This window comes from Variovorax sp. GW821-FHT09B05 (genome assembly GCF_059418265.1).
In genome coordinates this window covers 306276-362397 of the sequence record NZ_JBWKPN010000009.1, presented here as the reverse complement: position 1 = coordinate 362397, position 56122 = coordinate 306276, and the positions used below count along the sequence as shown (strand labels likewise).

49 protein-coding genes (2 of these 49 only partly in view) are annotated in these 56122 nt (G+C 70.3%); 17 read left to right on the top strand and 32 right to left on the bottom strand.

Features of this window, described 5'->3' with window-relative positions; genetic code table 11:
• On the top strand, nt 1-976 hold the 3' portion of the coding sequence (locus AC07RM_RS24380; RefSeq protein WP_495336212.1) for a tripartite tricarboxylate transporter substrate binding protein. 44 nt of this gene lie to the left of the window's left edge; the window shows 976 of its 1020 coding nt (coding positions 45-1020); the start codon falls outside the window, past its left edge; the stop codon is at nt 974-976.
• Between the two features lie 18 nt (nt 977-994).
• On the opposite strand, the gene AC07RM_RS24375 is transcribed toward AC07RM_RS24380, so the two are convergent.
• Nucleotides 995-2473: a SidA/IucD/PvdA family monooxygenase gene (locus AC07RM_RS24375; protein WP_495336211.1), complete on the bottom strand. Its 1479-nt coding sequence runs from the start codon at nt 2471-2473 to the stop codon at nt 995-997.
• 286 nt (nt 2474-2759) lie between these two features.
• Between AC07RM_RS24375 and AC07RM_RS24370 the strand changes: the two genes are divergently transcribed.
• The gene (locus tag AC07RM_RS24370; RefSeq protein WP_495336210.1) at nt 2760-3701 is read left to right on the top strand and encodes a CysB family HTH-type transcriptional regulator; all 942 of its coding nucleotides are present in this window, start codon (nt 2760-2762) and stop codon (nt 3699-3701) included.
• Between the two features lie 3 nt (nt 3702-3704).
• On the opposite strand, the gene AC07RM_RS24365 is transcribed toward AC07RM_RS24370, so the two are convergent.
• The 3 genes from AC07RM_RS24365 to AC07RM_RS24355 are packed head-to-tail and all read right to left on the bottom strand — an operon-like array spanning nt 3705 to nt 6039.
• On the bottom strand, nt 3705-4307 hold the full coding sequence (locus AC07RM_RS24365) for an alkylhydroperoxidase domain protein (RefSeq protein WP_495336209.1): 603 nt from the start codon (nt 4305-4307) through the stop codon (nt 3705-3707).
• Nucleotides 4308-4312: 5 nt separating this feature from the next.
• Complete coding sequence (locus AC07RM_RS24360; protein ID WP_495336208.1) at nt 4313-4945, bottom strand: CMD domain protein; 633 nt, start codon at nt 4943-4945, stop codon at nt 4313-4315.
• The gene (locus AC07RM_RS24355) at nt 4942-6039 is read right to left on the bottom strand and encodes a putative FMN-dependent luciferase-like monooxygenase (RefSeq protein WP_495336207.1); all 1098 of its coding nucleotides are present in this window, start codon (nt 6037-6039) and stop codon (nt 4942-4944) included. The genes AC07RM_RS24360 and AC07RM_RS24355 overlap by 4 nt, the downstream gene beginning before the upstream one ends.
• Nucleotides 6040-6244: 205 nt before the next feature.
• On the opposite strand from AC07RM_RS24355, the gene AC07RM_RS24350 reads away from it, so the two are divergent.
• Nucleotides 6245-7600 carry an LLM class flavin-dependent oxidoreductase gene (locus tag AC07RM_RS24350; RefSeq protein ID WP_395345965.1) on the top strand — a complete coding sequence of 452 codons (1356 nt, stop codon included), beginning with the start codon at nt 6245-6247 and terminating at the stop codon, nt 7598-7600.
• 18 nt (nt 7601-7618) lie between these two features.
• On the opposite strand, the gene AC07RM_RS24345 is transcribed toward AC07RM_RS24350, so the two are convergent.
• Nucleotides 7619-8242, bottom strand: coding sequence for an FMN-binding negative transcriptional regulator (locus AC07RM_RS24345; protein ID WP_296779650.1), 624 nt, complete (start codon nt 8240-8242; stop codon nt 7619-7621).
• Between the two features lie 84 nt (nt 8243-8326).
• On the opposite strand from AC07RM_RS24345, the gene pdxR reads away from it, so the two are divergent.
• Nucleotides 8327-9781, top strand: a complete 1455-nt coding sequence (gene pdxR / locus AC07RM_RS24340; protein ID WP_495336206.1) for a MocR-like pyridoxine biosynthesis transcription factor PdxR — start codon at nt 8327-8329, stop codon at nt 9779-9781.
• Here the strand turns inward: pdxR and AC07RM_RS24335 are convergent.
• From AC07RM_RS24335 to AC07RM_RS24310, 6 genes are all read right to left on the bottom strand, one after another.
• A complete protein-coding gene (locus AC07RM_RS24335; protein WP_209544257.1) occupies nt 9772-10632 on the bottom strand; it encodes an isocitrate lyase/PEP mutase family protein in 861 nt (286 codons plus the stop codon). The genes pdxR and AC07RM_RS24335 overlap by 10 nt on opposite strands.
• Before the next feature lie 16 nt (nt 10633-10648).
• Complete coding sequence (prpF, locus tag AC07RM_RS24330; protein ID WP_495336205.1) at nt 10649-11842, bottom strand: 2-methylaconitate cis-trans isomerase PrpF; 1194 nt, start codon at nt 11840-11842, stop codon at nt 10649-10651.
• A gap of 13 nt (nt 11843-11855) precedes the next feature.
• Nucleotides 11856-14480, bottom strand: a complete 2625-nt coding sequence (acnD, locus tag AC07RM_RS24325) for a Fe/S-dependent 2-methylisocitrate dehydratase AcnD (RefSeq protein ID WP_495336204.1) — start codon at nt 14478-14480, stop codon at nt 11856-11858.
• A 55-nt stretch (nt 14481-14535) separates the two neighbouring features.
• Nucleotides 14536-15516 carry a tripartite tricarboxylate transporter substrate binding protein gene (locus AC07RM_RS24320; protein WP_495336203.1) on the bottom strand — a complete coding sequence of 327 codons (981 nt, stop codon included), beginning with the start codon at nt 15514-15516 and terminating at the stop codon, nt 14536-14538.
• A 120-nt stretch (nt 15517-15636) separates the two neighbouring features.
• Complete coding sequence (gene prpC, locus AC07RM_RS24315) at nt 15637-16794, bottom strand: bifunctional 2-methylcitrate synthase/citrate synthase (protein WP_495336202.1); 1158 nt, start codon at nt 16792-16794, stop codon at nt 15637-15639.
• 5 nt (nt 16795-16799) lie between these two features.
• Nucleotides 16800-17195, bottom strand: a complete 396-nt coding sequence (locus AC07RM_RS24310) for an acyl-CoA thioesterase (RefSeq protein WP_495336201.1) — start codon at nt 17193-17195, stop codon at nt 16800-16802.
• A 123-nt stretch (nt 17196-17318) separates the two neighbouring features.
• Here AC07RM_RS24310 and AC07RM_RS24305 point away from each other — a divergent pair, with 123 nt between their 5' ends.
• A complete protein-coding gene (locus AC07RM_RS24305; RefSeq protein WP_495336200.1) occupies nt 17319-18758 on the top strand; it encodes a short-chain fatty acyl-CoA regulator family protein in 1440 nt (479 codons plus the stop codon).
• A gap of 496 nt (nt 18759-19254) precedes the next feature.
• Nucleotides 19255-23511 carry a hypothetical protein gene (locus AC07RM_RS24300; RefSeq protein ID WP_495336222.1) on the top strand — a complete coding sequence of 1419 codons (4257 nt, stop codon included), beginning with the start codon at nt 19255-19257 and terminating at the stop codon, nt 23509-23511.
• 98 nt (nt 23512-23609) lie between these two features.
• Here AC07RM_RS24300 and AC07RM_RS24295 read toward each other — a convergent pair whose 3' ends face one another.
• The 18 genes from AC07RM_RS24295 to AC07RM_RS24210 all read right to left on the bottom strand — a co-directional run bounded on the left by AC07RM_RS24295 (nt 23610) and on the right by AC07RM_RS24210 (nt 43109).
• A complete protein-coding gene (locus tag AC07RM_RS24295) occupies nt 23610-24656 on the bottom strand; it encodes a LacI family DNA-binding transcriptional regulator (RefSeq protein WP_093345707.1) in 1047 nt (348 codons plus the stop codon).
• A 46-nt stretch (nt 24657-24702) separates the two neighbouring features.
• The gene (locus tag AC07RM_RS24290) at nt 24703-25899 is read right to left on the bottom strand and encodes a fumarylacetoacetate hydrolase family protein (RefSeq protein ID WP_495336199.1); all 1197 of its coding nucleotides are present in this window, start codon (nt 25897-25899) and stop codon (nt 24703-24705) included.
• 1 nt (nt 25900) lies between these two features.
• Nucleotides 25901-26668 carry an enoyl-CoA hydratase/isomerase family protein gene (locus AC07RM_RS24285; protein ID WP_495336198.1) on the bottom strand — a complete coding sequence of 256 codons (768 nt, stop codon included), beginning with the start codon at nt 26666-26668 and terminating at the stop codon, nt 25901-25903.
• A gap of 32 nt (nt 26669-26700) precedes the next feature.
• Complete coding sequence (locus AC07RM_RS24280) at nt 26701-27843, bottom strand: carbohydrate ABC transporter substrate-binding protein (protein ID WP_495336197.1); 1143 nt, start codon at nt 27841-27843, stop codon at nt 26701-26703.
• Nucleotides 27840-29045 (bottom strand): CaiB/BaiF CoA transferase family protein, encoded by a 1206-nt coding sequence (locus AC07RM_RS24275; protein ID WP_495336196.1) that lies wholly within the window; start codon nt 29043-29045, stop codon nt 27840-27842. Before AC07RM_RS24275 ends, AC07RM_RS24280 begins: the two co-directional genes overlap by 4 nt.
• 32 nt (nt 29046-29077) lie before the next feature.
• Entirely contained in the window at nt 29078-30259 is a 1182-nt protein-coding gene (locus AC07RM_RS24270; RefSeq protein WP_495336195.1) for an ABC transporter ATP-binding protein, read from the bottom strand.
• A gap of 29 nt (nt 30260-30288) precedes the next feature.
• Entirely contained in the window at nt 30289-31119 is an 831-nt protein-coding gene (locus AC07RM_RS24265) for a carbohydrate ABC transporter permease (RefSeq protein WP_256222662.1), read from the bottom strand.
• Nucleotides 31119-32069, bottom strand: a complete 951-nt coding sequence (locus tag AC07RM_RS24260) for a carbohydrate ABC transporter permease (RefSeq protein WP_093345691.1) — start codon at nt 32067-32069, stop codon at nt 31119-31121. The genes AC07RM_RS24265 and AC07RM_RS24260 overlap by 1 nt, the downstream gene beginning before the upstream one ends.
• 22 nt (nt 32070-32091) lie before the next feature.
• A complete protein-coding gene (locus AC07RM_RS24255; protein ID WP_495336194.1) occupies nt 32092-33348 on the bottom strand; it encodes an ABC transporter substrate-binding protein in 1257 nt (418 codons plus the stop codon).
• Between the two features lie 204 nt (nt 33349-33552).
• Nucleotides 33553-34314, bottom strand: coding sequence for an SDR family NAD(P)-dependent oxidoreductase (locus AC07RM_RS24250; RefSeq protein ID WP_495336193.1), 762 nt, complete (start codon nt 34312-34314; stop codon nt 33553-33555).
• 42 nt (nt 34315-34356) lie between these two features.
• Nucleotides 34357-35418, bottom strand: a complete 1062-nt coding sequence (locus AC07RM_RS24245) for a LacI family DNA-binding transcriptional regulator (protein ID WP_495336192.1) — start codon at nt 35416-35418, stop codon at nt 34357-34359.
• Between the two features lie 69 nt (nt 35419-35487).
• Nucleotides 35488-36660, bottom strand: coding sequence for an aldose 1-epimerase family protein (locus tag AC07RM_RS24240; RefSeq protein WP_495336191.1), 1173 nt, complete (start codon nt 36658-36660; stop codon nt 35488-35490).
• Complete coding sequence (locus AC07RM_RS24235) at nt 36657-37568, bottom strand: sugar phosphate isomerase/epimerase family protein (RefSeq protein ID WP_398493603.1); 912 nt, start codon at nt 37566-37568, stop codon at nt 36657-36659. The genes AC07RM_RS24240 and AC07RM_RS24235 overlap by 4 nt, the downstream gene beginning before the upstream one ends.
• A gap of 49 nt (nt 37569-37617) precedes the next feature.
• A complete protein-coding gene (locus AC07RM_RS24230; RefSeq protein WP_495336190.1) occupies nt 37618-38745 on the bottom strand; it encodes a Gfo/Idh/MocA family protein in 1128 nt (375 codons plus the stop codon).
• 136 nt (nt 38746-38881) lie between these two features.
• Nucleotides 38882-39526, bottom strand: coding sequence for a glutathione S-transferase family protein (locus AC07RM_RS24225; RefSeq protein WP_495336189.1), 645 nt, complete (start codon nt 39524-39526; stop codon nt 38882-38884).
• Nucleotides 39527-39535: 9 nt separating this feature from the next.
• Nucleotides 39536-41350, bottom strand: coding sequence for a 2Fe-2S iron-sulfur cluster-binding protein (locus AC07RM_RS24220; RefSeq protein ID WP_495336188.1), 1815 nt, complete (start codon nt 41348-41350; stop codon nt 39536-39538).
• Nucleotides 41343-42026 (bottom strand): Rieske 2Fe-2S domain-containing protein, encoded by a 684-nt coding sequence (locus tag AC07RM_RS24215; RefSeq protein WP_495336187.1) that lies wholly within the window; start codon nt 42024-42026, stop codon nt 41343-41345. The genes AC07RM_RS24220 and AC07RM_RS24215 overlap by 8 nt, the downstream gene beginning before the upstream one ends.
• Nucleotides 42027-42035: 9 nt before the next feature.
• Nucleotides 42036-43109 carry a BMP family ABC transporter substrate-binding protein gene (locus AC07RM_RS24210; RefSeq protein ID WP_495336186.1) on the bottom strand — a complete coding sequence of 358 codons (1074 nt, stop codon included), beginning with the start codon at nt 43107-43109 and terminating at the stop codon, nt 42036-42038.
• A 93-nt stretch (nt 43110-43202) separates the two neighbouring features.
• Between AC07RM_RS24210 and AC07RM_RS24205 the strand changes: the two genes are divergently transcribed.
• A complete protein-coding gene (locus AC07RM_RS24205) occupies nt 43203-43886 on the top strand; it encodes a GntR family transcriptional regulator (RefSeq protein ID WP_093345670.1) in 684 nt (227 codons plus the stop codon).
• A gap of 24 nt (nt 43887-43910) precedes the next feature.
• Here the strand turns inward: AC07RM_RS24205 and AC07RM_RS24200 are convergent, their stop codons facing one another.
• Complete coding sequence (locus AC07RM_RS24200) at nt 43911-44120, bottom strand: hypothetical protein (protein WP_495336185.1); 210 nt, start codon at nt 44118-44120, stop codon at nt 43911-43913.
• A gap of 492 nt (nt 44121-44612) precedes the next feature.
• Nucleotides 44613-45308 carry a GntR family transcriptional regulator gene (locus AC07RM_RS24195; RefSeq protein WP_208513552.1) on the bottom strand — a complete coding sequence of 232 codons (696 nt, stop codon included), beginning with the start codon at nt 45306-45308 and terminating at the stop codon, nt 44613-44615.
• 142 nt (nt 45309-45450) lie between these two features.
• On the opposite strand from AC07RM_RS24195, the gene AC07RM_RS24190 reads away from it, so the two are divergent.
• The 10 genes from AC07RM_RS24190 to AC07RM_RS24145 all read left to right on the top strand — a co-directional run bounded on the left by AC07RM_RS24190 (nt 45451) and on the right by AC07RM_RS24145 (nt 55393).
• The gene (locus AC07RM_RS24190) at nt 45451-46752 is read left to right on the top strand and encodes an ABC transporter substrate-binding protein (RefSeq protein ID WP_495336184.1); all 1302 of its coding nucleotides are present in this window, start codon (nt 45451-45453) and stop codon (nt 46750-46752) included.
• A 30-nt stretch (nt 46753-46782) separates the two neighbouring features.
• Nucleotides 46783-47637, top strand: a complete 855-nt coding sequence (locus AC07RM_RS24185; protein ID WP_208513550.1) for a carbohydrate ABC transporter permease — start codon at nt 46783-46785, stop codon at nt 47635-47637.
• Entirely contained in the window at nt 47637-48485 is an 849-nt protein-coding gene (locus AC07RM_RS24180) for a carbohydrate ABC transporter permease (RefSeq protein ID WP_296783404.1), read from the top strand. Before AC07RM_RS24185 ends, AC07RM_RS24180 begins: the two co-directional genes overlap by 1 nt.
• Nucleotides 48486-48490: 5 nt before the next feature.
• The gene (locus AC07RM_RS24175) at nt 48491-49459 is read left to right on the top strand and encodes an aldo/keto reductase (protein ID WP_495336183.1); all 969 of its coding nucleotides are present in this window, start codon (nt 48491-48493) and stop codon (nt 49457-49459) included.
• Between the two features lie 36 nt (nt 49460-49495).
• Nucleotides 49496-50230 (top strand): ribonuclease activity regulator RraA, encoded by a 735-nt coding sequence (locus AC07RM_RS24170; RefSeq protein ID WP_495319504.1) that lies wholly within the window; start codon nt 49496-49498, stop codon nt 50228-50230.
• A gap of 7 nt (nt 50231-50237) precedes the next feature.
• Nucleotides 50238-51329 (top strand): ABC transporter ATP-binding protein, encoded by a 1092-nt coding sequence (locus AC07RM_RS24165; RefSeq protein WP_495336182.1) that lies wholly within the window; start codon nt 50238-50240, stop codon nt 51327-51329.
• Nucleotides 51330-51502: 173 nt separating this feature from the next.
• Complete coding sequence (locus AC07RM_RS24160; RefSeq protein ID WP_495336181.1) at nt 51503-51859, top strand: hypothetical protein; 357 nt, start codon at nt 51503-51505, stop codon at nt 51857-51859.
• Between the two features lie 313 nt (nt 51860-52172).
• Entirely contained in the window at nt 52173-53603 is a 1431-nt protein-coding gene (locus tag AC07RM_RS24155) for an aminotransferase (protein WP_495336180.1), read from the top strand.
• The gene (locus tag AC07RM_RS24150; RefSeq protein WP_495336179.1) at nt 53564-54688 is read left to right on the top strand and encodes an ABC transporter ATP-binding protein; all 1125 of its coding nucleotides are present in this window, start codon (nt 53564-53566) and stop codon (nt 54686-54688) included. Before AC07RM_RS24155 ends, AC07RM_RS24150 begins: the two co-directional genes overlap by 40 nt.
• Nucleotides 54689-54697: 9 nt before the next feature.
• Complete coding sequence (locus tag AC07RM_RS24145; protein WP_495336178.1) at nt 54698-55393, top strand: GntR family transcriptional regulator; 696 nt, start codon at nt 54698-54700, stop codon at nt 55391-55393.
• Nucleotides 55394-55406: 13 nt separating this feature from the next.
• Here the strand turns inward: AC07RM_RS24145 and AC07RM_RS24140 are convergent, their stop codons facing one another.
• A protein-coding gene (locus AC07RM_RS24140; protein WP_495336177.1) for a histone deacetylase family protein crosses the window boundary here: on the bottom strand, nt 55407-56122 show its 3' portion. 328 nt of this gene lie beyond the right edge of the window; the window shows 716 of its 1044 coding nt (coding positions 329-1044); its start codon lies beyond the right edge, outside the window; its stop codon occupies nt 55407-55409.

Here is a 56122-nt window from a genome sequence, read left to right as displayed (position 1 = left end):
GCTGCGCGCCACGCTGGCCGCGCCCGTCCTGCTCGCCGCCTTCACGGCTTCCGCCCGCGCCGCCACCGACGAGGCGGCAGGTTTCCCCTCGAAGCCGGTCCACATCGTGGTGCCGGTGGCCGCCGGCGGCAGCGCCGACAAGCTCACCCGCCTGATCGCCGAGCGCCTGACCGAGCGCTGGGGCCAGTCGGTGGTGGTCGAGAACCTCGGGGGCGCCAGCGGCACCATCGGCGCCGCGCGCGTGGCCAAGTCGCCGGCCGACGGCTACACGCTGCTGCAGCAGGGCGAGGGACTGACGCTCAACGGCATCCTGTTCGACCGCCTGCCCTACGACGGCCAGAAGGCCTTCACGCCGGTGATCAAGGCGGTGGTCAACCCGCAGATCCTGGTGGTCAACCCGAAGACCGGCATCGCCGACTTCCGCGCCTACCTCGCGCGCGCCAAGGCGCGGCCGCACTCGATCAGCCTGGGCCTGCCCGGCAATGGCGGCATCGCCCACGTGGCGCACGAGATGATCGGCCAGGAGACCGGCGCGCAGGTCAACTACATCCCCTACTCGGGCGGCGGGCCGGCCACGCTCGACGTGCTCGCGGGCCATGTCGACGCCACGCTGATCACGCTGGCCGCCGTGACCGACCACGTGCGCGCCGGCAAGCTGCGCGCGCTCGCGGTCACCACCGACTACCGCTCGGGCGCGCTGCCCGAGGTGCCGACCATGGCCGAGGCCGGACTGCCGGGCTTCGCGGTCGAGAGCTGGCAGGGCTATTTCGCGCCGGCCGGCACGCCGCCGGCCGTGGTCGCGAAGATCAACCGCGACATCCAGGCCGTGATCGCCGCGCCCGAGACGCGTGCCAAGCTCGAGGACATGGGCTTCAAGGTGACCGGCGGCTCGCCGGCCGACCTGGGGCGCACGCTGGCGGCGGAGCGCATCCGCTATGCGAAGACCATTCAGACGGCGGGGATCTCGCTGCGCTGAGTTCCCGCCGCCATCCGTTCAGGCCGCCTGCAACCGCGCCTCGCCCTGCCACAGCGCGCCCGCATAGAGCTCGGGCCCGAAGTCCGGCGCCACCTCGGCGCGCGTGCGTGCCTCGTGCAGCGGCAGGTCGGCCAGCACCAGGTCCTCGCTGATGCGGCGCACGATGGCCGGCACGTAGCCGCGCATGCCGGGCACGTCGCCCAGCGGCAGGCCGGTGCTCGCGAAGCCGCCCGGGTTGTAGACGTGGACGTCGCGCAGCCACGGCGCCGTGCCCGCCGTCTTCTCGACCAGCTCGAGGCCCGTGCCCAGGTAGGGCGCGGCGGCGAGCTCGTCGTCGCGCTCGTGCGCGGGCGCCTCGAAGCGGTCGCGCCAGCGCAGCACCAGGTCGGCGATGCCGGTCAGCTCGGGGCGTTCGCTCAACTCGTGGCTGTAGCCGGTGCCGGCGATCGCGAAGTCGAAGTGGAAATGCTCGTCGTGCACGTGGGCCACGAGCTGGTTGCCGTTCTGCGTGACGCCGCGCCACGGCGCGCCCAGGTGCAGATGGAAATTGGGAAAGGCCAGCACGCGCTGCACCGAGTCGGGCGGCGGCGTGGTGCCCAGGCGGCGGTAGCGCGCCGCATGGTGCCAGCGCGTGGCATCGGGCAGCGCGAAGTAGTTGTCGTACAGGCCCGGATAGCCACGCACGCGCGCCACCGGCGTGGCCGCGAGGTGGTCGCGGCGCGCGAACAGGTGCACGGCGGCCGCGCCATGCTCGAGCGCCACCGCGGCCGCGTCGAAGGCCGAGGCCGCCGCGCCGATCACGGCCACGCGCTTGCCTTCGAGCGCCGCGAAATCGATCGCATGGCCGGTGTGGGCCGCGAGCCCGCTGGCCACCGCGTTCGCGAGCAGCTCGGGCACGAAGGGCGCGCCGCTGCCGGCCACGCCGTTGGCGAAGATCAGCTTGCGCGCGGTCTCGATGCGCTCCTGGCCATCGACCTCGAGCCGCACGTGGAAGTGCGGCACCGCGCCCTGCCCGGCCGCCTCGAAGCCGACCAGCCGCGTGCCGTAACGCACCCCGGTGGCGGTGATGTGGCGGAACCAGTCGAGGTAGGCGGCCCAGTCGGTGCGCGGAATGCGGTCGAGCGCCGCATAGGCCTCGAGGCCGTGGCGCGATTCGTACCAGGCCTGGAAGCCCAGCGCGCTCACCGAGCCTTCGGGACCCACCAGGTTCTTGAGCGTGCGCAGCTTGTGCATGCGCGCGCGCGTGAGCCACACGCCCGCGCGCTGCGCATCGGGCTCGGCATCGATCACGCTGACTTCGGCGATGCCCGCGCGGCGCAGCGCGAACGAGAGCGCGGCACCGCTCTGGCCGCCGCCGACGACGAGCACGTCGTGGTCGATGCCATCGTGGCGCGGCACCCAGTTGGCGGGCGCGGGGCCGAGCAGGCGCAGGGCCTCGTGGGCGAAGCGGTCGCGCGGGTCGTTCGGTTCGAGGGACGTGGAGTAGTCGTTGCTCATGAAGTGATCGACAGGAGTGGCGCGGCGGATGCCGCGAAAAAAAACGGGCCCCGAGGGGCCCGTTGAAACTGCATCGCCGTAGCGACCAGGAGACACTCACCCTCGAAGGCAAGAGCCCTCATTCTTCAAGAGAGCGCGGCCTTCGCGAAGCACGTAATCCGCATACGCTGATCCGTTTTTGTTCTTTGCCGCACGGCATCTTCGCGCGATAGCCTGCGGGCACTCCCACCGAGTGCGCGCCCGGAAGGCGCATGCCCCCGCCAGAGACAAGCCTCTTCCCGTCGCCATGAACTTCCAGCAACTGCGATCCGTGCGCGAGACCGTGCGCTGCGGCTTCAACCTCAGCGAAGCCGCCGTGGTGCTCGAGGCCTCGCAGTCCGGCGTGAGCCGGCAGATCCGCGACCTCGAGAACGAGCTCGGCATCCTGCTGTTCAAGCGCTCGGGCAAGCGGCTCACCGGCCTCACCTCGCCCGGCGACCACCTGCTGCCGATCATCGAGCGCGTGCTCGACGACAGCCTGAACCTGCGCCAGGCCGGCCAGGATTTCCTGGCGCGCGAGGAGGGCCTGCTGTCGATCGCGGCCACGCATTCGCAGGCGCGCTATGCGCTGCCGGCCGCGGTGCAGGAGTTCCGGCTGCGCTTTCCCGGCGTGCGGCTGCACCTGCACCAGGGCACGCCGCGCCAGATCGCGCAGATGCTGCTCGACGGCGAGGTCGACGTGGGCATCGCCACCGAGTTGCCGCAGAACCATCCGCAGCTCGCGGCCATCTCCTGTCGCTGCTGGACGCACCTGGTGGTGGCGCCCGCGGGCCATCCGCTGCTGACCGAGGCGCCGCTCACCATCGAGAAGCTCGCGCGCCATCCGCTCATCACCTACGACAGCGGCCTCACGGGCCGCTCGCGCATCGACGAGGCCTTCGCGCGCCATGGCCTCTCGCCCGACATCGTGCTGGCCGCGATGGATGCCGACGTGATCAAGACCTACGTGGAACTGGGCGTGGGCGTGGGCATCGTCGCCGACCTGGCCTACGACGCGGTGCGCGACCGGCGCCTGCGCGCGCTGGAAGCCGGCCACCTGTTCGGCGAGAACCGCACCCAGCTCGCGGTGCGCCGCGGCGGGCATCTGCGCGGCTACATCCATGCCTTCATCGATGCCTTCGCGCCCGGCATGGCGCGCGAGGCGATCGCGCGCGCCAGCGCGGAGGCGCCGCCCGACGACGGCGACTAGGCGTCAGGGTTGTTGCGGCTCGCCCAGCGAGAGCATCAACCGGTTCGCCCAGTTGAAGAAGGCCGCGCCGTGGATCACGTCGGCGATCGCGAGATCGTCCAGGCCCTGCGCGCGCAGCGCCTCGATGTGCTCGGTGCCGAAGCTCGAGGGCGTGGACGACAGCGCCACCGAAGCCGCGACGATCGCGTCCCAGCGCTCGCCGAGCGCAGCCGTCGTGCCCTCGTCGAGCAGCCGCTGCACGTCGTCCGAACGCTGCGAGAAATGCGTGGCGAAGCGCGCATGCACCGAGGCGCAGTAGATGCAGCCGTTGTGGCGCGAGGCCGCGGCCGCGGCCAGTTCGCGCTCGGCGCGCGGCAGGCCGGCCTCGGGGTTGTAGAAGATGTCCTTGTCGGTGCGCGTGCGCGCGCCGAGGATGTCGGGATCGCGCGCGAGCAGCCGGAAGTACGGCGACTTGGCGCGCGAGGCATCCACCAGGCCCGCGAAGTGGCGTTCGGTGAGCTCGGCTTCGGGCAGCGGCTCGAGCCAGGGCAGCCATTCGAGCTGCGCCTGCGTGAAGCGCGTGGGATGCGCGTTGTCCGGGTAGCTCAGGGTCGATTCGGTGGCCATGGCGTTCAGTCGACGAAAGTGATGGGATGGCGCGCCAGCGTGCGCAGGCCCGCGACGACGCGGACCTGGAACGCGAGGAAGGCCACGAGCTGCGACAGGGTCACGATGCCGGTGGACGACCAGCCGGCATCGAGCAAGGCCTGCAGCGCGGAGGGGCTCGCATCGCGCGGATGGAACACCAGCAGCTGCGCATGCACGAGCGCGGCCGACAGGCGCGAGCCCAGCGCTTCGCGGTTCGCATCGGCGACCACGTACGAGGGGCCGGGCGTGCCCTCGGCGCTCAGCGGGCCGGCGGGATAGCGGCCATACGGTCCCTTGGCGGCGGCGCGTTTCGCTTCGTCGGCGATCGCCTCGGCCACGCCCGCGCGGGCGCGCTGCGCGGCGAGGTGCTGCGCATAGAAGCGCGCGACCTCGGGCTGTTGGTGCAGCGCGGTCACGAAGGCCGCGACGGCGAAGCGGTCCGCGATGTCGAAGTCTTCGGGCACGGGCGGCGTGGGCGCGAACAGCGCGAGATAGCTCTGTTGCGCGTTGAGGCGCGCCTGTTCGCGCTGCGCGCGCAGCCGGTCGAGCGGATCGCCGGGCGCGATGTCGACCAGCTGGTCGATCACGTCGGCGACGGGAGGGGTGGTGGCGGTCATGAGGTCTGGAGGGAAGGAATGTCGGTGGGTGCCGTCGCCGTGTTCCGCTGCCAGCCGAGCGCGGGCGCGACCTCGGTGGCGACGAGCTCGATCGAGCGCAGGATCGCCGCATGCGGCGGATCGACCGAGTGCACCTGGCACACGAGGTCGGTGACGCGCGCGAGCGTGCTGTCGGCGGCAAGCGAGGCGATCACGTCCTCGGGCGTTCCCACGTGCACGTCGTAGGCCGCGATCAGTTGTTCGAGCGTGGCCTCGGGGCCCGCGCGGTCCGCGAGGCCACCGCCGCCCGAGGCCGCGAAGCGCGCGGCCGAGTGGCGCAGGCCGATCTCGGCCAGGCGCAACGCCTCGGCACGCGTGTCGGCCACGAAGACGCTGCGCGATCCCACGATGCGCGGCGTGGCGCCGGCGGGCAGCGCGGCCAGGTAGGCATCGACGATCGGGTTTTGCAGCTCGGCCAGCGTCGCATCGGGTGCTTCGAGCGTGCGCGGCTGGGTGCGCGAGAGCATCAGGCCGTCGCCGGCCTGGCCCGCGCGCGTGCCGCCACTGACGGAGAAAGTCGCCTGCCAGATCCGGCCCAGCAGTTGCGCGCCCGCGGGGTACAGCGTGTCGCCGCCCGCGAGCGGCCGGCCGGCCCAGGCCGCGCGCACGGCGGCGAGCTGCCGCGCGAACAGCGCCGGACGCTCGGCCGCGTCGAGGCCGAAGGCGGCGAAGGCCTCGGGCGTGCCGCCCGTGCCCACGCCGATTTCGAGCCGGCCACCCGCGAGCAGGTCCAGCACGATGGCGTCCTCGGCCACGCGCAGCGCGTTCTCGAGCGGCAGGGTCACGATGCCGGTGCCCAGCCGGATGCGGCGCGTGCGCGCGGCCACGTGGGCGAGGAAGACGAAGGGCGACGGCAGCCCGCCCTCATGTTCGTGGAAATGGTGCTGCGCGACCCAGGCCGAGTCGAAGCCGAAGGCCTCGGCGTGCGCGATCTGCGCGGCCACCAGGCGATAGCGCTCGGCCGCGGGGGCGTCGTCGAGCAGCCGGCTGAAGAAGCCGAGGCGCTTGCGCACCGTCGGTCGTTGGGCGGAGGGTGCGTGCGAAAGCTCGGGCATGAAGCGGAAATTGTGGCGGCCGCGGCGCGCGCAGCCTGCGAAGAAAAAGTCGCATGCATATGCGCAAACCGAGGCTGCGCCTCCCGGCCGCCTTGCCAAATGCAGTGCGCGCCTAAGGAAGTGCGAATCCCTTCTTTCCGCGCGAGCGGGCACCGACTTAACCTGCCGCCGCACTTTCGCGCACACCCTCCGACCACGAGTTCCCATGGCCACTTCCTCCCGCCAGATCAAGCTGGGCGCCTTTCTCATGCAGACCGGCCACCACATCGCCGCCTGGCGCCATCCGCAGGCCCAGGCCGACGCGGGCAGCAACTTCCGCCACTACGTCGAGCTCGCGAAGCTGGCCGAGGCCGCGAAGTTCGATGCCGTCTTCCTGGCCGACTCGGTGGGCGTGCGCAGCAGCGAACTCGCCTCGCTCTCGCGCACCGCGCGCAGCGACCACTTCGAGCCGCTGACCCTGCTGTCGGCGCTGGCCGCGGTCACCGAGCGCATCGGCCTGATCGCCACCGTGTCGACCAGCTTCAACGAGCCCTTCAACGTGGCGCGCAAGTTCGCCTCGCTCGACCAGATCAGCGGCGGGCGCTCGGGCTGGAACCTCGTGACCTCGAGCGGCACCGGCGAGGCGCAGAACTTCAACCGCGACGAGCACTTCGAGCATGCGCTGCGCTACGAGCGGGCGGCCGAGTTCCACGACGTGGTGACCGGCCTGTGGGACAGCTGGGAGGACGACAGCTTCGTGCGCGACAAGGACAGCGGCCAGTACTTCCACGCGGACAAGCTGCACGTGCTGCACCACAAGGGCAAGCATTTCTCGGTACGCGGGCCGCTCAACGTCTCGCGTTCGCCGCAGGGCCGGCCGGTGGTGGTGCAGGCCGGCGCCTCGGAGGCCGGCCGCGACCTCGCGGCGCGCACGGCCGAGGTGATCTTCGTCGCGCACCAGACCTTCGACGAGGCGAAGAGCTTCTACCGCGACATCAAGGACCGCGCCCAGGCCTACGACCGCGAGCCCGAGTCGATCAAGATCATGCCGGGCATCTTCCCGGTGGTCGGCCGCACGCAGGAGGAGGCCGAAGAGAAGTTCGCGCTGCTGCAGGACCTGGTGCACCCGGTGGTCGGCGTCTCGCTGCTGTCGAACGTGATCGGCGGCTTCGACTTCTCGGGCCTGCCGGTCGACGGCCCGGTGCCCGAGCTGCCCGAGACCAACGGTCCCAAGAGCCGGCAGCGCCTGCTGCTCGACCTCGCGCGGCGCGAGAACCTCAGCATCCGCGATCTCTACCTGCGCATCGCGGGCGCACGCGGCCACCAGCAGGTGGTGGGCACGCCGCAGAGCATCGCCGACCAGCTGCAGCAGTGGTTCGAGGAAGGCGGAGCCGACGGCTTCAACATCATGTCGCCCTGGTTCCCGGGCGGCCTGCAGGACTTCATCGAGCTGGTGCTGCCCGAGCTGCGCCGGCGCGGCCTGGTGCGCACCGAGTACGAGGGAAGCACCTTGCGCGAGCACCTGGGGCTGCAACGGCCCCGGCATGGGCAGCGCCGGGCCGCGGTGGGCGCCGCCGCATAGCTGCGCGCGACAGTCCGATCAGTCGATCGGGCGCATGCGCTCGGCGATCTCGGCATGGCCGCGCGCGGCCAGCGCCTCGGACGCGCCCGCGCGGTCGCGCGTTTCCTTGTTCTGGCTGAGCTTCGACTTGCCGACCAGCGAGGTGAGCGCGATCTCGATGCCGACGATGTGGCCCAGCAGCCCGTCGATGAATTCGGGCGCCGAGTCGCCCATCTTCCAGGGCCTGGGCTCGGCCGCCTCGTGGCGGCGCGTGAGGCGCGCGACGATGCCGCGCACGAAGCGCTCGTCGTCGCGCACGGTGATCGTGCCGTGCGCATGCACCACCTCGTAGTTCCAGGTCGGCACCTGCCGGTGCAGCTCGTGCTTGCTCGGATACCAGCTCGGCGAGATGTAGGCCTGCGCGGCGCGAAAGACCACCATGACCTCGGTGCCGGTCGGGCAGCGCTGCCAGACGTCGTTGGCGCGCGCGACGTGGGCCGAGAGCAGGCCGTGCGTGCCGACCTCGGGATCGAATTCGAAGGGCAGGTGATCGGCGTCCAGCCCCGCGGGGCCGTGCGTGACCAGCATGCCGAGCGGATGCTCGCGGATGACGCGCTGCAGCGCGGCGGGATCGGTGACGGCGAAATGCGCGGGGATGTACATCGGGCGTGGCTCTGAAAGCGTGTGGGGTGCCTCACTGTCGCTTCGGACCGGCACAATGCGAAGAACCAGTTTGGACCTTTTTGCATGGACCAGTTGTCGCTTCCTCCGGGCCAGGGCGCGGGCCGCCGCATCTACGCGCTGCTGCGCGACCAGATCGCCGACGGCACCCTGCCCGCCGGCGCGCCCGCCCCGTCGACCCGGGCCCTGGCGGCCGAGCTCGGTGTCTCGCGCACCACGGTGACCGCGGTCTACGAGCAGCTCGCCGCCGAGGGCTACCTGCTCACGTCGGCCGGACGCACGGCGCGCGTGGCGAGCCCGCCGTCCGCCGCCGTGGCACGGCCGGCGGCCGCCTCCCGCCGCGCCCGGCCCGCGCCCACGCTGTCGGCCTACGGCCGCCGCATCGCCGCGATGGCGCCACCAGCGACCGCACCGAGCGAGCCGGCGCGCATCGACTTCCTCTATGGCGCGGTCGCCTCGCGCGACTTCCCCGCGCTGGCCTGGCGGCGCGCCTACCAGGCCGAGCTGCTGCGCCAGCAGCGCAGCCTGAGCTACGCCGCGCCCGAAGGCGACGAAGGGTTGAGGCGCGCGCTGCAGGGCTATCTGCGGCGCGCGCGCGGGCTGGTCTGCGACGCGGAACAGATCGTCGTGGTGCAGGGCTCGCAGCAGGGCATCGACCTGTGCGCGCGGCTACTGCTCGATCCCGCCGACGCCTTCGTGTTCGAGAACCCCGGCTACCTGATGGCACGACGCTGCTTCGAGGCCACGGGGGCGGCGCTGCTGCCGGTGCCCGTCGATGCGCAGGGCCTGGACACGGCCGCGCTGCCGCGCGACGGCCGCGCGCGCCTGGCCTATGTCACGCCCTCGCATCAGTTCCCGCTCGGCGGCGTGCTCGCCATCGGCCGGCGCCTCGCGCTGCTGCAATGGGCGCGGCAGCAGCGCGCCTGGATCGTGGAAGACGACTACGACGGCGAGTTCCGCTACGGCCAGCGCCCGATCGACGCGCTGCGCGCGGTCGATGCCGACGGGCGCGTGCTCTATGTGGGCACCTTCTCGAAGGCGCTGTCGCCGCAGATGCGGCTCGGCTACCTGGTGCTGCCGCCCGAGCTGGGGCCGGTGTTCCGCCAGGCCAAGCGCATGGCCGACCGCCATGCGCCGCTGCTCGAGCAGCGGGTGCTGGCGGCGCTGATCGACAGCGGCGCCTACGAGCGCCACGTGCGGCGCGTGCGGCGCGAGAACGAACGCCGCCGCACGGCGCTGCTCGACGCGATCGCGCGCCATCTGCCGGCCGAGGCGCAGGTCGCGGGCACGGCGGCCGGGCTGCACGTGGTGCTGTGGCTGCCCTGGCTGCGGCCGCGCGACGAAGCCGCGCTGGTCGCCGCCGCGCGGCTGCGGGGCGTGGGTGTGTATCCGGTGTCGCCGCTCTACGCGGGCAAGGTCACCGGCAACCGTTGCGGCGGCCTGATCCTCGGCTATGCGAGCCTCACGGTCGAGCAGATCGACCAGGGCGTGCGGCTGCTGGCCGCGGTGCTTCAGGTGTAGCGCTGCTCCAGCGCGTCCCACTCGGGCTTGCCCACGAGCCGCTGGCGCTCCGCGAAGGGCGTGACCAGGCCGCTGGATTCGCGCACTTCCTTCTCGTCGCGCAGCACCGTCAGCGCCTTCTGCATGCCGGCCACCGCACCCTGCAGCGCGGCATTGGCATAGAGCACGATGCCGTAGCCGAGCTCGCCGAGTTCGGTCGCGTTGAAGATCGGCGTCTTGCCGCCGATCACCATGTTCATGAGCTGCGGCCGGTCCAACCGCTTCGGCAGCGCGCGAACCTCCTCGGCGCTGGTCACGGCCTCGACGAACAGGATGTCGGCGCCGGCCTCGGCGAAGCGCTGCGCGCGCTCGACCGCGGCCTCGAAGCCATGGATCGCGGCCGCGTCGGTGCGCGCCATGATCAGCAGGTCGGGATCGCGGCGCGCATCGACGGCCGCCTTGATCTTGCTCACGGCCTCCTCGGTGGAGATCACCTCCTTGCCCGAGAAATGACCGCAGCGCTTGGGCGCGACCTGGTCCTCGAACTGGATGCAGTCGGCGCCCGCGCGCTCGAGCGTGCGCACGGTGTGGCGCACGTTGAGCGCGTTGCCGAAGCCGGTGTCGGCATCGACGATCAGCGGCACCGACACGGCATCGCGGATGCGCGCCGTGTGGTCGGCGATCTCCGACAGGCCCATGAAGCCCTGGTCGGGCATGCCGAACCACATGTTGGTGACACCGGCGCCGGTGACGTAGATGGCCTGGAAGCCGAGGTCCTCGACGACGCGGGCGGAGAGCGCATTGAAGGCGCCCGGAACGATCAGGCCGCGGCGGGCCTCGGCGAGGGACTTGAGTTGCTTGCGGGTGGACATGGGGAGGATCCGTTTTTCAGAAACTGTCGCCGGGCACGCGCACCCAGCCTTCCATCAATACGCGGGCGCTGCGGCTCATCAGGGCCTTGGTCACGGCCCACTGGCCGTCGACCGCGCGCGCCTCGGCGCCGACGCGCAAGGTGCCCGAGGGATGGCCGAAGCGCACCGCCTGGCGTTCGCCGCCGCCGGCCGCGAGGTTCACCAGCGTGCCGGGGATCGCGGCCGCGGTGCCGATCGCGACCGCGGCCGTGCCCATCATGGCGTGGTGCAGCTTGCCCATCGACAGGGCGCGCACCAGCAGGTCGACGTCGGCGGCCCGCACCGGCTTGCCGCTGGACGCGACGTAATCCTTCGGCGGCGCGACGAACGCGACCTTGGGCGTGTGCTGGCGCTTCGCGGCCTCGGCGATGTCCTGGATCAGGCCCATCTTCACGGCGCCGTGCGCGCGGATGGTCTCGAACCTCGCGAGTGCCTCGGGGTCGCCGTTGATCGCGTCCTGCAGCTCGGTGCCGCTGTAGCCGATGTCGGCGGCGTTGACGAAGATGGTGGGGATGCCGGCGTTGATCAGCGTGGCCTTGAAGGTGCCGACGCCGGGCACCTCGAGGTCGTCGACCAGCCTGCCCGTGGGGAACATCGCGCCGCCGCCCTCGCCCTCCCCTTCGTCGGCCGGATCGATGAACTCCAGCGGCACCTCGGCCGCCGCGAATGTCACGCCGTCGAGCTCGAAGTCGCCGGTCTCCTGCACCTGGCCGAGCGAGATCGGCACATGGGCCACGATGGTCTTGCCGATGTTGGCCTGCCAGATGCGCACGGTGCACACGCCGTCGGGTGGCACGCGGGCCGGGTCGATCAGGCCCTGCGCGATCGCGAACGGACCGACGGCGGCCGACAGGTTGCCGCAGTTGCCCGACCAGTCGACGAAGGCGCTGTCGATGGAAACCTGACCGAACAGGTAGTCGACGTCGTGATCGGGCCGCGTCGAGCGCGAGAGGATCACGGTCTTCGAGGTCGACGAGGTCGCGCCGCCCATGCCGTCGATCTGCTTGGCATAGGGGTCGGGGCTGCCGATCACGCGCAGCAGCAGCGCGTCGCGCGCCGGGCCCGGCTGTTGCGCGGCCCGTGGCAGGTCCTGCAGGCGGAAGAACACGCCCTTGCTGGTGCCGCCGCGCATGTAGACGGCGGGAATCTTGATCTGGGGAATGGATGCCATGGCGATGGGTTTCTCAAGCGGCCGCGGTGTTCGCGGCCAGGAAGTCTTGCGCAAAACGCTGCAGCACGCCGCCGGCCTCGTAGATGGACACTTCCTCGGCGGTGTCGAGGCGGCAGGTGACCGGCACGCGCAGCACTTCGCCATCGCGGCGATGCACGATCAGCGCGAGGTCGGCGCGCGGGGCGGGTTCGCCGGCCACGTCGTAGGTCTCGGTGCCGTCCAGCCCCAGCGTAAGCCGCGTGGTGCCGGGCTTGAACTCGAGCGGCAGCACGCCCATGCCGAGCAGGTTGGTGCGGTGGATGCGCTCGAAGCCCTCGGCCACCACGGTCTCGACGCCGGCCAGGCGCACGCCCTTCGCGGCCCAGTCGCGCGAGGAACCCTGGCCGTAGTCGGCACCGGCCACGATGATCAGCGGCTGGCGGCGGTTCAGGTAGGTCTCGATCGCCTCCCACATGCGCACCACGCGGCCCTCGGGTTCGATGCGCGCGAGCGAGCCCTTCTGCTGCACGCCGTCGACCACCGCCATCTCGTTGACGAGCTGCGGATTGGCGAAGGTGGCGCGCATCGCCGTCAGGTGGTCGCCGCGGTGCGTGGCGTAGGAATTGAAGTCCTCCTCGGGCAGGCCCATCTTCGCGAGGTACTCGCCGGCGGCGCTGTCGCGCAGGATCGCGTTCGACGGCGAGAGGTGGTCAGTCGTGATGTTGTCGGGCAGGAGGGCCAGCGGCCGCATGCCGCGCAGGGTGCGCGGATTGGCCGCCAGCGCGCCGACGCCCTCGCTGTCCCAGTAGGGCGGGCGGCGGATGTAGGTGGACTGCGGGCGCCAGTCGTACTGCGGGCTGGCCTTCTCGCCGTGGTCGGCATGGATCGCGAACATCGGCTCGTAGACCTGGCGGAACATCTCGGGCCGCACCGAGGCGGCGACGATCGCGTCGATCTCCTCGTCGGCGGGCCAGAGGTCGGCCAGGCGGATCTCCTTGCCGTCGACCACGTCGAGGATGTCGCGCTCGATGTCGAAGCGCATGGTGCCCGCGATCGCATAAGCCACCACCAGCGGCGGCGAGGCCAGGAAGGCCTGCTTGGCATAGGGATGGATGCGGCCGTCGAAGTTGCGGTTGCCCGAGAGCACGGCGGTGGCGTAGAGGTCGCGCTCGACGATCTCCTGCTGGATCTTCGGATCGAGCGCGCCCGACATGCCGTTGCAGGTGGTGCAGGCGAAGGCGACGATGCCGAAGCCCAGCTGCTCGAGTTCGGCCAGCAGGCCGGCATCGCGCAGGTAGAGCTCGACGGCCTTCGAGCCCGGCGCCAGCGAGGACTTGACCCAGGGCTTGCGCACCAGGCCCAGCCGGTTGGCGTTGCGCGCCAGCAGCCCGGCCGCGATCACGTTGCGCGGGTTCGAGGTGTTGGTGCACGAGGTGATGGCCGCGATGATCACGGCGCCATCGGGCATCAGGCCCGCGGCCTCCTGCTGGCGCGCCTCGTGCAGGCCGACGGCGATCTCGCGCTCGGCCAGCTGCGAGGTCGGCAGGCGGCGGTGCGGGTTCGACGGGCCCGCCATGTTGCGCACCACGCTGGAGAGATCGAAGCTCAGCACGCGCTCGTAGGTGGCGGATGCCAGCGCGTCGGCCCAGAAGCCCGCGGTCTTCGCGTAGGTCTCGACCAGCGCGACCTGCGCGTCCTCGCGGCCGGTGAGCCGCAGGTAGGCCAGCGTCTGTTCGTCGATGTGGAACAGCGCGGCGGTGGCGCCGTACTCGGGGCACATGTTGGAGATGGTCGCGCGGTCGCCGATGGTGAGGCTGCGCGCGCCCTCGCCGAAGAACTCGAGGTAGGCGCCGACCACCTTTTCCTTGCGCAGGAACTCGGTCAGCGCCAGCACGATGTCGGTGGCGGTGATGCCCGGCTGGCGGCGGCCCGTGAGCTCCACGCCGACGATCTCCGGCAGCCGCATCCACGAGGCGCGGCCGAGCATCACGTTCTCGGCCTCGAGCCCGCCCACGCCGACCGCGATCACGCCCAGCGCGTCGACGTGCGGCGTGTGGCTGTCGGTGCCCACGCAGGTGTCGGGGAAGGCCAGGCCGTCCTGCACGTAGACCACGGGCGACATCTTCTCGAGGTTGATCTGATGCATGATCCCGTTCCCCGCGGGGATCACCTCCATGTTGGCGAAGGCGCGCTTGGTCCATTCGATGAAATGGAAGCGGTCCTCGTTGCGCCGGTCCTCGATCTCGCGGTTCTTCTCGAAGGCCCGCGGGTCGAAGCCGCCGCACTCCACGGCCAGCGAGTGGTCGACGATCAACTGCACCGGCACCACCGGATTCACCTGCGCCGGATCGCCGCCCTCGGCCGCGATCGCATCGCGCAGGCCCGCGAGGTCGACCAGCGCAGTCTGGCCCAGGATGTCGTGGCAGACCACGCGCACCGGGAACCACGGGAAGTCGCGATCGCGCCGGCGCTCGGCGATCTGCAGCAGGCATTCGTCGAGGATCGCGGGATCGCAGCGGCGCACGAGGTTCTCGGCATGCACGCGCGCGGTGTAGGACAGCGTGTCCCAGGCACCGGGGCGCAGCGCTTCGATGGCGGCGCGCGCGTCAATGTAGTCGAGCGCGGTGCCGGGGAGTTTTTTTCTGTGGCTTGAAGTCATCGTGGGAAGCGGGCAGGAAAGCGATGCGGCCCCGCTGCGAGGGGCCGCGCGGGGTTCATTCGGAGCGGATGTCGTTGTCCTTCACGACCTTGGCATAGCGCGGGATCTCGGTGCCGATCAGCGCGCCGAACTGCTCGGCGCTGCCGCCGGCCGGCGACACGCCGGTGGGATCGAGCTTCGCGACCAGTTCGGGCGCCTTGAGGCCGGTGTCGAGCGCGCCGTTGAGCTTGGCGAGCACGGACGGCGGCACGCCCCGGGGCGCGATCAGGCCGTGCCAGGCCACCACGTCGTACGCGGGCAGGCCGCCGCTCTCGGCGATCGAGGGGATGTCGGGATAGGCCTGCAGCCGCTTCGCCGTGGTGACGGCGAAGGCGCGCAGTCGGCCCGACTGCACGTGCGGCATCAGCGCCTCGGTGCCCGCGATCAGCATGTCGACGTTGCCCGCCACCAGGTCGGTGACGGCCGGCCCGGTGCCGCGGTACGGCACGTGCGTGGCCTTGACCTTCGCCATGCCGAACAGGTACTCGCTCACGATGTGCAGGTGGCTGCCGTTGCCGGCCGAGGCGAAGGTGAGCTTGCCGGGGTTCTGGCGTGCGAAGGCCAGCAGTTCCTGCAGGTTCTTCGCGGGCACCTTCGACGGATTGACGCACAGCACGTAGGCGCCCTTCGAGAGCTGGATCACCGGCGTCATCTCGGCCACCGGATCGAAGCGCAGCTTGTAGAGCGAGGGATTGACCGTGTAGCTGCCCGCGATCAGCAGCAGCGTGTAGCCGTCGGGCGGCGTGTGCAGCGCGTACTCGGTGCCGATGGTGCCGCCGGCGCCGGGCCGGTTGTCCACCACCACCGACTGGCCCAGCTGCTGGGTCAGCACGTTGGCCGCCACGCGCGCGATGAAGTCGGAGCCGCCGCCCGGTGCGAAGGGGCAGACGATGCGCAAAGGCTTGTTCGGGAAGGCCTCCTGGGCACGGAGGGTGGCGGCGGGCAGGGTCAGGCCCGCCAGGGCGGCGGCCGAGAAGGCGCGGCGATTCAGCGTCATGGTCTTGTCTCCAGTGTTGTCGTTCGATGTGGGAGCGTGCCGCCCCGCGGGGCGGCACCGCGGAGTGTGCTCCGAGCGACATCGGCCTGGAAGGACTTCACCGCGCCTCAGCCTCTCGCCTCAGGCGCGCGCCTCCATCGGCACGAACTGCAGGTCCTCGGGACCGGTGTAGTTCGCGCTCGGGCGGATGATCTTGTTGTCCACGCGCTGCTCGACCACGTGCGCGGCCCAGCCGCTGGTGCGCGCGATCACGAACAACGGCGTGAACATGGCGGTGGGCACGCCCATCATGTGGTAGCTCACGGCGCTGAACCAGTCGAGGTTGGGGAACATCTTCTTGACCTCCCACATCACGGACTCGAGCCGCTCGGCGATGTCGTACATCTTGGTCGAGCCGGCCTCCTGCGACAGGCGCCGGGCCACGCCCTTGATCACCACGTTGCGCGGGTCGCTCACGGTGTAGACCGGGTGGCCGAAGCCGATCACCACTTCCCTGGCCTCCACGCGGCGACGGATGTCGGCCTCGGCCTCGGCCGGGCTGTCGTAGCGCTTCTGGATCTCGAAGGCCACCTCGTTGGCGCCGCCGTGCTTGGGGCCGCGCAGCGCGCCGATCGCGCCGGCGATGGCCGAGTGCATGTCGCTGCCGGTGCCGGCGATGACGCGCGCGGTGAAGGTGCTGGCGTTGAACTCGTGCTCGGCATAGAGATTGAGCGAGGTGTGCATCGCGCGCACCCAGGCCTCGGAGGGCTTCTGTCCATGCAGCAGGTGCAGGAAGTGGCCGCCGATCGAGTCGTCGTCGGTCTCCACGTCGATGCGCTTGCCCTGGCTGCTCCAGTGGTACCAGTACAGCAGCATCGAGCCCAGCGAGGCCATCAGGCGGTCGGCGATGTCGCGCGCGCCCGGCAGGTTGTGGTCGTCCTTCTCGGGCAGCACGCAGCCCAGTGCCGAGACGCCGGTGCGCATCACGTCCATCGGGTGGGCGCCGGCCGGCAGGCTCTCGAGCGCTTCCTTCACGCTCGCGGGCAGGCCGCGCAGCGCCTTGAGCCGCGCCTTGTAGGCCTTGAGCTCGGCGCGCGTGGGCAGCTTGCCGTGCACCAGCAGGTGCGCGATCTCCTCGAACTCGCAGACCTCGGCGATGTCGAGGATGTCGTAGCCGCGATAGTGCAGGTCGTTGCCGGTGCGGCCCACGGTGCACAGCGCGGTGTTGCCCGCGGTCACGCCCGAGAGGGCAACGGATTTCTTGGGGCGGAAGCCCGCGGGTGCGGTGGTTTCGGTCATGGGGTTCATGCGGTTTCTTCGTTGAGGTAGGCGCGATCGATGGCGGCGGGACGACCGGCGGCGTCGACCGCCACCATCTCGAACACGCCCTTGAGGACTTCTTCGACCGGCGCGCCCGGCACGTCGGCCAGGCCGGTCACGCACACGGTCATCGAGCTGCGGCCGATGCGGCTGACCCAGCCGCGCAGCAGCAGCTGGTGGCCCACCGGCACCGGCGCGAGGAAGTCGACGCCGGTCACGCCGGCCATCACCACCTCGCGCTGCGCCAGGCCGCGCGCGGCCAGGAAGGCGGCCTTGCTCATCAGTTGCAGGCCCTGCCCGGCGAACAGCGTGCCGCGGTGGTTGGCATGCACCGGCAGCACCAGTTCGCGCAGTTCGGTCGTTCCAGCGGGTGTTGTCATGCTTCGCAATCTACGCAGAGAATGCGGTTTGCAGAAGGACTGAAAAGGCAAATTCTTGCGAACCCCAATCCTCCAATTTGCAAATTTTGCGAATTTCCCCGCATTCGCAGCGAAGGCGAAACGATGAAGAAGACATTCATGGGCGTGCGCCTGCGCAGCCTGCGCGCGGAGCGCGGCCTGTCGCAGGTGGCGCTGGCCCATGCGCTGGAGCTGTCGCCCAGCTACCTCAACCAGCTCGAGCAGAACCAGCGGCCGCTGACGGTGGCGGTGCTGCTCAAGATCAGCCGCGCGCTCGGCGTCGACATCCAGCAGTTCTCCGAGGACGAGGAGGCGCGGCTGGTGGCCGGCATGCGCGAGGCGCTGGCCGATGCCGCCGAGCCGGTGGCGCTGCCCGAGCTGCAGGAGGTGGCGGCGCAGATGCCCGCGCTGGGCCGCGCGCTGCTGGCGCTGCACCGGCGCAACATCGAGGCGATGGAGCAGCTCGAGACCATGGCGCTGCGCCTGGGCGACGAGCGCTCGGGCCTGGCCGCGCCGCGCGCCATGCCCTTCGAGGTGGTGCGCGACTTCTTCTTCGCGCACCAGAACCACTTCGACACCCTCGACCGCGCGGCCGAGGCGCTGGCGCAGGAAGCGCAGCAGGCGCAGGCCGCGCCGGGCGCGCGCGAGCACGGCGGCCATCTCGCCGAATGGCTGATCGAGCGGCTGCGCCAGCGCCATGGCGTGCGCGTGCTGCTGACCGACGACACCGAGGTCAGCAAGCGCCGCTACGACGCCGCGCAGCGCAGCCTGCGGCTGTCGCCCGCGCTCGAGCCGGGCCAGCAGGCGTTCCAGCTCGGCACCCAGCTCGCGCTGCTCGAGCTCGGCGCGGCGATCGACGCGCTGGTCGATGCGCCGCCCTTCACCGAGGACCCGGCCTCGCGCAAGCTGGCGCGCATCGGCCTTGCCAACTACTTCGCGGGCGCCCTGCTGCTGCCCTACGGCGCCTTCCTCGAGGCCGCGGAATCGCTGCGCTACGACATCGACCTGCTCGGCCAGCGCTTCGGCGTCGGCTTCGAGACCGTGTGCCACCGGCTCAGCACGCTGCAACGGGTGGGCGCGCCCGGCGTGCCCTTCTTCTTCGTGCGCGTGGACAAGGCCGGCAACATCTCCAAGCGCCAGTCGGCCACGCACTTCCACTTCAGCCGCACCGGCGGCACCTGCCCGCTGTGGAACGTGTACGAGGCCTTCGCGCAGCCCGAGCGCATCCTGCCGCAGCTCGCGCGCATGCCCGACGGGCGGCGCTACCTGTGGATCGCGCGCTCGGTCTCGCGCGGGCAGCGCGGCTGGGGCTCGCCGCGCAAGACCTTCTCGATCGGACTGGGTTGCGACATCCGCCATGCGCCGCGGCTGGTGTATGCGAAGGGGCTCGACCTGCAGGACCCCGAGGCCGCCACGCCGATCGGCATGGGCTGCAAGGTCTGCGAGCGCGAGCGCTGCCCGCAGCGCGCCTTTCCGTTCATCGGCGAGGCGCTGGACGTGGACGAGAACCAGAGCCGGTTCGCGCCCTACGGCTTCGAGCGCTAGGCGTCGCGGCGCCCCCGCGCGGGCGCCGTCCGACGGCTTTTCGGCGCCTTCGCCGGCGCCGTGGCGCGAGCCCGGAACCCGCTTGGCGTTCCGGAAAAAAAGCGCCCCGCGTTACGTAACGCGCGGCGAAAAGCGGTGTTACGCATGTTCCCGCCGCGTGTTACCCCAATTGCGAAAAGCCTTTTGAATCAACGAGATAAGTCGATCACGGTGCCGTAACAAAGGCCTGCCATGGCGGCAGCGCGAAGGCGGCACGCATGTTGCCCCTGTAGGCCATATCTTTGTCACAGAGGCCGCCATGACTACAACAGAATCATCGACTCCGACGACCCCTGGCACCACCGCAAACGGTGGGGCTCCCGTGGTCCTCGCTCAAGCCACCGCCTCGCCGATCGCCCCGATGGGTGCGACCGCGGCAGTGCCCTCCTCGGCACCCGCGGCCGCCGCGCCCGCCAGCATCGGATCGCTATCGAATGCGACGCCCGGCACGACCATCGTGCGCGACGGCGTGAGCATCCCGGTGGACGGCAACCAGTCGCTGATCGCCGGCGACCGCGTGATCGTTCCCGATGGCGGCCAGGCCAACGTGCTGTTCCCCGGCTCGGCCACCAACAAGGCGCCGCTGGCCGGCGTCTTCGCGGGCGGCACCGATGCCACCGTGACGTCGACCAAGCTGCCGGGCGGCCTCGAGCAGGTGAACGTCGACGTGGCCTCGGGCGACCTCGCCGTCACCCCGCCCGATGCCGACGCCGATGCGGCGGCGCTGGCCGTCACCAAGAAGCTCGCCACCGGCGGTGGCCTCGGCGTCGGCGAGTTCGCGCTCGGCGCGCTGGGCGGCATCGCGCTGGCCGCGGCCCTGGGCGGCGGCGGCAGCGATTCGAGCGTTCCCTTCTTCATTCCCGGTGTCGGCGATTCCGATGCGGATGCCGATGCGGACGCGGATGCCGACGCCGATGCGGACGGTGATGCCGACGCAGACGCGGATGCCGATGCGGACGCCGATGCCGACGCGGACGCGGATGCGGATGCAGACGCCGATGCGGATGCCGACGCAGATGCGGACGCTGACGCGGATGCCGACGCTGACGCCGATGCGGACGCCGACGCCGACGCGGATGCCGACCACCTGCTGGATCCGGGCGACGGCACCGTCGGCCACGTGATCGATGCGGTGGACAACACCCTGGGCCTGGGCGGCGCGCTCCAGACCGTGAAACCCATCGTCGACAGCGTCACCGACGTGATCGACGACGTGCTCGCGCCGATCGCCGGCAGCGACTTCACGCCCAACGATCCCAACGAGTTCGATCCCGTGGACAACGTGGTCGACCATGTCACCACCAACCTCGGCGGCGTGCTGTCCCCCGTGGTCGACGGCCTGCTGGGCGGCGGCACCACCGGCGCGATCATCGACACGCTCAATGGCCAGGTCGACTACCTGACCGATGCGCTGAACAACATCCTCGAGAACGTGCTGGGCAGCGACGGCCTGCTGGGCGGCGTGACCACCGGCCTGGGCATCGACGGCCTCGTCGACGGCCTGCTGGGCGACGACGGCGTGGTCGGCCAGGTGCTCGACGGCCTCCTGGGCGAGCACAGCCTGCTCGGTGGCCTGCTGGGCGAAGACGGCCTCGTGGGCGGCCTGCTCGGCGACGACGGCCTGCTCGGTGGCCTGATCGGCGAAGGCACCGCGGTCGGCAGCCTGCTCGACACCCTGCTGGGTGACGGCGGCCTGCTCGGCGGCCTGGGCGGCGAAGACGGATTGCTCGGCGGCCTGCTGGGCCCGGCACTCGGCGAAGGCGGCCTGCTCGGTGGCCTGCTGGGCGACGACGGTGCCCTCGGCGGCCTGCTCGGCGAAGACGGCATCGTGGGCAGCCTGCTCGGCGACGACGGCCTGCTCAGCGGCCTGCTCGGCAGCGAAGGCCTGAGCGGCGGCCTGCTCGGACCGGACGGTCTGGTCGGCAGCCTGCTGGGACCGGATGGCGTGGTCGGCAGCCTGCTGGCCGACGGCCCGCTCGGTGGCCTGCTCGGCGGTGAAGACGGATTGCTCGGCGGCCTGCTGGGTGACGACGGCCTGCTGGGCGGTCTGCTCGGCGACGACGGCCTGCTCGGTGGCGTGCTCGGCGAAGACGGCATCCTCGGCGCCGGTGGCCCGCTCGGCGGCCTGCTGGGCGACGACGGCCTGCTCGGCGGCCTGCTCGCCGATGACGGTTTGCTCGGTGGCCTGCTCGGTGACGACGGCCTGCTCGGCGGCGTGCTGGCCGACGACGGCCTGCTCGGTGGCCTGATCGGCGGCGATGGCCTGCTGGGCGGTCTGCTCGGCGACGACGGCCTGGTCGGTGGCCTGCTGGGCGACGACGGCCTGCTGGGTGGCCTGCTCGGCGAAGGCGGCATCCTCGGCGGCGTGCTGGGTGAAGACGGCCTGGTGCCGAGCCTGCTCGGCGACGACGGCCTGGTCGGCGGCCTGCTCGGCAGCGACGGCCTCGTGGGCGGCCTGCTCGGTGAAGACGGTCTGCTCGGTGGCTTGCTGGGCGGCGTGCTCGGCGGCATCGGTGGTGGCGGCGGCGGCACCGGTGCCCAACTGCTCGACCCGACCGACAGCATCGTCGGTGGCCTGGTCGACGGCCTCAACGACGGCCTGCTCGGCGAGCTCGGCCTGGGCGACGTGCTCGCACCGGTGGTCGGCCTGACCGACAGCCTGACCGATACCGTGAGCGGCCTGCTGGGCCCGGTGCTCGGCGATACCTTCACGCCGAACGACCCGAACGTGCTGGATCCGGTGGACGACCTCGTGGGTCAGGTCACCGACGGTGTCGGCGGCCTGCTGAGCCCGCTGACCGACCAGCTGCTGGGCGCCGGCACCACCGACGCACTGCTGGGCGCGGTGGGCACGCAGGTCGACTTCCTGACCGATGGCGTGGCGAATCTGATCGGCGGCGATGGGCTGCTGGGTGGCGTCCTCGGTGACGACGGTCTGCTGGGCGGTTTGCTCGGCGGCGACGGTGGCCTGCTGGGTGGCGTGCTGGGTGACGACGGTCTGCTGGGCGGTCTGCTCGGTGGCGACGGTGGTCTGCTGGGTGGCGTCCTGGGCGACGACGGTCTGCTGGGCGGTCTGCTCGGCGGCGATGGCGGTCTCCTGGGTGGTGTCCTCGGCGACGACGGCCTGCTGGGCGGCTTGCTCGGTGGCGACGGCGGTCTGCTGGGTGGCGTCCTGGGCGATGACGGTCTGCTGGGCGGCTTGCTCGGCGGCGACGGCGGCCTGCTGGGTGGTGTCCTGGGCGACGACGGTCTGCTGGGCGGTTTGCTCGGCGGCGACGGTGGCCTGCTCGGCGGCATCCTGGGTGATGACGGTCTGCTGGGTGGCTTGCTTGGTGGCGACGGCGGTCTGCTGGGTGGTGTCCTGGGCGACGACGGTCTGCTGGGCGGCCTGCTCGGTGGCGACGGTGGCCTCCTGGGTGGCGTCCTCGGCGACGATGGCCTGCTCGGTGGCATCCTGGGTGACGATGGTCTGCTCGGCGGCGTGCTCGGTGGCGACGGTGGCCTGCTCGGCGGCATCCTCGGCGATGACGGCCTTCTCGGCGGTCTGCTGGGTGGCCTGCTCGGCGGTGGTGCCGATGCCAGCGCCTCGGCCAGCCTGATGGTCGCGGCCGATGCGCCGGCCGACGGTGGCCTGCTCGGCGGTCTGCTGGGTGGTGAAGGCGGCTTGCTCGGCGGCATCCTCGGTGACGATGGCCTGCTGGGCGGTCTGCTCGGCGGTGACGGTGGCCTGCTCGGCAGCATCCTCGGCGACGACGGCCTGCTGGGCGGCGTGCTCGGTGGCGACGGCGGCCTGCTCGGCGGCGTCCTGGGCGACGGTGGCCTGCTGGGCGGCGTGCTCGGTGGCGAAGGTGGTCTGCTCGGCGGCATCCTGGGTGACGACGGCCTGCTGGGCGGCGTGCTCGGTGGCGACGGCGGTCTGCTCGGCGGCATCCTGGGTGACGACGGCCTGCTGGGCGGCGTGCTCGGCGGTGACGGCGGTCTGCTCGGCGGTGTTCTTGGCGATGGCGGCCTGCTGGGCGGCGTGCTCGGCGGTGACGGCGGCCTGCTCGGCGGCATCCTGGGTGACGACGGCCTGCTGGGCGGCGTGCTCGGCGGTGACGGCGGCCTGCTCGGCGGCATCCTGGGCGACGACGGCCTGCTGGGCGGCGTGCTCGGCGGTGACGGTGGCCTGCTCGGCGGCGTGCCGGGCGACGGCGGCCTGCTGGGTGGCGTGCTCGGCGGTGGCGAAGGCGGCCTGCTCGGCGGCGTCCTCGGCGACGACGGCCTGGTCGGCGGTCTGCTCGGCAACGATGGCCTGGTGGGCAACCTGCTGGGCAGCGACGGTCTGGTCGGTGGCTTGGTGGGCGGCCTGCTCGGCAACGACGGCCTCGTCGGCAGCCTGCTCGGCGCGCTGGGCGGCGACGGCCCGGTGGCCAACATCCTGCAGCCGGTGACCGAGATCGCCAGCGGCCTGAGCGACACCCTCGCTCCGGTGGTCGATACGCTGACCAGCGCTGGCTCCGGTGCCCTGGCCCCGGTGACCGACATCCTGGCCGGTGCGACCGCGGCGGCGGCGCCGGTGGTCGCGACCGTGTCCAACGTGGTCGAGAACGTCGATCACGCGGTGGGCTCGGTGGTCGCCGACGTGGTGACCCCGATCACCAGCCAGGTCGAGCACACGGTGGGCAATGTGGTGACCCCGGTCGCCAACATCCTGCACGGCCTGCTGGGCTGATCGCGGACCGCGGCTCGCGCCGCGACGCACGACGAGAAGGGGCGGACCGGCGACGGTCGGCCCCTTTTCTCATGGCGCCCCGCGGGGCGCCGTCCCGTTCAGGCGCTCCCGCGCTCGATCAGCTCGAAACCCAGATCGCGCTTGCGCGCCGCCGGCGTCTCGCTGCGCAGCCGCTGCACCAGCATGCGCGCGGCCTCCTCGCCCATGCGCACGGTCGGCACCGCGATGGTCGTGAGGCCGGGGTTGAGCTCGCGCGCGATCTCGTAGTCGCCGAAGCCCATGATCGCGAGCTGCTTCGGCACCGCGATGCCCAGCCGCTGGCAGGCCAGCAGCGCGCCCGAGGCCAGCAGGTCGCTCGAGAACAGCAGCAGGTCGCTGTCGGGGAAACGCGCGCGCGCGGCCTCGAGCAAGGTGCTGCCGCTGCCCATGGTGTAGGGCAGGTTCTCCACCACCAGGCTGCGCGGCGCCTGGCCCGGGTAGTGGCGCGCCATGCCGGTGGTGTAGCCGTCCAGGCGCTCGCGCGCGCGGTCGTCGCCGGGGCGCGCGGCGCCCACGAAGGTGGGATGGCGGTAGCCGCGCCGCTGCGCATAGGCCACGGCCGCGGCCAGCGCCTCCTGGTTCGAGAAGCCCACGAGCTGGTCGATGGGCTTGCGCGTCCAGGCCCAGCTCTCGACCACGGGAATGGCGGCGCGCGCGAGCATCTCGCGCACCGCGTCGGTGTGGCGCGTGCCGACGAGGAAGAAGGCGTCGGGGCGGCGGCCCAGCAGGCTGCGCACCACGGCCTCCTCGCGCTCGTGGCTGTAGTCGGTGTGGCCGATGATCACCTGGTAGCCGGCCTGCAGCAGCACGTTCGACAGGCCCTGCAGCGTCTCGGCGAACACCGAGGCCGCGATCTGCGGAATCACGGCGGCCACCGTCATGCTGCGGTTCGAGGCCAGGTGGCTGGCCGCGAGGTTCTGCACGTAGCGGGTGCTGCGGATCGCCGCCTCCACGCGCTCGCGCGTCTGCGGCGTGCAGCCCTCGGGGTCGCGCAGCACGCGCGACACGGTCTGTGCCGACACGCCCGCCACCTGGGCCACGTCGGCCATGGTGACGGAGTTGGTGCCGAAGCGGCGGCGGCCCTGTCTTTTTTCGGGTTCTGTCATGGGTGGCCCGGATTCTGCCGCCAAGCGCGCCCGGCCACCGCCGCGCTCAAAGCCGCCCGCGCGCGGCGAGGTTGCGTATCAGCGCGCCGATGCCGAAGGTCCACGGCGGAATGCGGTCGCTGCGGCCGACGCGGTTGAACAGCGTGCCCAGCCGCTCGGCGCGGATCGCGACGCGGTCGCCCTCGTGGTGGGTGAAGCCGGCGCCGGGCGCGTCGCGGTCCTGGATCGGCGCGAACATGGTGCCGCAGAACAGCAGGATGCCGTCGGGGTACTGGTGGTGCGCGCCCATGGCGTGGCGCACCAGCTCGAGCGGATCGCGGCTGATCTGCGCCATCGAGCTCGAGCCCTCGAGCACGAAGCCGTCCTCGCCTTCCACGCGCAGTTCGACCACGGTGGCGCGCAGGTCGTCGATGCCGTAGTGGGCGTCGAACAGGCGGATGAACGGGCCGATGGCGCACGAGGCGTTGTTGTCCTTGGCCTTGCCCAGCAGCAGCGCGCTGCGGCCCTCGAAGTCGCGCAGGTTGACGTCGTTGCCGAGCGCGGCGCCAACGGTCCGGCCGCGGCTGTCGATGGCCAGCACGACCTCGGGCTCGGGGTTGTTCCAGGTCGAGCCCGGATGCAGGCCCACCTGCACGCCGGTGCCCACCGAGGCCAGCGGCGCGGCCTTGGTGAAGACCTCGGCGTCGGGCCCGATGCCGACCTCGAGGTACTGCGACCACAGGCCCTGCGCGAGCAGCACCTGCTTGAGCTGCATCGCCTCCGGCGAGCCCGGCACGATGCCCGAGAGGTCGTCGCCGACCACGGCCACCACCTGGCGGCGCACCGCCTCGGCGCGGCTCGCGTCGCCGCGCGCCTGTTCCTCGATCACACGCTCGACCATGCTGGCCGCGAAGGTCACGCCGGCCGCCTTCACCACCTGCAGGTCGTTGGGCGCGAGCAAATGGCGCTGCGCGGGATCGGGACCGTGCGCGGCGGTGCTCGCGAGCCAGTCGGCCAGCGTGCCGAGCAGCACGCCTTCGGCATCGCGCACGGCGCCGGCCGCGTCCTCGCGCTCGAGCAGCGCCGAGACCGTGGGCGCGAGCGCGCCGATGTCGACCAGCTGGCCTTCGCGCACCGTCACCAGCGTCGGGCCGCCCTCTTCGCCGTTCCCGCCCGGCAACCAGGCACGGCCCACGAGCAGCGCTTTCTCCGCATCGATGGGCAGCGTGGCCGCGGCATCGACCATGTCGGGAATCGCCTGCATCTCAGCGCCCCTCGAACACGGCCGGACGGCGCGCCTTGAAGGCCGCGCGGCCTTCCTTCGCGTCCTCGGTCGCGAAGCACACGGTCTGCAGGTCGCGTTCGTACTGGATCGCGGTCTCCAGCGGCATCGCATAGGCGGCGCGCAGGTTGGCCTTGGCGGTCTCGACCGCGATCGGCGGGCGGCTCGCGATGGTGGCGGCAATGGCCTGCGCGCGCGCCAGCAGCTCGGTGGCCGGCACCAGCTCGCTCACCAGGCCCCACTGCAGCGCCTGCTGCGCGCTGACGGGATCGCCGCCCATCAGCATCAGCGCGGTGTTCGAGGCGCCGATGCTGTGCGCAAGCATGTACGACATGCCGCCGCCGCCGATCCAGCCGAGCTTGACCTCGGGCGCGCCGAAGCGTGCATGCTCGGCCGCGATGCGGATGTCGCAGGACATGGCGGTCTCGAGGCCGCCGCCGAGCGCATAGCCGTTGATGGCGCAGACCACGGGCTTGCGCAGCGCGCGGATCGCGTCGCAGTAGTCGGGCCGGTTGCGGAAGGTCCAGGGCGTGTCGTAGCCGTCGAGCTCGGCAATGTCGCTGCCGGCGCAGAAGGCCTTCTCGCCGGCGCCCGTGATGACGACGGCGCGCACGTCGGCGCGCGCGTTGCAGTCCTTCACATGGGCGACCAGCGCATCGGCCATCTCGGGCGTGACGGCGTTGAGCTTCTCGGGACGGTTGAGGATCAGGGTCGCGACCCGGTCGCGGACCTCGAAGAGGATGTGGTTCATGGCGGATGTGGACTGAAGAAGGGAAGACGGGCTCAGACTTCGCTGCCCGCGGGCCGGTGGGCTTCGTAGAGCGTTTGCAGCCGCTCGAGCGCGGCCCTGGCCGCGAGCCGGTCGGCGAGCATCTCGCGCACCAGCGCCGAGGCCGCGGTCTGGAACGGGATGTAGCCCGGATGGCGCGGCCGCACGATCGCGGCCTCGAGCGTGGCCTGGGTCTGCGCGAAGAAGCCGTTCCAGGCGCCGTTGACGCGCGCATGGCTCCAGGCGCTGCGCGCGCTCGGCTGGCCGTCGGCGAAGGGAATGAAATCTTCCTGCATCGCCGGGCTCATCAGCGCGACGAGGTGGGCGCGCAGCGCATCGCCGACCGCCGCGCGCCGGCTCACCGCGAGGCCGGTGCCGCCGAGCGTCGAGCCGAGGCCGTGCGAACCGGCGGGCACGTCGGCGAAGTGCAACGGCTGCGTGCCGGCGCCGGCCACCGCGTAGTTGACGTAACCGTAGACCAGCGGGCAGTACACGGCTTGCGCATCGCGCGACATCGCATCGAGGATGCCGATCGGGTTGAGCCCGGCCCAGCCGCGAAAGGCCAGCGCATGCAGTTCCGACAGCAGCTCCCAGGCCGTGGTGGCGCCCTGCCCCGTGAACAGTCGGCCGGGCTCGCTGCCCGTGGGCGCGTCGCCGTGCGCGGCCGCCATGCTGAACAGCGAGAGCGCCGCATGCGGGCCGGCCAGCGACAGGCACACCGGCTGGCGCGCGGCCAGCGCGAGCACCTCGGCCCAGCTGCGCGGCAGCGGGCCCTCGAGCCGATCGGCGCGCGCCACCGCCACCTGCGTGGCGGCATCGAGCGGCAGCGCCCAGTGCACGCCGGCATAGCGGTAGCTGTCGAACGAGCGGCCGATGCTCTGCGCGCGCCAGCGCGCGAGGTCGTCGGCGGCGAACAGCGATTCGAGCGGCTGCAGGCAGTCGCCGGCCACCGCGTCGCCGATGTGCGGATGGTCGAGCACGATCAGGTCGTAGCGTTCGGCCAGGTCCTCGATCGGATGCGACTCGAAGCCCTCGAGCGGCTGGCGCTCCCAGTGCAGGTCGAGGCCCTCGGCGCGCGCGCGCTCGGCCGCGCGCTCGAGCGCGACGTAGCCGCGCGGATGGTCCCAGGTCAGGCCCTTGATCGGCGCGCCGCTCACAGCGTCTCTTCCCCGATCACCTTGGCCGCGAGCAGGCCGTCGATGCGCTCGGTGCTCCAGCCCAGCTCGCCGAGGATCTCGCGCGTGTGCTGGCCCGCCAGCGGCGCGCCGCGGCGCACGCTCGAGGGCGTGCGCGTGAACTTGATCGGGAAGCCCGGCGTCTTCACCTTGCCCTCGGTCGGATGCTCGTACTCGACGAAGGTGCCGTTGTGGACGATCTGCGGATCGTTCATGACGTCGGCATAGCCGTACACCGGGCCGGCCCAGATGTCGGCCGCGCGGAACACCGCAAGCCAGTCGGCGGTGCTGCGGTGACGCAGCTTCTCGCGCGTGATCGAGAAGATCTCGTCGCGCCGCGCGAAGGTGTCGCGCTCGTCGTCGAAGTCGGCCAGCACCGGCGCGCCGATGGCCTGCGCCAGCGCCGCCATCTTCGGGAAGGCCAGCGCGAGGAAACCGTCCTGCGTGGCGAACACGCCGTAGGGCGCGCGGATGTAGACGTGGGCATGGGGCTCGGCCGTGCGCTCCTGCGGCTTGCCGGCCACGCTGAACACCGACAGCTCCTGCATCTGCAGCGCGACGATCGCATCGAGCATGTTGACCTGCACCAGCTGGCCCTCGCCGCTGCGCTCGCGGTGCAGCAGCGCGGCGATCACGGCCTCGAAGGCGGTCGAGGCCGTGATGGCGTCGACCAGGTACTGGCCCGCGGGCGACGGCGGCTCGCCGGCGCGGCCGGTGGAGAGCATGGCACCGCTCATCGCCTGCAGCAGCAGGTCCTGCCCGGGCCAGAGCTTGTAGGGACCGTCCTCGCCGTAGCCCGACATCGAGACGTAGACCAGCCGCGGGTTGATCTTCGACAGCGTGGCGTAGTCCACGCCCAGGCGCTCGGCCACGCCGGGGCGGTAGTTCTGCAGGAACACGTCGGAGCCGCGCACCAGTTCGTAGAGCGCGTCGCGGCCCTCGTCGCTCTTGAGATCGACCGCGAGGCTGCGCTTGTTGCGGTTGAGCGAGAGGAAGGAGACGTTGATGCGGTTGCCGCGCGCGCCGCCGGCCGAGACATGGCGCTGCCATTCGCCGGCGACCGGCTCGACCTTGATGACGTCGGCGCCCAAGTCGCCCAGGCGCTGGGCCGCGAAGGGGCCGGCCATGGCGATGGAGCAGTCGAGGACGCGGAAGCCCTCGAGGATGGCGGAGGATTTGTTCATGGAGTGTGTTGGCGATGAGGGGTGGGAAGAATTCAGTGCGTGCGCGGCGCGGCGGCGAGGTTGCGGCCCGTGGCGGCGTCGAACAGCACGGCCTGCGTGGCATCGAAGCCGACCGCGACCGGGTCGCCGTTCGCGAGGTCGGTGTAGCCCGGCACCGTGACCATCAGGTCGGCGTTCGCGGCGCCTTCCTCGTCGTGCAGCGTGCGGGCGTCGGTGAGCGCGACCGCCACCAGCGACTCGGCGCCGACATGCTCGACCAGCGCGATGCGCCCGGCCAGGCCCTGGCCGCCGCGCGCCACCGTCAGCGCATTTGGCCGCAGGCCGAGCACCACGGCGGCGCCGGGCGCGGCCAGGCCGCGCAGGTGCGCGGGCAGTGGCATCGAGGCCTCGCCGCCGAGCGCGAGCGCGCTGCCGTCGGCGTTCACCGTGGCCTGCAGCAGGTTCATCGGCGGCGTGCCGATGAAGCGCGCCACGTAGAGGTTGGCGGGCGCCTCGTAGATCTCGCGCGGGCTGCCGAACTGCTGCACCACCCCGTCCTTGAGCAGCGCGATGCGCGTGCCCATGGTCATCGCCTCGACCTGGTCGTGCGTGACGTAGACGAAGGTGCCGCCCACGCGCTGGTGCAGCTTCGAGATCTCGGCGCGCATGGTGGTGCGCAGCTTGGCGTCGAGGTTCGACAGCGGCTCGTCCATCAGGAACACCTGCGGCTCGCGCACCATCGCGCGGCCGAGCGCCACGCGCTGGCGCTGGCCGCCCGAGAGCGTGCGCGGGAACTTGTCGAGCCAGTCGGTCAGCGCCAGCGTGCGCGCGGTGCGCTCCACCAGCTGCGAGACGGCCGGCGAGCGCTCGATGCGCCGCTTGGCCATGCCGCCGAGCAGCGGGATGTGGAACCACCAGCGGTGCTGCCGCATGATCAGCGGAAACGCGATGTTGCGCCGCACCGTCATGTGCGGATAGAGCGCATAGGACTGGAACACGAAGGCGATGTCGCGTTCGGTCGGCGGCAGCTCGTCGACGCGGCGCTCGTTGATGTGGATCTCGCCGCCGCTGATGCTCTCGAGCCCGGCGAGCATGCGCAGCAGGGTCGACTTGCCGCAACCGGAGGGGCCGAGCAGCACGAGGAATTCGCCGTCGGGCACGTCGATCGACACGCCCTTGACGACATGCTTGTCGGCGAAGTTCTTGGTGATGTCCTGGAGCTTGATGGAAGCCATGGCTGTGTGTTCCGTTCGATGGTTCGGGGTCAGCCCTTGACGCTGCCGGCCGTCATGCCGGAGACGACGTGGCGCTGCACGATCAGATAGAAGATGACGGCCGGCAGCGTGTACATCACGCCCACCGCCATCACGGCGTCGAGCGGCGTGCTGAGCTCGCCGATGAAGCCGGCCAGGCCGACGGAGGCCGTGTGCAGACGCTCCTCGGTGATCAGCGTCTGCGCGAACACGTACTCGTTCCAGCCATGGAAGAAGGAGATCACCGCGGCCGCGGCCAGCGTGGGCGCGATCAGCGGCACCACCACGCCCAGCACGATGCCGATGCGCGAGCAGCCGTCGACGCGCGCGGCCTCCTCGACCTCGATCGGCACGCCGTCGATGGCGCCCTTGAGGATCCAGGTGATCACCGGCACGGTGAAAGCGGTGTTCGCGAGGATCAGGCCGCTCAGGGTGTTGAGCAGCTGCATCTGCGCGAAGATCGCGTACAGTGGCACCACCAGCATCGCCTCGGGCAGCATCTGGGTCGCGAACAGGCCGAAGCCGATCGCGCCCTTGCCGCCGAAGCGGAAGCGCGACAGCGCATAGGCCGGGAACACCGCCAGCGCGATGCTCAGCACCGTGGTGCCGATCGCGACGCAGGCGCTGTTGAAGAGCCAGCTCGCCACCGGCTTGATGGCGAACACGCTCGCGTACACCGGCAGCTGCCCGAGCGACGGCAGCAGCTGTGGCCGGTCGGCGAACAGCGCCTCGGTCGGCGTCAGCGAGGTCACCAGCATCCAGTAGATGGGGAAGGCCGCTGCGCCCAGCAGCACCAGCACCGCGAGCATGCGCAGCGCCTGTCGGCTCATGGCGGCATGCATCAGCGCTCTCCTTCGCGTTCGGCGCGCGCGGTGTAGCGGAAGTACACCAGCGTCACGGCCAGCGCGATCGCCACGCCCACCATGCCGACGGCCGCGGCCTGGCCCAGGTGGTGGTTGACGAAGGCACGCCGGTAGAGGTCGATCACCAGCGTGTTGGTGGCACCCACCGGCCCGCCCTGCGTGAGCAGCCAGATCAGGTCGAAGCGGCGCAGCGACCAGATGGTGGAGAACAGCGCCAGCAGCGCGACCGAGGGCCGGATGGTGGGCCACACCACCGCCTTGAACACGCTGAGCCGGTCGGCGCCGTCCATCACGGCCGCCTCGCGCAACTCGGAAGGCACGCCCTGCAGCGCCGCCAGCAGCACCACCGAGGCGAACGGGAAGATCTGCCAGATGGTGGTGATCAGCACCGCGGGCATGGCGTGCTGCATGCTGTCGAGCCAGTTCTCGCTGCCCGCGGCGATGCCGAAGAAGCGCAGCGTGTGGCCGAACACGCCGTACTGGGCGTTGTAGATCCAGATGAAGATCAGCGCCACCGCGACCGGCGGCGCGGCCCACGGGATGGTGACGGCGGCGCGCGCGATGCCGCGGCCGCGGAACGGCGCGTCGAGCAGCAGCGCCGAGGCCAGGCCCAGCCCGATCGCCGAGGCCACGCAGGCCACGGTGTAGAGCAGCGTGGTGAAGATCACGCGGTGGAAGTCGGGATCGTTCCAGAGGTCGGCGTAGTTCTGCAGCCCGACCCATTCGCCCTGCGAGGCCGCGAGCAGCGAGGTCGAGGTGAAGCTCAGCACCAGTTCGCGCAACAGCGGATAGCCCTGGAACACGAGCAGGTAGAGCGTAGCCGGCAGCACCAGCGCATAGGGCGCGAGCGGATGGCCGTCGAGGCGCGCGCGGCGGCGCGCACCCTCGCGGCGGGCCACCGCGGCGGCGGAGGACAGCGTGGCGTTCATCGTCACGGGATGTGGTGCGGGTTCAGCGCTTGAGCACGCGGCTCAGCACGGTCTGCTGCGCGTCGTTCATCGCCTTGGCGGGATCGACGCCACCCTGCAGCACCTTGATGACCTGCTCGATCACGATCTGCTGGATCTCGGGCGCCTTGACCTCGAGGCCTTGCGGCAGCGCGGGCACGCTGTTGGCGGTCTGCTGGTCGTAGACCGAGATCCAGGGCCACTTGGCGACCTCCTCGGCCGAGCGCGGCACGGCGATCGCGACGCTCGAGGCGCCGTGGATCAGCTGCAGCTCGCGCTGCGCCTCGGGCGTCAGCATCCATTGCAGGAAGGCACCTGCCGCGGCCTTGTTCTTGCTGTTGGCATTGATGCTGATCGGCGCCAGGATCATGCCCTGCGCCTTGGTGGGGAACGGCGAAGGCGCGGCACCGAACTCGACGCCCTTGGCCTGGGTCGCGAGGTTGGCGGCCACGCCGCCGTTGTCGACCTGCATCGCGATCTTGCCCTCGGCGAACATGCGCCGGTAGGTGGCGGCGTCGGCGCCCTTGGGGATCGCGCCGGCGTCGTAGACCTTCTTGTAGGCCGCCACGCCCTCGATCACCTTGGCGCTGTTGATGGTCGGGTTGCCCTGCTCGTCGGACCAGCGGCCGCCGAAACCGTAGACGTAGTTGCACAGGTCGTACCAGAAGCCGCCGCGCTCGGCCATGGTGGCGCGGTAGGCATAGCCGTAGTTGCCGGCGGCGGTCGCGGCCTTGGCGGCGGCCAGGAACTCGTCGAAGTTCGCGGGCGGCGTGCCCTTGAGCAGCGCCTTGTTGTAGACCATCGCGTAGTTGCTGACCTCGAACACCACGCCGTAGCGCTTGCCGCCGATCTTCATGTACTTGTCGGGGCCGGTGAGCGGGAAGGCGCCGTCGGCGATCACGTCGTCGATGGGCACGAGGCGCTTGGCATCGACCGCGGCATAGAACTCGGGCAGGTCGAAGCGCACGAGGTCGGGGCCGGCATTGCCGCCCATCTGCGTGAAGACGGTGCTCGCGAAGGACGAGAACGGGATCGTGACCGGCTGGATCTCGACCTTGTCCTGGCTCTGGTTGAACTTGCCGATCCAGGCGCGCATCTTCTCGCCGCGGCCGGGCTCGGCGAAGCTCGATGCGGCGAAGGTCACGACCTGCTTGCCGGCGGCCTGCGCCTGGGCGCTGCCCGCGGCGAGCAGCTGCAGGGCCGGAACGATGGCGATCGCGGCGAGGGCCGCGCGGCGGCCGGTGAAAAGGCGTTGCTTCATGTGTGTCTGTCTCCGATGACGGCAGGCCCTGCCGTGGGATTCGAGGCGTCCGGCCGAAGCCGTCGCGCTGCTGTTGGCGAGATTATTAGCGCTAACTGTTAGCGCTAACAAGTACGACTTTAGCGTTGCAGCCCCTGGCTGCGATCACGGGGTTTCCCTAGCTGGTGGTGGAGGCGTGGAGCGGAAAGGCGGGGGCTTCGGCGGCTACTGCATCACCCAGCCGCCATCGACGTTGAGCGTCTGACCGGTGACGAAGCCGCTGCCCTCGGCCGCGAAGAACAGCATCGCGTTCGCAATGTCCTCGGGCGCGCCGCGGCGCTTGACCGACTGGTGCTCGAGCACGAAGCGCTCGTAGCCCTCGGGGTCGGGATGGATCTTCTCGGCATCGGTCGGGAAGGCGCCCGGCGACACCGCGTTGACCGTGATGCCGTGCGGTCCGAGCTCGCGCGCCATCGCGCGCGTCATGCCCAGCAGCGCGCCCTTGGAGGTGACGTAGGGCAGCAGCAGCGGCCAGCCGCCGTACATGGTGATGCTCACGACGTTGACGATGCGGCCGAAGCGTTGCCGCTTCATGTGCGGCAGCGCGGCCTGCACGCAGACCAGCGCCGCGTCGACGTTCACGCCCTGCACGCGGCGATGCTCCTCGATGCTGAACTCCTCGATGCTGCGCGAGGGATAGATGGCGGCGTTGTTGATCAGCACGTCGATGCCGCCCTGGGCCTCGAACAGCGCTGCCAGCTGCGCCGCGAGCGCGCCGAGGTCGGCGAGGTCGCCCTGCACGAAGCGCAGCCGCGCGCGCACCTCGGCGCCCTCGCCCTCCCCGGCCGTGACCAGGCGCTCGCCCTTGGCCGGATCGATGTCCAGCGCCAGCACCTGCGCGCCCGCGCGCGCGAAAGCCCAGCAGATGCTGGTGCCGAGTCCGCCGGCGGCGCCGGTCACCAGCACCTTCTTGCCTGTCATGTCCATGGTCGTGTCGTGTCTTTTGAAGTCGTGTGGGGAAAGAAGGGATCAGGGCAGGTTCTCGCGCACCGCGATGCCGGCGCGCACCGGCTCCACGCCCGCGAGCGCATCGCGCCCCGCGCGCAGGTTGGCGAAGATGCGCACGCAGTTCATCACCTCGGTCTGCGGGTTCTGGTTGATGGCCGCGTCGAGCGTGCCGTCGATCAGCATGGCGCGGGTGTCGGGCGTGATCTCGTGGCCGATGAAGACCACCTTGCGGTCGAGGCCCGCCTCCTTGAGCGCGCGGCCGATGCCTTCGGAGGCGCCGCCGATGTTGTAGAGGGCCACCAGGTCGGCATGCTGGCGCAGCAGCGTGCGCGCCTGGCGGTAGTTCTGCGCCACGTCGTCGTGGCCCTCGCGCAGGCCCACCACGCGCAGCCCCGGGAACTGCTCGGCCAGCACCTGCAGGAAGCCGACCTCGCGCTCCTCGTGGCCGCGGTAGCTGAGGCTGCCCGCGATCAGGCCGACCTTGCCCGACTTGCGGTCGAGCATGCGGCCCATGAGATAGCCCGCGGTGCGGCCGGCCGCATGGTTGTCGATGCCCACATAGGCAGCGCGCCGCGAGCCCGGCAGATCCGACAGCAGCGTGAGCAGGTGCACGCCCTGATCGGCCAGCGTGGCGACAGCCTCGCGCACGGCCGGATGCTCGAGCGGCACGAAGGCGATGCCGTCGCATTGCCGGCCATGGCGCAGCAGCCGCGCCGCGAGCACCTCGGCATCGAAGCCCTCAATCTCGACACGGCGGCAGCGCACGTTGAAGGGCTCGAGCTGCTTCTCGACGATGCCGACGTAGTCGCCGAGCATGCGGATGAACTGGTTGGTGCCGGCCGGCAGCAGGAAGATCAGCTCCATCGGCCTGGGGCGCAGCACCTGGCGCAGGCTCTCGTCGGGCAGGTAGCCCAGCTGCGCGGCCGCGCGTACCACGCGCTGCACCGTGGCCGAGCGCACGCCCTTGCGCGCATGCAGCGCGCGGTCGGCCGTGGCCTTCGAAACGCCGGCCACGCGCGCGACGTCGGCCAGGCGCGAGCGGCCGGGGGCCTCGGCGGGGGGCGTCGATGTCTTCGTCTTCATGTCGCCGAGTATTCCGCGCAACGAGACGCCCTGCCGCGATGTCCGCACCGGCTCGCCCATCTTCGCGCCTCAGTCCCAGCGGCCGGTGATGACCGGGTACTCGTCGGCGGGCTGCGCGCAGATGGCGCGGACGCGCTCCTCGAAGGCCGCGATCTCGCCGCGCCCGTCGAGCACCGAGAAGCGCGTGGTGTAGCGGCGCTCGTCGCCGTGCTCGAGCCAGATCAGCTCGCCGCGCTCGCGCGCGAAGGGCTTGCCCAGCACGTGGTTGGTGCTCGGCTCGATGCCCATCGCGTACTGGCCGCGCTGGTAGTTCTGCCACTGGAACTGGCACGGAAATTCGTCGCGGTTGACCTCGACCGCGAGGCCGATGCCATGGCCGCCGTCGAAGCCCTCGTTGACCAGCGCGACCGGGATGCGCCCTTGGGCATCGGCCGCCATCGCGTGCTCGTAGACCTGCTCGTGGAAGTCGGCTTGCGGTCCGGGCTGGGTGCGGTAGCCCACCGATTGCTTGCGCAGTGCGTCGGCATGCGCGGCCCACGGCGTGTGGCGGATCGGCGCGATGTAGCGGCTGCCCTCGTCGAGCACCGGATGGCCGGCGTTGATGTGGTAGCAGAACATGTGCGGCGTGCGGTAGAAGCCGTGGTTGACCACGCGGTCGTGCAGCGTGAAGCCGTGCTCGCCCACGCGCGCCTCGATGCGCCGCACCAGGTGCAGGTCCTCGCCGAACACGGCCGACTGCTGCACCACGCCTTCGCACCAGAGGATGCAGTCGTCGCCCTCCCAGCGCTCGCCATAGCCGGTGAGCCGCGCGGGAATGTTCGCGATGCGGCCGTGCAGGCCGCTGTCGACGCTCTTGCGCGGCGTGTAGTGGTAGTGGCCGGCCGGGTCGCTGTCCATGAACAGCGTGTGGTCGAGGCCGCAGGTCACGAGCAGGCCCGAGAAGGAACGCAGCCAGCCGAGGCCGCCCTCGTCGGCGTTCTCGTGCAGCCCCGGATGCCGGAAGCCCGTGGGCGATTGCCAGCCGATGGCCGCGCCTCGGTATTCGCAGGCGCCCACGTCCATCGCGCGGTCGACCAGCACCTGGAACGCGAAGCCGGTGCCGGTGCGGAACTCGAGGCAGCGGATGCCGCGTTCCACGCCGTCGCCCAGCGTCACCAGGCGCACGCCCGCGAACTGCGCGAGCGTGCCCGCGTGTTCGCGCAGTTCGCGCCGGGTCCAGTGGCGGCCGTGGAGCTGGATCACGCGCCAGCCTCCAGCAGCTTGTCGTCGAGGAAGCGCTTGGCGCGCGGCACGTCCGATTCGTCGAGGTGCTCGATGATGATCGGGATGTTCGGATGGTGCTGCGCGAGCCGCTTGAGGTAGAGGTCGTAGTTCAGCGCGCCCAGGCCCGGCGCCGGCAGCTCGATCTCGCCCACGCCGCGGAACTGGTGCGCTTCGGAGGCGTCGATGTCGGCGAACTTCTCGCTCTTGTCGTCGCCCGCGGCGCGCTTCACGTCCTTGGCATGCGCGATGCGGACCTTGTCGCCGAGCGCGTCGAACATCTGGTTGAGCACCTGGTCCATGCGGTCGATGTTGTGGGTCTCGAAGTAGTTCGTCGGGTCCATCAGCAGGCCCAGTCCCGGATGGTTGACGTCGGCGAACAGGCGCAGCGTCTCCTCGACCGAGCCGATGATGTTGTTGACGTAGGTCTCGACCAGGAACACCGCGCCGTGGTCGTGCGCCTCCTGCGCGAGCTCGCGCACCACCTTCACGCAGTCGGCGTAGGCGCGCTCGCTCTTGTTGTCGGGATGCGAGGACCAGTCACTGTCGGGGTTGACTGTGCCAGTCTCGCTGATCACGTAGGGCGTGCCGCAGTCGCGCGCATGGCGCAAGGTGGCCTTGAGGTAGTCGTTGCGGCGCTTGCGCTCGCCGGCGTCGGGGTGGACGATGTTCGTGTAGGCCGACACGCAGCTGATCGGCAGGTCATGGCGGCGGAAGGTGTCGCGCACGCGGTGGCACTTCTCGCGCGTGATGGCCTCGGGCGTGGAGAAGTCGATGTCCTTGAACGCGAGGTCGAGCTGCACGGTGTTGAAGCCCTGCGCCTTGATGCGGCGCGCGGACTCCTCGAGTGCATAGGGGAAGTAGCCGCTGAAGATGCCGACTTGGATCATGGGTTGTCTCCGATGGGTTGTGGGTGGGGATGCGGGGAAAGCGCGCGGCTCAGACGCCGAACTCGGCCAGCGGCACCGCACGCCGCTCTTCGAGCGAGCGGTAGCCGGCCTCGACCAGCGCCATGGTCTTCACGTTGTCGGCGACGTCGAGCAGCGGCGCCTCGCCCTGGGCGAGCGCCCATTGCAGCTGTTCCATCACGCCCGCGAAGGCCTGCGGGAACCAGCGCGTGGACCAGCTCGGTGCGACCCATTCGCCGCCCGTGCCGTGGCGCGAGCTGTAGCGCAGCGTGCTCGGGCTGCCTTCGGGATAGTCGGGCCAGCCGATGGTGCCTTCGGCCACGCCCTCGGTGCCCTCGACGCGCCACTTGATGAAGATGCCGGCATCGAAACCTTCGCCGTGCGGGCCGGTCCAGACGTCCTCCATGCTGAGCGCCATCACGCCGCTGCGAAAGCGCAGGGTCGAGCAGACGATGCCGTCGCTGTGTTCGAAGCCGGTGCGCGGATCGGGCCGCGCGGCGGTGTAGATGTCCTCGGGCTCGCCGAACAGGAAGCGCAGCACGTCGAGGTGATGCACGCTCATGTTGGCCAGCGTGAGGCGGCCGTAGCCGCGCAGGAACTCCTGCCAGTGCGGGATGGCGCGCATCTCGATGGTGGCGAGCACCGGCGTGCCGAGCTCGCCGCGGTCGAGCAACTGCTTGAGCACGCGCATCGACTGGTCGAAGCGCATGTTCTGGTTCACCGACAGCGGCTTGCCGGCCGCGCGCGCCTCCTCGGCCAGCGCGCGCGCCGTGTCGAGATCGAGCGCCAGCGGCTTCTGCGCGAGCACCGCCTTCACGTGCGGCTGCGCGAGCGCGAGGCGGATCAGTTCGGGCTGGCGGTCGGGCGGGAAGGCGATGTCGACGATCTGCACCTGCGGGTCGCGGATCAGCGCTTCGGGCGTGTCGTGCACCGTGGGGATGTTCCAGCGCTCGGCCACGTCGGCCGCCTTGGAACGGGTGCGCGATGCGATCGCCACCACGGGGAAGCCGGCCTCGCGGTAGGCCGCGAGCTGCACGTCCGCCATGATGAAGCCGGCGCCGATGGCACCGATGCGGAAATCGCGGCAGCGGATCGGCGCGTCGGGTTCGAAGCCGCGTGCATCGGCGGCCGGCGCGGCGGTCGCGCTCGTTGGGGTCATGGCTTGTCTCCTGTCCTGGGTCGAATCGAGGCAGTGCTTTGCTGCCTCGCGACCGAGGTTAAGGGACGCGGCGACCCGGACCAATCGACCGGGATGAGGTTTTTTGAGGCGAATCAGCGGGGCGCCCCGCGACGCATCAGGAGGCTTCGGCGTCGATGCCGAGCGCGAAGATGCCGGGCATGCCGATGAAGCCGGGGATCGACTTGACGCGTGCGATCCAGCGTCGCAGCGCGGGATAGCGCGTCAACGCGATGCCGCCCTCGGGCGCGAGCGCGATGTAGGGGAAGCAGGCGATGTCGGCGAGCGTGGGCGTGGCGCCGACCAGCCAGCCCTCGCCCGCGGCCTCGCGGTCGCCCAGGTGGTCTTCGATGTGCGCGAACAGCTTGTGCGCGGCCACGCGGCAGGCCGGTGCGTCGAAGTCGTAGCCGAAGGCATCGTGCAGGCGCGCGGCCGAGGCGCTGCGCGTGATGTCCTCGGCCACCGTGAGCCACAGCATGACCTGGGCGCGGCGCTTCGGATCGGCGGGGAACCAGGTGCCTGTGCTGTCGTGGCCGCTCGCGAGGTAGACGAGGATGGCCTGCGCATCGCGCAGCACGAAGCCGTCGTCGTCGATCACGGGCAACTGGCCGAAGGGATTGAGCGCGAGGAACTCGGCCTGCTTGTGTTCGCGTCCAGGGTGGAAGTTGACCGGCACGCGTTCATGGGCGATGCCGAGCAAGGCCATGAAGAGCCGCAGCTTGTAGCAGTTGCCGGACAGCTGTTCGTTGTAGAGCTTGATCATCGCGCGCCCTCAGAGATCGAGCACCAGCGTCGCCGAGCGCGACCGCGAGACGCAGGGCAGCATCTGCATGTGGGACGCCTTCTCGCCCGCGCTCAGGTACTGGTCGCGGTGGTCGGGCTCACCGTCGATGACGGTGCACAGGCAGGTGCCGCAGACGCCCTGTTCGCAACTGGTGTCGAGGTGGATGTCGATCGCGCGCAGTGCCTCGACGATGGTGGTGTCGCTCGCGACCTGCACGCGGCGGCCGCTGCGCGCGAGTTCGACGGTGAAGGCGGGGCCGGTGGCCTCCACGGGCGTGGCGCGTCGGAAGTATTCGAAGTGCACGCGCTCGGCGGGCCAATGGAGTTCTGCCGCGACGCGCTCGATGCATTGCATCAGCGGCGCGGGGCCGCAGGCGAAGGCATGCGCATCGCCACCGGCTTGCAGTGCCTGCCGTATCCGGTCTTCGGTCTGTTGCGGCGACAGGCCCAGGTGCAGATGCAGGTTCGCGCCCAGCAGTGCCTCGAGCTCGGCACGGTACGCCGCATGCTCGGCCGAACGGCAGAAGTAATGAAGGGCTGGCCGGTTTCCCCTTGCCACGAGATCGCGCGCCATCGCGAGGATCGGCGTGATGCCGATGCCGCCCGCGATCAGCACCGCGTGTTCGATGCGCGGGTCGAGCCGGAAGTTGTTCTTCGGCAGTCCGATCTCGAGCTGCATGCCGGCCTGCACCGACTCGTGCAAGGCGATGGAACCGCCACGCGAATCGGCCTCGCGCTTGACGGCGATCGTGTAGCCCTCGTCGTCCTGGCCGCAGACCGAGTACTGGCGGATCTGGCCGTTCGGCAGGTGCACGTCGAGGTGCGAGCCCGCAGTGGCGCCCGGCAAGGGGCCGCGGTGTGGCGAGCGCAGCCTGAACTCGACGATGTCCTGCGCCAAGGTTCGCTTGGCCGAGACCTCTACGGTGAGCCGCGGCCGCGGCTCGGTGCTCTGCGCCTCGACGCCCCAGCGCAGGTGGATGTCGCGCAGCCAGCGGCGAAAGGTGCTCGAGGCGGCGTCGGCGCGTGAAGGCACCTCGATGCGCGGATCGAGCGGCAGCTTCTTGTGGACGTGGTTCTCGAGGATCGGCTTGTCCTGCCCGAGGATGTTCTGCTGGAAGGCCATGATCTCGCCGCTCGAGCTTTGGGCATCGAACAGGCTGATCGCGAAGTGCGCGATGCAGCGCTCTTCGTCGGTGGGCTGGATGAACAGGAAGATGATGTCGGCGAGCTCGGCCGAACGGCCCGCCGGATGCTTGTAGAGCATCGGCGAGAAAGGGTTGACGACACGGTAGACGTAGTCGACATCCGCCCCGCCCTTCGCGTCCGCGGAGGCCAGCGGCTGGATGAACTTGCAGTCGCGGGCCCAGAGCTCCTGGCGCGCGTCGAGCTCGACCTCGTAGCCGCGCACCTCGGTCGCTTCCTCAGAACCCAAGATGTGGGCGTGGACGAAGGGGAAATGCGCCATGTCGAGGAAGTTCTCCACCACGCGCAGCGGGCCGCTGTGGATGCCGAAGCCGCCCATGTAGAGGAAGCGTCGCGCGGGGTTCGCGAAGGCCGCCAGTTCGAACAGTGGCTTGGGCGCATCGCCGAGGCACAGCAGGATGAAGCCGCAGTGGTCGGCGGCGTGGCAAGGCCTCGCGGGTTCGGCCTCGAACCAGGCCTCGAGCGCGCCGTCGGGCTGGCGGCGCACATGCAGGTCGTGGCCCAGCAGTCGCGCTCGCCGGCTCGTGCCGGGCGCGAGGCCCAGGCTGTCGCCGATGGCGAGCCAGTCGGCCGCGATCGCGGGATCGATGGTGTCAGGCATGTTCGGTCTCCCTCGGGGTGCGGGTCGCGGCCGTCCATTGGGCGATATGGGTCTTGGTGCTTTCGATGGCCCGTTGCTTGTCGAGGCTCGATGCACCCCGCGCGACGAGCAGGTGGACGATCGAGGTGCCGGGCAACAGCGGCTGGATCAGCAGGGCCAACGCACCTTCTTGCCAGACGCAAGTGCTCTGCCCTTGCAACCAGCCCGCGCGTTCGGCCTGCAGCGCGAAGGTGTCGGCATCGAGGTCGACCGTGAAGCTGCGCGACGGCACGAGGCCGTCGCCAAGGCGCGGCGGATAGCCGGCCGGCATGCGTGCGAGGCTGGCCCAGACGATGCCGTAGCTCTCGCGGCTGAGGTAGGTGCGCGCACAGGCGGCCGGCGGGCTCGCGTCCTTCGGCGACGAGGGCACCGACACGCAGTGGCCGTCGCGGCCGTAGCGCCAGCCGTGGTAGCGGCAGATCAGTTCTTCCCCGACGACGAAGCCGAGGCTGAGCCGCACGCTGCGGTGCGGACAGCGGTTCTCCCACACCTCCATCGCGCCCGAGGCCGATCGCCACAGGGCCAGTTCATGGCCGAGCAGCGTGGACTGCAGCACCTGTCCCGGCAGCAGGTTGCGCGAAAACTCCACGGGAAACCAGTCGGCGGAGGTCGCCGCTGTGTCTGCGGTCTGGTTCATGGCCGGGCCTCAGCGCGGGATCGCGCCCTGGATGCCCTCGGCGAACCAGTTCATGCCGGCGACCTCGGCATCGGACAGCGCGGCGCCCGGGGCCGCGCGTTGCTTGCCCGTGTTGTCCTTGAGCGGTCCGGCAAAGACCTTGAGCTTGCCGGCCACGATGTCGGCGCGCGCCTGCTTCGCCATCTGGACCACGTCGGCCGGCACGCCGGGGTTCCAGTCCGCGAGGCTCACCCCGCCGTTGGCCAGGGTCGCGGCATAGGCCGTGCCCTTGAACCTGCCGTCGAGCGTGTCCTGCACGGCCTGGCGCAGGTAGGGCGTCCAGTCGTGCGTGAGCGAGGTCAGCAGCTTCTGCGGTGCGGACTTGCGATGGTCAGAGAACATGCCGATCGACCAGACGCCCTTGGCTTCGGCCGCCTGCAGCACGGCCGGGTTGTCCTGGAAGCCGGAGCCGATCACGTCGGCGGCCTGCTGCATCAGGGTGTTGGCGGCGTCGCGCTCGCTGCCGGGGTTGAACCACTCGTTGACCCACACCACCGAGACCTTGGCGGCCGGGTTGCTCTTCTGCGCGCCGAGCGCAAAGGCATTGATGGTCGAGACCACGTCGGGGATCGGCAGCGCGCCGACGTAGCCGAGCTTGTTCGACTTCGTGACCTTGCCCGCCACCAGTCCGGCCACATAGGCGGCCTCGTACCAGCGCGCGTTGTAGGTGCCGAAGTTGGCGGCCTGCCTGAAGCCGCTGGCGTGGACGAAGTTGACCTTGGGGTTCTCGGCGGCCGCCTTCAGGCCGTCGTTCATGTAGCCGAAGCTGCCGAGCACCATCAGCCCGGCCCCGTTACCGACCAGCTCGCGGATCACGCGCGCGCCGTCGGGGCCGGCCTTCACGTCCTGCACCACCTGGGTCTTGATGCGGTTGCCGAATTCCTTCTCGAGCTGCTTGCGCGCGCTTTCGTGGACGGCCACCCAGCCGACGTCGGAGACGGGGCTTTGATAGACGAAGCCGATCTGCAGCGGCTCGGCCGCGAGTGCGGTGGTGGCGCAGAAGAAGGCCGCGAAGGCTGCGACAGCCGGGCGAAATTCGATCATGGGGCGTTGTCCTCGAGGGTGTGTGGGGAGTCTGAATTCTGAGTCAGTACTCTATATCGGTATACCGATTCAGTCTAATTACAATCCCGGACCATGTCTACCAAGAACGAAGAGATCAGCGACAGCATCCGGGAAGCGGTCGCTGCCCACCGCCTGCTGCCGGGCACGCAGCTGCGCGAAGTGAGCCTGGGCAAGCTCTACGGCGTGAGCCGCACGGTGGTGCGACAGGCGCTGCAGAGCCTGGCGCGCGAGGGGCTGGTGGATCTCACGCCGGGCAAGATCGCCTCGGTGGCCAAGCCCACGCCGAAGGAAGCGCGCGACACCTTCGATCTGCGCTGGGCGATCGAGCGCCACTCACTGGAGAAGCTGTCGCAGGCCCATAGCAAGAAGGACCTGGCGGCGCTGCGCGCGCACGTCAAGCAGGAGCGCGCGGCGCGCGTGGGCAACGACATGGAGGAGGTGCGCCGGCTCGGCGCGGGATTCCACGTGCTGCTCGCGCGGCTCGCGGGCAACGACCTGCTCGCGCAGACGCTCGATCAGTTGGTCGGGCGGATCGCGCTGATCCTGCTGCTCTACCAGCACGAATACGACAAGCACACCGAATGCCTGCAGGACGAGCATGCGCAATTGATCGCCCTGATCGAAAGCGGATCGACCGAGGAAGCACTGGCGCTGCTGCGCAGCCACCTCCACACGGTGGAAGTCAGCCTGGGCGCCGATGCGCCCGATGACGAGGAAGCGGATCCGCATCTGAGCCGGGCCCTGCGTCGGCGCTGAGTTCAGCGCCGGGCCGGCATCGGCTCAGGCGCCAGCCTTGGGCGCGCCAGGGCGCAGCACGCGCGCGACCGACAACCGGATCGCCCGATGCCAGGGCGCGCGGCTTGTGGCGGCCTCTTGCTTGAGAGGGGCGTTCCCGCGCTGGCTCGGCGGTGCTGGCACGGTGTCCGCCCCCGGATCCGGAAAAAACTGTGCGAGCCATTCGCACTCGGCACGTGCCATGAACTTGTCCATGCCTGATCCTCGGCTGTAACACTATTGAAATCATTTTAATAAGAATGATTCTTATTGGCACGGTTTCACACAAGCTTTACGCGGACTCGGGGGCTGGATCGGGCGGCACAAAGAAAAGCGCCCGGCACGAGGCCGGGCGCGAAGCCTAAGTTGCTGTCACACACTAGGCGCCCAGCCGAGGGAGGAACGGCCGGACACAAGGATGTTCGAGCCTGAAACAGTCATCTCACGTCAGACGACACCGACATTTCTATGGGAGGGCGGGCTTTTCGGCATCCCATATGAATAATTCTGAGCAATTCTTCACGATTTTTGCAATGGCCTACACGCGCTGCCTCCCAAAGGCTGACGCGTCTCTTACGGCTTCGCATCGAACATGGCGTCGCTGTCACGCACCAGGGTGCCAAGAAGAGCAAGAAGAACCTCCCTCTGGGCCCGCAAGGGATACACCCGCTTCGGCGGGTGTTTTTTTGCGCGTTTCATTGGTGCGCTTCAGTCCTCGAAGTAGTCCGGGTACCGCGCCGAGATGCCCTCGATGAACCCTTCGATAAGCCGGATGTGCGCCTGCAGCTCCCTCACCAGCAGCTCGGTGTCGGCCGCCACCAGCGCCGCGGCGATGCGCTCATGCTGCTCGGCGGCCTTGATGTTGCTCTGCAGTTCGGGAATCGCCATGCGGCGCACGCGTTCCATGTGCGCGCGCGCCTGGCGCACCGGCTCCCAGGCGCGCGGATGGCCCGACAGGTCGATCAGCCCGCGGTGCAGGTCCTCGTCCTTGTTCAGGCCCTCCTCGATGTCGCCGCGGTCGACGGCCGCGCGCTGGCGCAGCATCAGCCGGTGCAGCGCCTCGCGCTCCTCGAGCGGGGCCTTCACAGCCAGGCGCGCGGCCGCGCATTCGATCGACTCGCGGATGAACAGCGCGTCCATCAGCTCGCGCCGGCTCATCTTCGAGACCACGGTGCCCACCTGCGGCACCACCTTGAGAAAGCCTTCGGCGGCCAGCCGGCGGAACGATTCGCGCACCGGCGTGCGGCTCACCTCGAGCTGGTTCGCCATCTCGATCTCCGAGATCGCGCGGCCCGGCGCCAGCGTGGCATTGACGATGGCGGTGCGCAGCAGTTCGTAGACCTGCTGGCTGGTGCTTTCGCGCGGCGGCATCTTCAGCGCGGGCTTCAGCAAAGGCGCATTCATCTTGTTCGGAAAGTGGGATCGCGGCCGATTATGGGCCGGCCGATCGCGAAAGAACTTGATTTGGCTCAACTGGTATACTAGTATCCCAGAACGCCACGAAGAAGGCGTCATGAGCGACAACCTCGGAAACCGGAGACAAGAAATGAAGCTATCCCTGCGGGCCGCACATCTGCTGCGGGCCATGGTGGCGGGTGCGGGCATGGCCGCGGCCATGTCGGCGCATGCCGATGTCACGATCACCTATTCGGACTGGCAGCTCGCGCAGGACGTCTGGGGCAAGTCGCTCAACGGCGTGATCGACGCCTTCGAGAAGGCCAATCCCGGCATCAAGGTCAAGCGCGAGCCGGTGCCGCTGGCGCAGCGCGACGTGAAGTACAGCACCGCGATCCGCGCGGGCGAAGGCCCCGACGTGTTCGCGCTCGACGCCAACCCGGTGCGCCAGTACATCGCCGAGGGCTGGGTGCGCGACCTCACGCCCTACATCCAGAAGGAAGGCGGCAACTTCCTGGCCGACTTCTATCCGAACTCGCTGCTGCCGGTCACCGTCACCGGCAAGACCTACGGCATCCCGATGAACACCGTCGCGATGACCCTGGTCTACAACAAGAAGCTGTTCGCCGAGGCCGGCGTGGCCGGGCCGCCCAAGACCTGGGACGAGTTCCGCGCCGCCGCGAAGAAGCTCACGCGCTCGTCGACCGGTGGCTCGGCGATCGACCGCTGGGGCTTCTCGGTGGTGCTCGCGCCGGCGGGCTTCGACCTGCGCGTGTCGTCGATCCTGCGCGGCTTCGGCGCCGACTTCATCACGCCCGACGGCCAGCATTCGGCGCTCGACACGCCCGAGGCCAAGGCGGCCTTCAACTTCATCGTCGACCTGATCCTGGTCGACAAGTCGGTGCCGCCCGGAGCCGCGCAGGTCGACGCCAACGGCTCGCGCCGGCTGCTGGCCAACCGCACCGTGGCGATGAAGATCGGCACCACCTGGAGCTACCCCGAGGTCAGCGCGATGAACCCGCAGCTCGACGGCTGGAACGTGCTGGCGATGGCGCCGATGCCGCAGCCGGCCGGCAGCAGCAAGCAGGTGCGTACCACGCTGTTCCAGAAGTCGATCTTCGTTGGCAAGAACAGCAAGCATCCCGAGGAAGCCTGGAAGCTCGCGAAGTACCTGACCGACAGCGCGAGCATGAAGAAATGGTTCGACGACAACAACATGCTGTCGTCGCGCAAGAGCGTGAACGAGGGCTACGACAAGATCGCCAACAGCGAATCGGCGCGCATCGTCGCGGCCGAGATCGCGCACGGCGCCTTCCTGCCGCAGACGCCGAAGTGGCCGCAGGCGCTGGAGATCTTCCGCCAGAACCTGCAGGCCGCGGTGGCGGGCTCGAAGCCGCGCGAGCAGGCGCTGGCCGACGCCCACCAGCAGATCGAAGCGCTGCTCAAGCAGTAAGCCCCCGGCGTTCGAGCGAAGGAACCGACGATGTCCGACGAGTCCCGCGGCGCGGGCTATGCCTTTGTCATGCCCGCCGTGGTGCTGATGGTGGTGATCCTGGGGTTCCCGGCCATCGCCTCGGTGTTCCAGAGCTTCGGCGCCGGCGGCAGCGCGCCGATGGGCCTGGGCGCCTACCGGCGGCTGCTGGGCGATGCCGAGTTCGCGCGCACCCTGTTCAACACCGCGCTGTTCGTCGGCACCGTCGTGAGCCTGCACCTCGTGCTCGGGCTGGGCGTGGCGATGCTGCTCAACCTCGACATGAAGGCGCGCTGGCTGTTCCGCGTCATCGCGATCCTGCCGTGGACCATGCCCGACGTGATCGGCGGGCTGATCTTCCGCTTCATCTTCGACACGCTCACCGGCGGCATCAACGCGGTGATGCAGCGGCTCGACCTGCCCGGCCCGATCGACTGGCTCGGCGATCCCTCGCTGTCGCTGCTGTCGGTGATCGTGGCCGAGACCTGGCGCGGCTATCCCTACGTGATGCTGATCCTGCTGGCCGGCCTGCAGGCGATACCGCGCGACCAGTACGAGGCGGCCGAGATCGACGGCGCCGGCGCCTGGAAGAAGTTCCGCCACATCACGCTGCCCAACCTGCGCACCATGATCCTGCTGGCGGTGGTGCTCGACGCGATCTGGGAATGCCGGCTGTTCGGCATGGTCTACGGCATGACCGGTGGCGGCCCCGGCTACGCCACGCAGAACCTCTCGCTGCAGGTCTACAAGAACTACTTCCAGTTCTTCGACACCGCCTATGCCTCGTCGATCGCGGTCGTGCTCGCCGCCATCCTGATGGTGCTCGCGGTGCCCTACGTGCGGCTCACGCTCAAGGAGGACAAGTGATGCGCACCCACGACGAGAGCGGCGGCGGCTTCGCGCGCTGGCTCGGCCTCTACGCGGCGCTGGCCGCGATGGCGCTCTACAACCTGCTGCCCTTCTTCTGGATGGTGTCGTCGTCGTTCAAGACCGACATCGAGGTCACGAGCTTTCCCGCCACGATCCTGCCGCAGTCCTTCACGGTCGATGCCTATGCGCGCATCTGGGGGCAGGAGGGGCTGGTGCGCTACTTCCTCAACAGCCTGCAGGTCTCGGGCGCCACCGCCCTGCTCTCGGCCACCATCGGCGTGTTCTGCGCCTACGGCTTCTCGCGCTTCCGCTTCCGCGGGCGCGACACCATGATGGTGATGTTCCTCGCGAGCCAGGTGATCCCGGGCGTGCTGCTGGTGGGGCCCTACTTCAAGATGATGTCCTTCGCGGGGCTCTACAACACCCACCTCGGGCTGATCCTCGCGCAGACCACGCTGACGCTGCCGTTCTCGGTCTGGATGCTCAAGGGCTACATCGACAGCGTGCCGCTGGAGATCGACCAGGCCGCCGAGATCGACGGCGCCTCGCGGCTGCAATGCCTGTGGCACTGCATCCTGCCGAACATCCTGCCCGGGCTGGTCGCGACCATGGTGTTCGCCTTCCTGCTGGCCTGGGGCGACCTGCTGTGGGCACTGTGCCTGATCAGCGAACCCAGCAAACAGACGATGACGCTGGGCATCACCAACCTGGTGGGCCAGTTCCGCGTGCTGTGGTCCGACATCATGGCCGCCACCGTCATCGGCTGCGCCATTCCCGCGGGGGCCTATGTGTTCCTGCAGCGCTACCTGGTCAAGAGTTCGGCCGGCTCGGCCGTGAAGGGATGACGCCGATGGACCACTTCACCCTGGGCGCCAGCGGCGTACGGCTCTCACGCATCGTGCTCGGCGGGCACGAGTACCTGCCCGACGGCCGCTCGCGCGCCTTCAACGAGGACCTGCGCCTCGCGGTCACGCCCGGCCACCTGTTCCCGGACTTCGGCGGACCGCTGCGCCGCTCGGTGCTCGAGCGCGCCTACGCGCTGGGCATCGACAGCTTCGACGTGACCATGGATTCGGAGAAGGAGGCGCTGGGCCGCAACCTGCGCGAACTGCCGCCACCCGGAGCGGCCGTGGTGCAGACCCGGCCCGAAGGCATGGTCTACGGCTACGACCCCGGCAACCGCCGGATGGTCGCGCCGGGCCAGCTGCGCGAAGAGGTGCTGCGCATCCTCGCGCTGATGGGCCGCGAGTGCATCGAAATCCTCAATCTCGGCATCCTGAAGGACGCCATCGAGCAGGACCGCGCCTTTCCCGCCAAGCTCGCGCAAGCGGTGCGCGCGCTCCAGCAGGAAGGGCTGATCCGTTGCGCCGCGGCCGACAGCTTCTCGGGCGCGGCCACCTACCTCACGCTGCTCGAGACCGGTGCCTTCGCCTCGCTGAACCTCAACTTCAACCTGGCCGACGACGGTGCCCTCGAGCGCCTGATTCCCGCCGCGCGGGCCATGGGCGTGCGCGTGGTGGTGCGCGAGGTCTTCATGAAGGGCGAGCTGTTCCGCATCGCCGCGGCCGCCGGCATCGACGACCGCGCCGCGGTGGCGCGCGCCGCCATCCGCTGGACGCTGGCGCAGCCCGGCGTCGACGGCCTGATCGTCGGCGCGGGCACGCCCGAACAGCTGTCGGCCAGCGTCGAGGCGGCCGCGCGGCCCGAGCTGTCCGATGCCGACCAGGCGCTGCTGCGCACCCTGCTCGCGCACCCGCAGCTGCAGCAGGCGCGCGAGCGCAACCGCCTCGCCTTCGCGCAGCCGATCGGCAACGCCTGATCCACCGCACAGATCCACTTTTCCAGGCCTTCATCCATGACCACCTCCACGACCCCGACCCTCAGCCCCGAGCGCGCGGCGCAACTGCGCGGCATCAGCATCGCCACCCTGTCGACCGCGCTGTTCAAGCGCGGCCTGCGCAATGCCGTGGTACAGGGCGCGCTGCCGCTGAACCGGCGCGCCGCGCGCATGGTGGGCCTGGCGACCACGCTGCGCTACATCCCGGCGCGCGAGGACCTCGACCACCTGGGCGTGTTCGCCGACCGCGAGAACGCCCAGCGCAAGGTGGTCGAGACCATTCCGCCGGGCCACGTGCTGATGATCGACAGCCGCGGCGACGCCAGCGCGGCCTCGGCCGGCGCCATCCTGATCACGCGCATGCTGCGGCGCGGCGCCGCGGGCGCGGTCACCGACGGCGGCTTTCGCGACACGCCCGAGCTGCGCGAACTCGACTTCCCGGTGTACTGCCGCCAGCCGGCCGCGCCGACCAACCTCACCAAGCACCATGCGATGGACATCGACGTGCCCATCGGCTGCGGCGGCGTGCCGGTCTACCCGGGCGACGTCATCGTGGGCGACGCCGAGGGCGTGATCGTGATCCCGCCGCACCTGGTCGACGAGGTGGCCGAGGAGGCCGCGCAGATGACCGAGTTCGAGGACTACGTCACACGCCAGGTCGACCAGGGCGCTTCCACCTTCGGCCTCTACCCGCCCTCGGACGAGAGCCGCCGCGCCTACGAGGCATGGCGCGCGGTGCAAGCGAAGGCCTGAGCGCGCCATGGCAGCGATCCAGATCGACAAGGTCAGCAAGTCCTTCGGCGACACGGCCGTCATCAAGGAGGTCAGCATCCCGATGGCCGACGGCGAGTTCGTGGTGCTGGTCGGGCCCTCGGGCTGCGGCAAGTCGACCCTGCTGCGCATGATCTCGGGGCTCGAGCGCGTGAGCGCGGGCGAGATCCGGATCGGCGAGCGGCTGGTGAACCACCTGCCGGCCAAGGAGCGCGACATCGCGATGGTGTTCCAGAACTACGCGCTCTACCCCCACATGACGGTGGCCGACAACATGGCCTTCGCGATGAAGATGCGCAACGAGCCCAAGGCCGAGATCGAGCGCCGGCTGGCCAACGCGGCCGCGATCCTCGGGCTCGAGCCGCTGATGCAGCGTTTTCCGAAACAGCTCTCGGGCGGCCAGCGCCAGCGCGTGGCCATGGGCCGTGCCATCGTGCGCGATCCGCAGGTGTTCCTGTTCGACGAGCCGCTGTCGAACCTCGACGCCAAGCTGCGCGTGCAGATGCGCGCCGAGATCAAGGCGCTGCACCGCCGACTCGGCACCACCATGGTCTACGTCACCCACGACCAGATCGAGGCCATGACCATGGCCGACCGCATCGTGGTGATGCGAGACGGCGTGGTCGAGCAGATGGGCGAGGCGCTCGAGCTCTACGACCGGCCGCGCAACGTCTTCGTGGCGGGTTTCATCGGCTCGCCGGCCATGAACTTCGTGCCGGGCCGGGTCGAATCGCCCGACGGCGGCGCGCCGGTGCTGCGCACCCCAGAAGGCCTGGTGCTGGCGCTGCCCGAGGCGGCACGGCGCTGGGCCGGCCAGGACTGCACTTACGGCGTGCGGCCCGAGGACATCGCGCTGGGCGGCGGCGCTCCGGGCGAGGGCTCGGCCGTGGTGCGGTCGATCGAGCCGACCGGCCCCGAGACGCACGTGGTGCTCGGCATCGGCGAGACGCTGCGGTTGAACTGCGTGCTGCGCGAGCGCACCCAGGCCCGGGTCGACGACCGGGTCGGCTTCCTGCCCGACGTGCGCAAGGTCCACCTGTTCGATACGCAAAGCGGCCTGCGGCTGCCGTTCGACGCCTGAATCCGGGCGCCTGACCGCCCTTTTGGGGCTGCCGGCGTTACGGGCGTTACGTTCCCTCGGGAACAAAAGAAACGTGACACGGAACAAAAATGTGTCAAAAAGTGAGGAAAACTGCACAGCCTTGAAGGCAGGTTTCGCCGGCGGCCCTTGTGCCTCCGCTGGGCCTGCCTAGCATGCAGTTAATGATTTTTAACAATTTCATCGCCGAGATCTTTCCGGGTGTGGAGACCGCCCAGATCCGCGTCCATTGGCGCTGGGATGTGCGCCACCACGAGGACGACGAGCACCACGATGGCGGCATGTGGGTGCCGGCCACGGCCGCAGCGCGGCGCGAGGCCCGCATCGTGTGCGAGGTGCAGAACGCGGTCTACGGCGCGGGTTCGCACTGGATCGAGGAGCGCGACCGCCCGGCCTTCGCGCTGGCGCGGCCCCACCTGCGCCGCGCCTTCTCCGCGCGCGAGCTGATGATGTCCAAGTGCTCCCCATTTTCCGTGGGCAACTTTGTGGATAACTCAGGTACTGCGTTGTAAAAGCGATCTAACTCGTTGTTTTCAAAGGGGAAACAACAGTCTGCTTAAAGTTTGTGCGGTGCACAGCTTTGTCCGGCAGCTTCCTGGCGCCATCTTTTCCCTGACCAACGCCCTCCACCGCTGAGGGCGCGAGCGCCGAGCCCCTTCATCCTTTGGTATTCCCTCCGCCCGGTCGCCGTCGGCCCGGGCGCGCCGCGCATGGGCCTTCGCGTGCCCGCCGCCCCCCTCCATCCAGCGTTTTCGCGCCGCCAGCCATCGGCTTGCACCGTTTCGATTCGTCATATAGGATATATCCTGCATCCAACCCCAGACCATGACCGACATCGAAACCCTCTCCCCGGACACGGCGCGCCACAGCGCCGTCGGCAAGGCCGACACGGCACACCACCTGCATTCCCAGACCAACCTCCAGACCCATCGCAGCCGCGGCCCGCTCGTGATGGTGCGCGGCGAAGGCGCCTACGTGTTCGACGAGCACGGCCAGCGCTACCTCGAGGGCATGGCCGGCCTGTGGTGCGCCTCGCTGGGTTTCTCGGAATCGCGGCTGGTGGACGCCGCGCTGCGCCAGATGCGCCGGCTGCCCTACTACCACACCTTCAACCACCGCTCGACCGACGTCGCCTCGCTGCTCGCGGCCAAGGTGGCGGCGCTGGCACCGATGCGCGATGCGCGCGTGTTCTTCGCCACCTCGGGGTCGGAGGCCAACGACAGCATGGTCAAGCTGGCCTGGAACTTCCACATCGCGCGCGGCGAGCCGGCGCGCCGCAAGATCCTGGCGCGCCAGCGCGGCTTCCATGGTTCGACGGTGATGGGCGCTAGCCTCTCGGGCCTGCCGAACATGCATGCCGCCTTCGGCCTGCCGATCCCCGGCATCGTGCGGCTCGAATGCCCCTCGGCCTACCGCCACGCGCTGCCCGGCGAGAGCGACGCGGCCTTCGTCGACCGGCTGGTGGCCGACCTGGAACAGACCATCGAGCGCGAGGGCGCCGGCACCATCGCGGCCTTCATCGCCGAGCCGATCATCGGCGCCGGCGGCGTGCTGGTGCCGCCCGAGGGCTACTTCCCGCGCGTGCAGGCGGTGCTGCGGCGCCACGGCATCCTGATGCTGTCCGACGAGATCATCTGCGGCTTCGGCCGCACCGGCGAATGGTTCGGCGCGCAGTCCTTCGGCTTCGAGCCCGACATGATGGCCTGCGCCAAGGGGCTGTCGGCCGGCTACGCGCCGATCTCCTGCGTGGTGGTGGCGCCGCGGGTCTACGAGGTCATCGAGGCCGAGAGCGGCCGCACCGGCGGCTTCGGCCACGGCTTCACCTACTCCGGCCATCCGCTGGGCGCGGCCGTGGCGCTCGAGGCGCTGTCGATCTACGAGCAGATGGACCTGCCGGCCCATGCCCGGCGCCTCGGCGAGCGGCTGCATGCGAGCCTGGCGCCGCTGGCCGCGCATCCGCTGGTCGGCGAGATCCGCGGCAAGGGCTTCATCGCGGGCATCGAGCTGGTGCGCAACCGCGACACGCGCGAGGCCTTCGATCCCGCGCAGGGCGTGGGTGCCCAGGTCGAGCAGGCCACGCGCGAGCGCGGCCTGATCGTGCGCAACATGGGCGACGTGATCGCGCTGAGCCCGCCCTACGTGCTCGACGAGGCCCAGGTCGAATGGATGGCGCATACCCTCGGCGCCGCGCTCGACGAGGTGGCCGCGCGCGATCCATGGAAGGCACCCGCCGCAGCGCGAAAGGAAGCAGCGTGAACACCACGACGGAACGTCCGCTGATCGAGCTGATCGGCGTCCAGAAGAGCTACGACGGCGAGCACCTCGTCATCCCCGACCTGAACCTGGCGATCCGCCGCGGCGAATTTCTCACCCTGTTGGGCGCCTCGGGCTCGGGCAAGACCACCACGCTGATGATGCTGGCCGGCTTCGAGAACCCGACGCGCGGACGCATCCTCATGGACGGCCGGCCGATCCAGGACGTGCCGCCGCACAAGCGCGGCATCGGCATGGTGTTCCAGAACTACGCCCTGTTCCCCCACATGAGCGTGGCGCAGAACCTGGCCTATCCGCTCAAGATGCGCGGCATCTCGGGGCAGGCGCTGCGCGACAAGGTCGACCGCGCGATGCAGCTGGTGCGGCTCGCGGGCATGGCCGAGCGCAAGCCGGGCCAGCTCTCGGGCGGCCAGCAGCAGCGCGTGGCGCTGGCGCGCGCGCTGGTGTTCGACCCCGAGCTGGTGCTGATGGACGAGCCGCTCGGCGCGCTCGACAAGAACCTGCGCGAGCACATGCAGTACGAGATCAAACAGATCCACCGCGAGCTGGGCGTCACGGTGGTCTACGTCACGCACGACCAGGGCGAGGCGCTGACGATGTCCGACCGGGTCGCGGTCTTCCACGACGGCCGCATCGAGCAGCTGGCGCCGCCGCGCACCATCTACGACGCGCCCGCCACCGACTACATCGCCACCTTCATCGGCGAGAACAACCGGCTCGACGGCACCATCGAGGCCGCGGGCGTGCTGCAGCTGCGCGACGGCCTGCGGATCCCGCTGCCCGAGGCCGGCCAGGGGCAGGCAGCGCATCCGGCAGGCGCGGGCTGCGCGCTGGTGCGGCCCGAGTGCGTGCGGCTGGCCGACGGCCAGGGCGTGCAGGTCAGCGCCGAGGTGGTCGACCTGGTCTACCTGGGCGACCACACGCGGCTGATCGCGCGGCTGCGCAACGGCGACCAGATCGTGGCCAAGCTCGGCCACGGCACGCTGCCGCGCGATACCGTGGTGGGCGCGGACGTCGCCTTGGGATGGCAATCCCGCGATATGCTCGTTTTCGCGCGACCCGCCTGAAAAGAACCCGTGAAACCCAAGATCAAACCCATCGACAAGACCAACCTCGCCGCGCGCGTGTACTCGAAGATGCGCGAATCGCTGATCGCCGGGCGCTTCATGCCCAGCGACCGGATCCGCATCAGCGAGGCGGCGCAGATGTTCGGCACCAGCGACACGCCGGTGCGCGAGGCGCTGCTGCGGCTGGTCAGCGAGCATGCGCTCGAGATGGAAACGGCCAAGCAGATCATCGTGCCGCCGCTGAGCCTGGAGCGCTACATCGAGATCCGCACGGTGCGCGTGGCGCTCGAGAGCGCGGCGGTCGAGCAGGCCGCACTGAAGGTCAGCGACAAGGACGTGGCGGAGCTGGTGCGGATCAACAAGAAATTTGCGCAGGCCGAGGCGGCGCACCATCCCGAGAACCAGCTGCGCTACAACCGCGAGTTCCATTTCGGCGTCTACGAGCACTGCGGCCTGCCGCGGCTGCTGTCGATGATCGAGAACATGTGGGCCTCGATGGGCCCGATCCTGCGCGCCTTCTACGAGAAGTCCGATGGCTCGTACGACCAGGGCTACGGCCAGCACGATGCGCTGCTCGACGCGCTCGCGCGCCGCGATCCGGCCGCCGCGGTGACGGCGATCCGGGCTGACCTGATGTCGGCCGGACCGAGCATCGAGCGCTTCCTCAAGGAATACGAGCAGAGCCTCGAGGCCGCCGAGGCCTGATCGGCCCGCGCGCTCAGCGCCAGGCGTCGAGGAACGCCACCAGCGACGCTCCGACCACGGCGGGGTTGTAGCCACCCTCCTGCACCAGCACCGTCGGCAGGCCCAGCGATGCCACCTGCCGGCCCATGCCGGCGAAGCCCGTTTCCGTGAGCCGCAGCCCCGCGGCCGGGTCCGCCACGTGGGCATCGAGGCCCAGCGACACCACCAGCGCCTGGGGCGCGAAGCGGTCGATGCGTTCGAGCGCAGCCGATAGCTGCAGCAGGTAGTCGGCGTCACCCGTGCCCGCGGGCAGCGGCAGGTTCAGCGTGAAGCCCTCGCCCTCCCCTTCGCCGCGCTCGTCGGCATGGCCCGCGAAGAACGGGTGGTAGTCGACCGGGTCGCGATGCAGCGAGACGAAGAGCACGTCGGCGCGGCGCCAGAAGATGTCCTGCGTGCCGTTGCCGTGGTGCACGTCGAGGTCGAGCACCGCGACGCGCGCGAAGCGCTGGCGCAGATGCTCGGCGGCGATCGCCGCGTTGTTGAGGTAGGTGCCGCCGCCGGCCATGTCGGCATAGGCATGGTGGCCGGGCGGCCGGCACAGCGCGTAGGCGCAGCGCGCGCCGCGCAGCACGCGTTCGGCGGCCTCGACGGCCAGGTCCGCGGCGGCGCGCGCGGCCTCCCAGGTCGTGGGCCCGATCGGGGCCAGCTGGTCGTGGAAGTGGAAGGCGGCGCGGCCCTCGACCGAACGCG

Excerpts from the sequence above, each read along its gene's own strand:
- AC07RM_RS24375 (WP_495336211.1), bottom strand. The coding sequence starts at position 2,473 with ATGAGCAACGACTACTCCACGTCCCTCGAACCGAACGACCCGCGCGAC.
- AC07RM_RS24370 (WP_495336210.1), top strand. The coding sequence starts at position 2,760 with ATGAACTTCCAGCAACTGCGATCCGTGCGCGAGACCGTGCGCTGCGGC.
- AC07RM_RS24365 (WP_495336209.1), bottom strand. The coding sequence starts at position 4,307 with ATGGCCACCGAATCGACCCTGAGCTACCCGGACAACGCGCATCCCACG.
- AC07RM_RS24360 (WP_495336208.1), bottom strand. The coding sequence starts at position 4,945 with ATGACCGCCACCACCCCTCCCGTCGCCGACGTGATCGACCAGCTGGTC.
- AC07RM_RS24355 (WP_495336207.1), bottom strand. The coding sequence starts at position 6,039 with ATGCCCGAGCTTTCGCACGCACCCTCCGCCCAACGACCGACGGTGCGC.
- AC07RM_RS24350 (WP_395345965.1), top strand. The coding sequence starts at position 6,245 with ATGGCCACTTCCTCCCGCCAGATCAAGCTGGGCGCCTTTCTCATGCAG.
- AC07RM_RS24345 (WP_296779650.1), bottom strand. The coding sequence starts at position 8,242 with ATGTACATCCCCGCGCATTTCGCCGTCACCGATCCCGCCGCGCTGCAG.
- pdxR (WP_495336206.1), top strand. The coding sequence starts at position 8,327 with ATGGACCAGTTGTCGCTTCCTCCGGGCCAGGGCGCGGGCCGCCGCATC.
- AC07RM_RS24335 (WP_209544257.1), bottom strand. The coding sequence starts at position 10,632 with ATGTCCACCCGCAAGCAACTCAAGTCCCTCGCCGAGGCCCGCCGCGGC.
- prpF (WP_495336205.1), bottom strand. The coding sequence starts at position 11,842 with ATGGCATCCATTCCCCAGATCAAGATTCCCGCCGTCTACATGCGCGGC.
- acnD (WP_495336204.1), bottom strand. The coding sequence starts at position 14,480 with ATGACTTCAAGCCACAGAAAAAAACTCCCCGGCACCGCGCTCGACTAC.
- AC07RM_RS24320 (WP_495336203.1), bottom strand. The coding sequence starts at position 15,516 with ATGACGCTGAATCGCCGCGCCTTCTCGGCCGCCGCCCTGGCGGGCCTG.
- prpC (WP_495336202.1), bottom strand. The coding sequence starts at position 16,794 with ATGACCGAAACCACCGCACCCGCGGGCTTCCGCCCCAAGAAATCCGTT.
- AC07RM_RS24310 (WP_495336201.1), bottom strand. The coding sequence starts at position 17,195 with ATGACAACACCCGCTGGAACGACCGAACTGCGCGAACTGGTGCTGCCG.
- AC07RM_RS24305 (WP_495336200.1), top strand. The coding sequence starts at position 17,319 with ATGAAGAAGACATTCATGGGCGTGCGCCTGCGCAGCCTGCGCGCGGAG.
- AC07RM_RS24295 (WP_093345707.1), bottom strand. The coding sequence starts at position 24,656 with ATGACAGAACCCGAAAAAAGACAGGGCCGCCGCCGCTTCGGCACCAAC.
- AC07RM_RS24290 (WP_495336199.1), bottom strand. The coding sequence starts at position 25,899 with ATGCAGGCGATTCCCGACATGGTCGATGCCGCGGCCACGCTGCCCATC.
- AC07RM_RS24285 (WP_495336198.1), bottom strand. The coding sequence starts at position 26,668 with ATGAACCACATCCTCTTCGAGGTCCGCGACCGGGTCGCGACCCTGATC.
- AC07RM_RS24275 (WP_495336196.1), bottom strand. The coding sequence starts at position 29,045 with ATGAACAAATCCTCCGCCATCCTCGAGGGCTTCCGCGTCCTCGACTGC.
- AC07RM_RS24270 (WP_495336195.1), bottom strand. The coding sequence starts at position 30,259 with ATGGCTTCCATCAAGCTCCAGGACATCACCAAGAACTTCGCCGACAAG.
- AC07RM_RS24265 (WP_256222662.1), bottom strand. The coding sequence starts at position 31,119 with ATGCATGCCGCCATGAGCCGACAGGCGCTGCGCATGCTCGCGGTGCTG.
- AC07RM_RS24260 (WP_093345691.1), bottom strand. The coding sequence starts at position 32,069 with ATGAACGCCACGCTGTCCTCCGCCGCCGCGGTGGCCCGCCGCGAGGGT.
- AC07RM_RS24255 (WP_495336194.1), bottom strand. The coding sequence starts at position 33,348 with ATGAAGCAACGCCTTTTCACCGGCCGCCGCGCGGCCCTCGCCGCGATC.
- AC07RM_RS24250 (WP_495336193.1), bottom strand. The coding sequence starts at position 34,314 with ATGGACATGACAGGCAAGAAGGTGCTGGTGACCGGCGCCGCCGGCGGA.
- AC07RM_RS24245 (WP_495336192.1), bottom strand. The coding sequence starts at position 35,418 with ATGAAGACGAAGACATCGACGCCCCCCGCCGAGGCCCCCGGCCGCTCG.
- AC07RM_RS24235 (WP_398493603.1), bottom strand. The coding sequence starts at position 37,568 with ATGATCCAAGTCGGCATCTTCAGCGGCTACTTCCCCTATGCACTCGAG.
- AC07RM_RS24230 (WP_495336190.1), bottom strand. The coding sequence starts at position 38,745 with ATGACCCCAACGAGCGCGACCGCCGCGCCGGCCGCCGATGCACGCGGC.
- AC07RM_RS24225 (WP_495336189.1), bottom strand. The coding sequence starts at position 39,526 with ATGATCAAGCTCTACAACGAACAGCTGTCCGGCAACTGCTACAAGCTG.
- AC07RM_RS24220 (WP_495336188.1), bottom strand. The coding sequence starts at position 41,350 with ATGCCTGACACCATCGATCCCGCGATCGCGGCCGACTGGCTCGCCATC.
- AC07RM_RS24215 (WP_495336187.1), bottom strand. The coding sequence starts at position 42,026 with ATGAACCAGACCGCAGACACAGCGGCGACCTCCGCCGACTGGTTTCCC.
- AC07RM_RS24210 (WP_495336186.1), bottom strand. The coding sequence starts at position 43,109 with ATGATCGAATTTCGCCCGGCTGTCGCAGCCTTCGCGGCCTTCTTCTGC.
- AC07RM_RS24205 (WP_093345670.1), top strand. The coding sequence starts at position 43,203 with ATGTCTACCAAGAACGAAGAGATCAGCGACAGCATCCGGGAAGCGGTC.
- AC07RM_RS24200 (WP_495336185.1), bottom strand. The coding sequence starts at position 44,120 with ATGGACAAGTTCATGGCACGTGCCGAGTGCGAATGGCTCGCACAGTTT.
- AC07RM_RS24195 (WP_208513552.1), bottom strand. The coding sequence starts at position 45,308 with ATGAATGCGCCTTTGCTGAAGCCCGCGCTGAAGATGCCGCCGCGCGAA.
- AC07RM_RS24190 (WP_495336184.1), top strand. The coding sequence starts at position 45,451 with ATGAAGCTATCCCTGCGGGCCGCACATCTGCTGCGGGCCATGGTGGCG.
- AC07RM_RS24185 (WP_208513550.1), top strand. The coding sequence starts at position 46,783 with ATGTCCGACGAGTCCCGCGGCGCGGGCTATGCCTTTGTCATGCCCGCC.
- AC07RM_RS24180 (WP_296783404.1), top strand. The coding sequence starts at position 47,637 with ATGCGCACCCACGACGAGAGCGGCGGCGGCTTCGCGCGCTGGCTCGGC.
- AC07RM_RS24175 (WP_495336183.1), top strand. The coding sequence starts at position 48,491 with ATGGACCACTTCACCCTGGGCGCCAGCGGCGTACGGCTCTCACGCATC.
- AC07RM_RS24170 (WP_495319504.1), top strand. The coding sequence starts at position 49,496 with ATGACCACCTCCACGACCCCGACCCTCAGCCCCGAGCGCGCGGCGCAA.
- AC07RM_RS24165 (WP_495336182.1), top strand. The coding sequence starts at position 50,238 with ATGGCAGCGATCCAGATCGACAAGGTCAGCAAGTCCTTCGGCGACACG.
- AC07RM_RS24160 (WP_495336181.1), top strand. The coding sequence starts at position 51,503 with ATGCAGTTAATGATTTTTAACAATTTCATCGCCGAGATCTTTCCGGGT.
- AC07RM_RS24155 (WP_495336180.1), top strand. The coding sequence starts at position 52,173 with ATGACCGACATCGAAACCCTCTCCCCGGACACGGCGCGCCACAGCGCC.
- AC07RM_RS24150 (WP_495336179.1), top strand. The coding sequence starts at position 53,564 with ATGGAAGGCACCCGCCGCAGCGCGAAAGGAAGCAGCGTGAACACCACG.